At 56.3% G+C, this 57,671-nt stretch carries 44 protein-coding genes and 2 pseudogenes (2 of these 46 cut by a window edge); 29 read left to right on the top strand and 17 right to left on the bottom strand.

Annotation, left to right across the window (positions count from 1 at the left end; genetic code table 11):
* Nucleotides 1–1,223, top strand: the final stretch of a protein-coding gene (locus NDI86_RS17890) for a helicase-related protein (protein ID WP_310901736.1). The gene continues 2,704 nt to the left of window position 1, outside the view; 1,223 of the gene's 3,927 nt are visible here — the last part of the coding sequence; its start codon lies off the left edge, out of view; its stop codon occupies nt 1,221–1,223.
* A gap of 295 nt (nt 1,224–1,518) precedes the next feature.
* Here the strand turns inward: NDI86_RS17890 and NDI86_RS17885 are convergent, their stop codons facing one another.
* Entirely contained in the window at nt 1,519–2,364 is an 846-nt protein-coding gene (locus tag NDI86_RS17885) for a TIR domain-containing protein (protein WP_310901735.1), read from the bottom strand.
* Nucleotides 2,365–2,743: 379 nt separating this feature from the next.
* On the opposite strand from NDI86_RS17885, the gene NDI86_RS17880 reads away from it, so the two are divergent.
* Both NDI86_RS17880 and NDI86_RS17875 read left to right on the top strand, forming a co-directional pair.
* A complete protein-coding gene (locus NDI86_RS17880) occupies nt 2,744–3,145 on the top strand; it encodes a VOC family protein (RefSeq protein ID WP_310901734.1) in 402 nt (133 codons plus the stop codon).
* Nucleotides 3,146–4,029: 884 nt separating this feature from the next.
* Nucleotides 4,030–4,980: a twin-arginine translocation signal domain-containing protein gene (locus tag NDI86_RS17875; protein WP_310901733.1), complete on the top strand. Its 951-nt coding sequence runs from the start codon at nt 4,030–4,032 to the stop codon at nt 4,978–4,980.
* A gap of 404 nt (nt 4,981–5,384) precedes the next feature.
* On the opposite strand, the gene katG is transcribed toward NDI86_RS17875, so the two are convergent.
* From katG to NDI86_RS17860, 3 genes are all read right to left on the bottom strand, one after another.
* Nucleotides 5,385–7,532 (bottom strand): catalase/peroxidase HPI, encoded by a 2,148-nt coding sequence (gene katG / locus NDI86_RS17870; protein WP_310901732.1) that lies wholly within the window; start codon nt 7,530–7,532, stop codon nt 5,385–5,387.
* A gap of 409 nt (nt 7,533–7,941) precedes the next feature.
* On the bottom strand, nt 7,942–8,367 hold the full coding sequence (locus NDI86_RS17865) for a TRAM domain-containing protein (protein WP_310901731.1): 426 nt from the start codon (nt 8,365–8,367) through the stop codon (nt 7,942–7,944).
* 287 nt (nt 8,368–8,654) lie between these two features.
* On the bottom strand, nt 8,655–9,029 hold the full coding sequence (locus NDI86_RS17860; protein WP_310901730.1) for a hypothetical protein: 375 nt from the start codon (nt 9,027–9,029) through the stop codon (nt 8,655–8,657).
* A gap of 570 nt (nt 9,030–9,599) precedes the next feature.
* On the opposite strand from NDI86_RS17860, the gene NDI86_RS17855 reads away from it, so the two are divergent.
* Nucleotides 9,600–10,964 carry a Cdc6/Cdc18 family protein gene (locus tag NDI86_RS17855; RefSeq protein WP_121512988.1) on the top strand — a complete coding sequence of 455 codons (1,365 nt, stop codon included), beginning with the start codon at nt 9,600–9,602 and terminating at the stop codon, nt 10,962–10,964.
* A gap of 653 nt (nt 10,965–11,617) precedes the next feature.
* On the opposite strand, the gene NDI86_RS17850 is transcribed toward NDI86_RS17855, so the two are convergent.
* The 6 genes from NDI86_RS17850 to NDI86_RS17825 all read right to left on the bottom strand — a co-directional run bounded on the left by NDI86_RS17850 (nt 11,618) and on the right by NDI86_RS17825 (nt 19,965).
* Nucleotides 11,618–13,180, bottom strand: a complete 1,563-nt coding sequence (locus tag NDI86_RS17850) for an ATP-binding protein (RefSeq protein ID WP_310901729.1) — start codon at nt 13,178–13,180, stop codon at nt 11,618–11,620.
* Between the two features lie 192 nt (nt 13,181–13,372).
* Entirely contained in the window at nt 13,373–15,289 is a 1,917-nt protein-coding gene (locus NDI86_RS17845) for a TrbL/VirB6 family protein (protein WP_310901728.1), read from the bottom strand.
* A gap of 75 nt (nt 15,290–15,364) precedes the next feature.
* On the bottom strand, nt 15,365–17,743 hold the full coding sequence (locus tag NDI86_RS17840; protein ID WP_310901727.1) for a VirB4 family type IV secretion system protein: 2,379 nt from the start codon (nt 17,741–17,743) through the stop codon (nt 15,365–15,367).
* 60 nt (nt 17,744–17,803) lie between these two features.
* Nucleotides 17,804–19,330 (bottom strand): cell division protein CdpA domain-containing protein, encoded by a 1,527-nt coding sequence (locus NDI86_RS17835; RefSeq protein ID WP_310901726.1) that lies wholly within the window; start codon nt 19,328–19,330, stop codon nt 17,804–17,806.
* Nucleotides 19,327–19,788 carry a hypothetical protein gene (locus tag NDI86_RS17830; protein ID WP_310901725.1) on the bottom strand — a complete coding sequence of 154 codons (462 nt, stop codon included), beginning with the start codon at nt 19,786–19,788 and terminating at the stop codon, nt 19,327–19,329. The genes NDI86_RS17835 and NDI86_RS17830 overlap by 4 nt, the downstream gene beginning before the upstream one ends.
* Nucleotides 19,789–19,965, bottom strand: coding sequence for a hypothetical protein (locus tag NDI86_RS17825; protein WP_310901724.1), 177 nt, complete (start codon nt 19,963–19,965; stop codon nt 19,789–19,791). It abuts the gene before it with no gap.
* A gap of 686 nt (nt 19,966–20,651) precedes the next feature.
* Between NDI86_RS17825 and NDI86_RS17820 the strand changes: the two genes are divergently transcribed.
* Complete coding sequence (locus NDI86_RS17820; RefSeq protein ID WP_310901723.1) at nt 20,652–21,080, top strand: hypothetical protein; 429 nt, start codon at nt 20,652–20,654, stop codon at nt 21,078–21,080.
* Nucleotides 21,081–21,132: 52 nt separating this feature from the next.
* On the top strand, nt 21,133–23,406 hold the full coding sequence (locus NDI86_RS17815; protein WP_310901722.1) for an Ig-like domain-containing protein: 2,274 nt from the start codon (nt 21,133–21,135) through the stop codon (nt 23,404–23,406).
* 148 nt (nt 23,407–23,554) lie between these two features.
* On the opposite strand, the gene NDI86_RS17810 is transcribed toward NDI86_RS17815, so the two are convergent.
* Nucleotides 23,555–26,047: an AAA family ATPase gene (locus NDI86_RS17810; RefSeq protein ID WP_310901721.1), complete on the bottom strand. Its 2,493-nt coding sequence runs from the start codon at nt 26,045–26,047 to the stop codon at nt 23,555–23,557.
* Nucleotides 26,048–26,336: 289 nt separating this feature from the next.
* Here NDI86_RS17810 and NDI86_RS17805 point away from each other — a divergent pair, with 289 nt between their 5' ends.
* Genes NDI86_RS17805 through NDI86_RS17795 form a run of 3 tightly spaced genes read left to right on the top strand, consistent with a single transcriptional unit; the run spans nt 26,337 to nt 29,114 of the window.
* On the top strand, nt 26,337–27,461 hold the full coding sequence (locus tag NDI86_RS17805; RefSeq protein WP_310901720.1) for an eCIS core domain-containing protein: 1,125 nt from the start codon (nt 26,337–26,339) through the stop codon (nt 27,459–27,461).
* 11 nt (nt 27,462–27,472) lie between these two features.
* Complete coding sequence (locus NDI86_RS17800) at nt 27,473–28,324, top strand: DUF7958 family protein (RefSeq protein ID WP_310901719.1); 852 nt, start codon at nt 27,473–27,475, stop codon at nt 28,322–28,324.
* A 1-nt stretch (nt 28,325) separates the two neighbouring features.
* Nucleotides 28,326–29,114 carry an eCIS core domain-containing protein gene (locus NDI86_RS17795; protein ID WP_310901718.1) on the top strand — a complete coding sequence of 263 codons (789 nt, stop codon included), beginning with the start codon at nt 28,326–28,328 and terminating at the stop codon, nt 29,112–29,114.
* A gap of 18 nt (nt 29,115–29,132) precedes the next feature.
* On the opposite strand, the gene NDI86_RS17790 is transcribed toward NDI86_RS17795, so the two are convergent.
* Complete coding sequence (locus NDI86_RS17790) at nt 29,133–29,957, bottom strand: IS5 family transposase (RefSeq protein WP_310901717.1); 825 nt, start codon at nt 29,955–29,957, stop codon at nt 29,133–29,135.
* A gap of 81 nt (nt 29,958–30,038) precedes the next feature.
* Here NDI86_RS17790 and NDI86_RS17785 point away from each other — a divergent pair, with 81 nt between their 5' ends.
* The 4 genes from NDI86_RS17785 to NDI86_RS17770 are packed head-to-tail and all read left to right on the top strand — an operon-like array spanning nt 30,039 to nt 33,386.
* A complete protein-coding gene (locus NDI86_RS17785) occupies nt 30,039–30,278 on the top strand; it encodes a hypothetical protein (protein WP_310901716.1) in 240 nt (79 codons plus the stop codon).
* Between the two features lie 11 nt (nt 30,279–30,289).
* Nucleotides 30,290–31,243: a DUF7958 family protein gene (locus NDI86_RS17780; RefSeq protein ID WP_310901715.1), complete on the top strand. Its 954-nt coding sequence runs from the start codon at nt 30,290–30,292 to the stop codon at nt 31,241–31,243.
* Nucleotides 31,240–32,523: an eCIS core domain-containing protein gene (locus NDI86_RS17775; RefSeq protein WP_310901714.1), complete on the top strand. Its 1,284-nt coding sequence runs from the start codon at nt 31,240–31,242 to the stop codon at nt 32,521–32,523. Before NDI86_RS17780 ends, NDI86_RS17775 begins: the two co-directional genes overlap by 4 nt.
* Nucleotides 32,524–32,528: 5 nt before the next feature.
* Nucleotides 32,529–33,386, top strand: coding sequence for a DUF7958 family protein (locus NDI86_RS17770; protein WP_310901713.1), 858 nt, complete (start codon nt 32,529–32,531; stop codon nt 33,384–33,386).
* Nucleotides 33,387–33,526: 140 nt separating this feature from the next.
* On the opposite strand, the gene NDI86_RS17765 is transcribed toward NDI86_RS17770, so the two are convergent.
* Nucleotides 33,527–34,027 carry a hypothetical protein gene (locus tag NDI86_RS17765; RefSeq protein ID WP_310901712.1) on the bottom strand — a complete coding sequence of 167 codons (501 nt, stop codon included), beginning with the start codon at nt 34,025–34,027 and terminating at the stop codon, nt 33,527–33,529.
* A 736-nt stretch (nt 34,028–34,763) separates the two neighbouring features.
* Nucleotides 34,764–34,949 (bottom strand): hypothetical protein, encoded by a 186-nt coding sequence (locus tag NDI86_RS17760; RefSeq protein WP_147439941.1) that lies wholly within the window; start codon nt 34,947–34,949, stop codon nt 34,764–34,766.
* A gap of 278 nt (nt 34,950–35,227) precedes the next feature.
* On the opposite strand from NDI86_RS17760, the gene NDI86_RS17755 reads away from it, so the two are divergent.
* The 6 genes and pseudogenes from NDI86_RS17755 to NDI86_RS22175 all read left to right on the top strand — a co-directional run.
* The gene (locus tag NDI86_RS17755; protein WP_310901711.1) at nt 35,228–35,629 is read left to right on the top strand and encodes a hypothetical protein; all 402 of its coding nucleotides are present in this window, start codon (nt 35,228–35,230) and stop codon (nt 35,627–35,629) included.
* Nucleotides 35,630–35,912: 283 nt separating this feature from the next.
* Nucleotides 35,913–39,977, top strand: coding sequence for an ATP-binding protein (locus NDI86_RS17750; RefSeq protein ID WP_310901710.1), 4,065 nt, complete (start codon nt 35,913–35,915; stop codon nt 39,975–39,977).
* 264 nt (nt 39,978–40,241) lie between these two features.
* Complete coding sequence (locus NDI86_RS17745; RefSeq protein WP_310901709.1) at nt 40,242–41,930, top strand: phage NrS-1 polymerase family protein; 1,689 nt, start codon at nt 40,242–40,244, stop codon at nt 41,928–41,930.
* 145 nt (nt 41,931–42,075) lie between these two features.
* Entirely contained in the window at nt 42,076–43,377 is a 1,302-nt protein-coding gene (locus tag NDI86_RS17740; protein WP_310901708.1) for a metallophosphoesterase family protein, read from the top strand.
* Nucleotides 43,374–46,850 (top strand): AAA family ATPase, encoded by a 3,477-nt coding sequence (locus NDI86_RS17735; protein ID WP_310901707.1) that lies wholly within the window; start codon nt 43,374–43,376, stop codon nt 46,848–46,850. Before NDI86_RS17740 ends, NDI86_RS17735 begins: the two co-directional genes overlap by 4 nt.
* Before the next feature lie 210 nt (nt 46,851–47,060).
* Nucleotides 47,061–47,981 (top strand): annotated as a pseudogene (locus tag NDI86_RS22175) (replication factor A); the annotation flags it as partial.
* Nucleotides 47,982–48,702: 721 nt separating this feature from the next.
* Here NDI86_RS22175 and NDI86_RS17725 read toward each other — a convergent pair.
* Nucleotides 48,703–49,098, bottom strand: a complete 396-nt coding sequence (locus tag NDI86_RS17725) for a hypothetical protein (protein WP_310901705.1) — start codon at nt 49,096–49,098, stop codon at nt 48,703–48,705.
* Nucleotides 49,099–49,269: 171 nt separating this feature from the next.
* Here NDI86_RS17725 and NDI86_RS17720 point away from each other — a divergent pair, with 171 nt between their 5' ends.
* The gene (locus tag NDI86_RS17720; protein ID WP_310901704.1) at nt 49,270–49,734 is read left to right on the top strand and encodes a hypothetical protein; all 465 of its coding nucleotides are present in this window, start codon (nt 49,270–49,272) and stop codon (nt 49,732–49,734) included.
* A gap of 186 nt (nt 49,735–49,920) precedes the next feature.
* On the opposite strand, the gene NDI86_RS17715 is transcribed toward NDI86_RS17720, so the two are convergent.
* On the bottom strand, nt 49,921–51,561 hold the full coding sequence (locus tag NDI86_RS17715; protein WP_310901703.1) for a single stranded DNA-binding domain-containing protein: 1,641 nt from the start codon (nt 51,559–51,561) through the stop codon (nt 49,921–49,923).
* A 905-nt stretch (nt 51,562–52,466) separates the two neighbouring features.
* Between NDI86_RS17715 and NDI86_RS17710 the strand changes: the two genes are divergently transcribed.
* The 5 genes and pseudogenes from NDI86_RS17710 (at nt 52,467) to NDI86_RS17690 (ending at nt 54,024) form a co-directional block, all read left to right on the top strand.
* Nucleotides 52,467–52,718 (top strand): hypothetical protein, encoded by a 252-nt coding sequence (locus NDI86_RS17710; RefSeq protein ID WP_310901702.1) that lies wholly within the window; start codon nt 52,467–52,469, stop codon nt 52,716–52,718.
* Nucleotides 52,719–52,798: 80 nt separating this feature from the next.
* Nucleotides 52,799–53,065: an AbrB/MazE/SpoVT family DNA-binding domain-containing protein gene (locus NDI86_RS17705; protein WP_310901701.1), complete on the top strand. Its 267-nt coding sequence runs from the start codon at nt 52,799–52,801 to the stop codon at nt 53,063–53,065.
* A pseudogene (locus NDI86_RS17700) lies at nt 53,059–53,265 on the top strand (type II toxin-antitoxin system PemK/MazF family toxin); the annotation flags it as partial. The gene NDI86_RS17705 and the pseudogene NDI86_RS17700, both read left to right, overlap by 7 nt.
* A 131-nt stretch (nt 53,266–53,396) precedes the next feature.
* Nucleotides 53,397–53,621: a hypothetical protein gene (locus NDI86_RS17695; RefSeq protein WP_310901700.1), complete on the top strand. Its 225-nt coding sequence runs from the start codon at nt 53,397–53,399 to the stop codon at nt 53,619–53,621.
* Between the two features lie 67 nt (nt 53,622–53,688).
* Nucleotides 53,689–54,024: a hypothetical protein gene (locus NDI86_RS17690; RefSeq protein WP_310901699.1), complete on the top strand. Its 336-nt coding sequence runs from the start codon at nt 53,689–53,691 to the stop codon at nt 54,022–54,024.
* Between the two features lie 270 nt (nt 54,025–54,294).
* Here the strand turns inward: NDI86_RS17690 and NDI86_RS22270 are convergent, their stop codons facing one another.
* A complete protein-coding gene (locus NDI86_RS22270; protein ID WP_470303456.1) occupies nt 54,295–54,447 on the bottom strand; it encodes a DUF7837 family putative zinc-binding protein in 153 nt (50 codons plus the stop codon).
* A 235-nt stretch (nt 54,448–54,682) separates the two neighbouring features.
* Here NDI86_RS22270 and NDI86_RS22265 point away from each other — a divergent pair, with 235 nt between their 5' ends.
* The 4 genes from NDI86_RS22265 to NDI86_RS17670 form a co-directional block, all read left to right on the top strand.
* Nucleotides 54,683–55,180 carry a DUF7995 family protein gene (locus NDI86_RS22265; RefSeq protein ID WP_470303455.1) on the top strand — a complete coding sequence of 166 codons (498 nt, stop codon included), beginning with the start codon at nt 54,683–54,685 and terminating at the stop codon, nt 55,178–55,180.
* Between the two features lie 87 nt (nt 55,181–55,267).
* Complete coding sequence (locus NDI86_RS17680; RefSeq protein WP_310901697.1) at nt 55,268–55,795, top strand: hypothetical protein; 528 nt, start codon at nt 55,268–55,270, stop codon at nt 55,793–55,795.
* A 31-nt stretch (nt 55,796–55,826) separates the two neighbouring features.
* Nucleotides 55,827–56,816: a transcription initiation factor IIB gene (locus NDI86_RS17675; protein ID WP_310901696.1), complete on the top strand. Its 990-nt coding sequence runs from the start codon at nt 55,827–55,829 to the stop codon at nt 56,814–56,816.
* A 336-nt stretch (nt 56,817–57,152) separates the two neighbouring features.
* On the top strand, nt 57,153–57,671 hold the 5' portion of the coding sequence (locus NDI86_RS17670) for a MarR family transcriptional regulator (RefSeq protein ID WP_310901695.1). It continues 432 nt past the right edge of the window; 519 of the gene's 951 nt are visible here — the first part of the coding sequence; it begins with the start codon at nt 57,153–57,155; the stop codon falls past the right edge of the window.

Raw genomic sequence — 57,671 nt, 5'->3', positions numbered from 1 at the left:
GCGAAAATATCGCCTGTTACTCGGGTGACGGGGGCGAGATGTACGACGAAGAAGCGGACACCTGGCGGAATGTAGGGAAAGAACGTGTCAAGCGGGAGTTCTCCGATAACGATGGAGAAGTAGATATTCTGGTGTGTACCGACTCAGCGAGTGAGGGGTTGAACCTGCAGGAATGTGGTGCGATGATCAACTATGACCTCCCGTGGAACCCAATGCGAGTGGAACAGCGAATCGGTCGTATCGACCGAATCGGTCAGGAATACGACGACGTCTACATCCTCAACTACAGCTATGAGGACACCGTCGAATCAGATATCTATGACCGACTGGACGACCGCATAGGTCTGTTCGAGTACGTCGTCGGCGATATGCAGCCGATTCTATCCAGTGTCGGATCGAAGATTCGAGAGGCAACGATGGTTGAAGGGGTGAAAGCGGACAGCGAGGAATATGAAGAACTCGAACGAGATATCGAACAAGATATCGAGGAACAGCAAGGTGAGGACGATCCAGTAGAGCTCAAGGATTCACTATCAGAGGTCGACAGCGACCGACCCCTACGGGAACAGGTTATTCAAGAAGCCCGTCTGGATGCTTGGGAAACCTATTCTCATCCTGATCTCGGGAAGGTTGGGAACCCAAGTGAAAACCGAGATCCCGTCTTTACCGTAGAGGCCACCAAGGGAGTCTTCTTGGAGAACGAAACGCTCAGCGAGGCGGGAATCCAGTTCGATCCACTGTCGCAGCTGGATATCGAATTCGACCTCACTGAACCGGAAGACGCAGAATTCATATACTGTCTTCAACATCCGGGAGACGCGCCTATCACAGCGGAGGAAAGTGAGGATACCCTCGCAGCGAGCATCGCAAATCACCGCCAAGGAATCGGTGTAACCTTCGACCCCGATGCGGCTGAAGAGTACCCCTCACTCCGATTCCTCGCTCCGGGGAGTCCCTTGTTCCACTGGTTAGCAGCGACGCTCGTCGAAGCGTCGGATCAGCTGAATCTTACCCAATCCGCCTGTACTGCGAATTCTGACGGAAATATAGTCGGATCTACTGAGGAGCCGTGGATTGTGACCGGGTGGGCCGAAAAAGATGAAGCAGACACGTCACTCATCCAGCTTACGGACAGTGGCTCAGTTGAGGAGCGGGCAGAGACGGTGGAGTTCCTTAATCAATGGGCGCAGGAATTCATTGAGAACCGCACCAAATCGTCGTAATTCGGGCGATTAGAGGACATTTGCGATCTGTTCGAGAAACGCGATGGTGAGTGACCCCTCCAAGGCACTCTGCTCTTCGTGTGCTTCTACCCACTCAATTGGAGCCTCAACTTCACCTTCGGGTAAAACGGAGTGGTTGCAGTGTGGTCGTGAATATCGGCGAATGCTCAACTGGCCAGACTGACGGTCAGCATAGAGATTAATATACTATCGTGATATTCGTCTCGTTTTGTCTTTATCAAGCAACCAGTGCGAGATGTAGCCTATTCTCTTATCGGCCCGGTTAACTAGCGGCTCAGGTTAGCTTCTTTACTTCTCCTTGGTCAACTATCCTCAAATCTTCCCATCTTAATATATTATTCAAGTTTTTAATGATCTGCTCCCTTTCTTTATCATTTTCAATGTAGTGTCTAGGATGGATCAGCTTTTCAATAATAGATATTATATTTGAGGGATCTTCTTCATTCAAATCTTTGAGGTTTTCTAAAATCGTTCTCTTCCTTTCACTCTCTAAATCTACTCCCCTTTCTTTAGCCTCAACTGGAAATGTTGATATCCACTCGTCTATACTGCCTTCTTTTGCATCATCCCAATCAATGTCGAAATTCAAGCGCTGGAAAAAGTTTTCAATTTCCGTCCCTCGTTTTATTTCTCCGATTAGTTCAGCGATGTAGTCTAGGGTTTCAGGATCGAAATCTTCCAAATCACCGTTGTTGAGTGGTTTTGTACGCGTTTCCAATATCTCTTGATAGAGTTCTTGGGCGACCTCAGGAACAGACATTGAATCACCAGAAATCAGATATCGTTTGCCCAATAGCTTGTGATGGAACTGTACATCTTCTGGTGTGATATCATAACAAACAGGAAGGATAACCTTATCTTTTTCATTCACATCCCTTTGAATTAGTGAATCTAACTCTTCTTGCGTCCAACTCTTCTCAAAGAAAGCTTCAGAAAGGATAACAACACCAAAATCCGAGTTATGCAAACCGCGCCGGATTTCGTTGGGGATGCTATCTCCGACAGAAAGTTCAAAATCATCATACCATACGCTTAGACCGCAATTTTCCAACTCCTTAGCCAGAGGCTCAACAAAGGCAGTTTTATCTTCTCCCGCATGGCTTAGAAAAGCATCCCACATATTATCAGTTTCCTGTTACCATTTTACTACCCCATGAATTAAAAACTCACCTGTAGAATGGTCCATATCTGGTCCATGCAGTTGGTACGAGTTGAGCCCGCAATCGGAATCCTCGTTTTGGAACTGAGCGGGATTGGTTCGTTAGTGTATGCTGAATGTGCAGGCTCACTGAGCAATTGGCTCGTCCCAACCGTTCTGAAATCAACTCTGTGAGTGATGTCTTTTGGCTCCGTCTCTGTGTATTTGATCGTCGACCGTGGCTGTGAGGGTGATCAAAGTGGCAGCTCACCCTAGGGAACTGGTCGTGATTATCCCAGCATTCTCGACCGAGCAAACTGACGGTCAGTACAGTTAACAGCTCTCACAGAGTCCTCTCTCTATGGATCCGAAGATCTCGCTCGTAACGATTGGTGTCAAAGACCTCGACGAGTCCATCCAGTTCTATCGAGATGGTCTCGACCTCCCGATGCGAGATCGTGAGCCAGATAGTGATGTCGCATTCTTCACCCTCAAAGGGGCGTGGCTTTCGGTCTATCCGCGGGAGAAACTTGCCGAAGATGCTACCGTCCCTGACGACGGAACTGGGTTTTCAGGGATGACGTTAGCCCACAACGTGACCAGTGAGGACGAGGTCGATGCAGTACTTGCGGAAGCGAAGGCTGCTGGTGGTCGTATCGTCAAACCAGCACAGGACACCTTCTGGGGCGGATATTCTGGGTATTTCGCTGACCCCGACGACCACCTCTGGGAAGTAGCGTGCCCCGATCTTACCGACGAATAGCACCTTCTTGGAGATCTATTGTAGGCCTGCGGGTGTTAGATTCGCAGCCACACTGAGCAGCAGGTTCGTCACAACAGTGCTGAAATCAACTTTATGAGAACTGTCCATTGACTCCGCCCCTGCGTATTCGATTTCTGCTAGTGTGTCTCGCACTATTCGCGGTGCCAGCTCTTTCCAAGAAACTGCTCGTGCTTCTCGCCCCATGCTTGACCGAAAAAGTCAACTTTCAGATAGGAATGTCACAAATCAACAGACCAGTTGACTTACCCGAAACCTGTTCGGAATGTCGGACGAGATACAAGGAGGAGTTTAGCGTGGCGGTTTTTATTTTTGCCAGCTCGCTGAATTATAGGCTCTTGACACTCAATTTATCATGTCTGGTTAGAGGTATTGTCTGCTTGGATGTAGTGTGAAGCCATGGCGGTGCCCCGTTGTGAGGGACGCTGCCTCTGATAATGGTTGCTCATGGGGTTCTGGGTAATGATGCATCCCGCTACTTAGACAACACTTGGAGTCCGCCGATCTGTTCCAGCGAACCAACCACTTGACGACCGCTTATTCCAGTAGATGTCCCCGGTTTGGCCACCGATCGTCAATGGTAGCACCGTCGCGTCAGCGGCGGTCGCTGCCGATATTGACTCACTAACCCAAAATACACCAGATTTATTATTCATATAGCTGTTTGGGCATCAGTTGCACAGGTTTTATTCTGTGAGCCTCGTCAGAACTGTGTCAGTGTGATCGGCTGATACTAGCTCCACAGGCAATTTGGAGACTTTTGGTGATATATCTGCGATGAATGGTTCTGATGGCTTTTCTGTTCCAAATAGAGAGGTTGATGAAACGGAGTTAGTTTTTTCATCTATAAACTTAATTTGGTTTGTATGATTAGTAGACGTGATTTTTTAAAAGGTAGTTGTGCTGTAACTGTACTCATAGCAGGTTGTCAGTCTGATTCCAATAGATCATCGGAAACAGATATAACACCCACAGGTGAGTTTGCTGAAGTTTCAGAAGTTCCTCAATGTGGAGATATTGACGGCACGCACGTTTTATTAGCGACTCCTGAAGGGTTTAGTGTAACTGCTAGGACTGAGGAAGCAGCGGAGTCTTTTGTCGAAGAAGAAATCAACCCAGAGAATAACAATATTTTGATAGTAGAAGCTACTGATAGATATGTCATTGAGTTCAGGAATGAGGTGGTCAGTGAGGATCTGAGGCTCCTCATAGATCAATATGATAACATCACGGGTTATTTCCAGGGACTCAGTAGACCAACGCTAAACGAAGTCGGCACGCAAATTCAATCCTCATTAGCAGAGGCAGAAACAGTTTCAGAGTATGGCATTCAATATGTTTCTACAGAGGAGTCGTCTCCAGACCTGATAGCGGCTAGTATTACTGTTGCAGAAGGTGAAGATTTAGTGACTTCGCCGAGCGATATTACATACTATGTCGAAACTGACGATGGAGAGGAAACGGTTGCGGGAGGATCAGAAATTGAAATTATTCGGTCTGAAGAGTTTGAAAATAGACCTGATAGATTAACAATTGAGTTCAGTGAATCTGCACAAAACCGATTCCAAGAATTAGCAAACCAAGGAGCTATTTCCGCTGGGCCACCCGGAAATTTACGAATGGAACTAAATAATGAGACGATTTTTGAAGGTTTTGTCTCTTCAGAACTTCTTGAATCAATGAGGTCCGGTTCTTGGGAAGGTAGGCTAGTTCTTCCAATCAGAGATTCACAAACACTTTCACAATTCCAATCGGCCGTGGGGCTGGTTAATACATCTGTTCCTGTGAATACAGATATTGAAAATTGCGAAAGTTAATAATCATCCAAGCTAGGGATAAAACAAAGCCATATCCATTGAGATATATTGGCTGATTCAGACCGTCTATTTCTGGTAACTTCCTTATGTGTAATGGACACCCTGTACTTTGGACGAGTGTCAGAACATGCCAAGAAAAATATATATTGACCGACAATCAGTATGCACGTTAACTGAGCAGCGTATTCGCTCAACAGACGGTGCAAAGAAGAGGGATTCCCAGTACCGATTTGTTCAAAGAGGATTGTGGTCGTGCTTCTCGCGGCATGTTCGACCAAGCTATCTAACGATTAGTACAGACTATCCACTGAACAACGGCGGTAGCGCGCCGTTGCGTCCCAAACGAAAACATACGTCCATCGGATATCGGACGTAGCGCGGACGTGGGTCGGTTGGCGGATTGTCTACTCGAGATCGAAGCGATCGAGAGTCATAACCTTGCTCCAGGCATCAACGAAGTCCCTGACGAACTTCTCCTCGGCGTTGTCAGCGGCGTACACATCGCCGATAGCGCGCAGCCGAGAGTTCGACCCGAAGACGAGGTCGAAACGGGTACCCCGCCACTCGACCTCACCAGTCTTGTGGTCGCGGGCGATGTAGACGTCGTCCTCGTCGGACCGCTCCCACTCGATGTCCATCGTGAGGAGGTTCTGGAAGAAGTCGTTGGTCAGCGTGCCCGGCTCGTCGGTGAACACGCCGAGGTCGGAGTCGCCGTGGGTTGCACCGAGCGACCGCAGCCCGCCGACCAGCACGGTCATCTCGGAAGCCGTCAGGTCCAGCAATTCGGCTTTGTCGACGAGCAATTCCTCCACGACGTCGACGTTCGCCGCGTCGACATCGTCACCGATGTAGTTCCGGAAACCGTCGGCCTTCGGCCTCAGCGCCTCGAAAGACTCGACGTCGGTCTCTCCGGCGGTGGCATCAACGCGCCCCGGCTCGAACGGTACCTCGACGTCGTAGCCGGCGTCGGCCGCCGCCTGCTCGACGGCCGCGTGCCCGCCCAGCACGATGAGGTCGGCCAGCGACACGCGGACGTCGTCGGATTGCGAGGCGTTGAACTCCTCTTGGACCTCCTCAAGGGTGCGGAGCGCGGCAGTCAGCTTCTCGGGCTCGTTGACCGCCCAACTCCTCTGGGGTTCAAGCCGGACGCGCGCGCCGTTCGCGCCGCCACGCTTGTCGCTGTCGCGGTACGTCGACGCGGACGCCCACGCCGTTTTCACGAGCTGCTGGACCGACAGGTCCGTCGCAAGGATGGCGTTCTTGAGATCGGCGGCATCCTCATCGTTGATGAGCTCGTAATCAGCGTTCGGCAGTGGGTCCTGCCAGATCATCTCCTCATCGGGAACCTCGGGGCCGAGGAATCGCTCCGGCGGGCCCATGTCTCGGTGCGTGAGCTTGTACCAAGCCCGCGCGAAGTTGATGCCGAACTCCATCGGGTTGTCTTGGTAGCGCTCGATGATCTCACGGTAGTCCGGGTCGCGCTTGAGCGCGATGTCCGTCGTGAGCATCATCGGCGTCACCGTGTCGTCGCCCTCGACATCAGGCGCGGCCGTCCGGAGGTCCTCGTCGAGCGGGACCCACCGCCAACCGCCGCCGGGCCCCTTCTCCGCGGCCCACTCGTAGTTGAGGAGATTGTCGAGGTACCCCGTGTCCCACTCGGTCGGCGCCGACGTCCAGGGCCCCTCGATGCCGCTAGTGATGGTATCTTTGCCCTTGCCGGAGCCGTAGTCACTCTCCCAGCCCAGGCCCTGGTTCTCGATGGGGGCAGCCTCGGGTTCCGGACCGACGTGCTCGTCAGGGTCGGCCGCGCCGTGGACCTTCCCGAACGTGTGGCCGCCAGCAATGAGCGCAGCGGTCTCCTCGTCGTTCATCGCCATCCGGCTGAAGGACTCCCGGATGTTCTCCGCGGACGCCTCGGGATCGGGGTTGCCATCAGGACCCTCTGGATTCACGTAGATGAGGCCCATGACGGTCGCGCCGAGGTCGCCCTGGAGGCTGCCGTCCTCGTCCCAGCGCTCGGAGGCCTCCCACTCATCCTCAGGCCCCCAGTCAACTGCTTGATCGGGCTTGAACGTGTCCTCGCGACCGCCTGCAAAGCCGAAGGTCTTGGCGCCCATCGACTCGATGGCGACGTTCCCCGCAAGGACGATAAGATCTGCCCACGAGAGCTTGCGACCGTACTTCTGCTTGACCGGTTCGAGTAGCCGCCGGGCTTTATCCAGATTCGCGTTGTCCGGCCAACTGTTCAGCGGCGGGAGGCGCTGTGCACCCTCTGACGCCCCGCCACGGCCGTCAGTCGTCCGGTATGTGCCCGCGCTGTGCCACGCCATCCGGATGAACAGCGGGCCGTAGTGGCCGTAGTCAGCCGGCCACCATTCTCGTGAGGTGGTCATCACGTCCTCGATATCTGACTTCACCTCCGCAAGGTCGAGTTCCTGGAACGCATCCCCGTAGTCGAATGCCTCGCCGTGTGGCCCGAGATTGCGGGCATTCTCGTCGAGGATTTCGACGTTCAACATCTCCGGCCACCAGTCTCGATCAGACTGACTCATTGTCAGATAATCCGCATCCACACATATAATATTGTTTAACTCGAAAATAGAGCTTTGGGTAAGTGAATAATTATTTGTTAATCCTGATTTCTCAAGGACGGCGCAAACGGGTCACCCGACGAACAGTGATGCCTACCTAGCGGTTCGTCTCAGAGTTTCAAGCCACGAATCTGCTGACCGTGAGCGCGAGTGGACTGAGCAGCTGGTTCCCCCGATTGTCTCGAAAATAATTCTGTGAGAACTGTCCGTTAATTCCGTATCTGCATGTTCGAGTTACGCTTGTGTGTCTCTCGATAGTTGGCAGTGGCAGTTATCTTCAGAAAACTGGTCATGCTTCTCGCCGGAATCAGTGCCAAAAAGCGACTGACTCTTCTTACGGAGAAAGCTGCTTTGCGTAGAGTGAGCGCCGTTAGCCCTCTTGCTCAATGTCGCCCGGGCGGTCTACTACATCCGCGAATGCGACGTTTTCTCTTACATTCGTGATCTCAACGGTCACTTCTTCACCGAGAGAGGTATCACTCACGATGACGACGAATCCACGCTCGACGCGAGTAATACCGTCGCCCTGGTCACCAATACTCTCAATCTCGACAGTCCGCCGTTCACCCTCTTCAACCGGCGGGTTCGACTGGGCGGGACGACTGTCCGAATTTGACACGGTAGCATCGTCACTATCGCCGTTGGCCGGTCCCGGTAGTAGCGCTACGCGATAGGTTTCACCGCCTTGGACATCGCCAGTATCGACTTCGCCTCTCGGAACCTCAATAACGAAGTTCTCATCGTGCTGCTCAATCTGAGCCGAAAAGAGAGTAAGTAGTTCAGTCGGAATTTCCATACGTAGGTTCTGTAATTTCTTTCTCCGGCCGGTCTACTTGACTCCACGGTTCGAGATTTGTCGAGAAGCGCTTTCTGAGAAAGACCCTGACACGCGATACGAGTGTCGCCACCGTGGCCAGACACTTCGGACGGGGCAAACTCATTGTCCGACATGCCAGACGGACGAAGATCTATGTAGATCAGTTCAAGAGTTGGAACCGAGCCTTAGAGGCAAGAAAAAATGACTCGAATCTCGTCTACTCTGTCGTTCGTGCGGATATGCGGGATGAACTTTCTGTAAGAACACTACTCTCTCGGATTGACCGGAGCAATATATTCATTCTTCCAGGAGTCACCCTCTCTCCATTGCCAGTAGTAATATCTATAATTTGCATCATTTGTCTTCTTCGTGGTCTTCACCGTGATGTAGGCTCCACCCGGAACATCGCTGTAGTCCTCGGGATCGGTCGAAATATCTCGTTCACTAAGCTCTTCAAGCTCCTCTTCATCTACTTCTTCCTCAGCTCGACGTTGTTCCAGTTCTGCCTCTCGCTGTCCTCGTTTCCACTCGGCAAGGTCACTTGCGTAGGCCGCTACCGTTTCCAGCCGTTCCGGGGACTGTTTCTCGAGTGGCTCGCGAAGATACTTCGGGAGATCCGGAGTCGGAGGCCTCTCTTCCATAGTTACCCCACGAAGCGAATACACTTTGAATTTGTGGGGTAACTCGGGCTCACTCTCGTTGTACAGGCACTCTTGCGACTCACAGTAGGGAATATCAATGACTCCCCCTCCCCTTTTGCAACTTGAGCTAGGGTGAGAGAGTGAGAAGAAGTAATGGAGTATAGAGACGCAATCTGGCTCATACAGCGAATTTAGGAAGTTGAAGAGCTTTACTAGCTGATTTTAGTGTTGTTTCTTATTTGGAAAAGATTTAAATATACTAGCCTTAAATGATTCCGTAGTACTCAGAAATAACATCACAAACAACAAACAAGTTGTTGTTTTTGGAGACTCTCTCTAGTTTTATTTACTGTATCGGTATGCATCCGTACCTCCTGTTTTCACTGGTCTAAAACTCTCTAAGTGCCCAAACAACTTTCTTGGCACCTCACTGTATACCTCGCAACTGCTCACTAGCTCAAGTTGCAAAAGGGGGGAGGGGGTTGGACTTTCCTTCTCATCTTGTACGCGCTCTCTACTTGCACATGGTGGGAAAGCTTCTTGCAATATGCGCCGTTACCAGATAGTAACATGGTTGAGGAACTTGGAGAACAAAGCGAGCGGCCGTTGTCGATAACGGACCAACTTACAAGTGAGTATAATACTGTCTTCAACAACAAGGACCTCATTGAGCCGGACACGATTGTCGACGAGGACCGCATCGTCGGCCGTGACGAACAACTTAACAGGGTCATCAATATCATCAAGCCAGCACTCCACGGTGACCAACCTGAAGATATGTTGTTGCGAGGCCCGTCTGGAACTGGGAAGACGCTCATCGCAGGGACTGTTGCGACGAAGGCAATTAAAATCGGAGCCTCTCGCGATGTTCAGATGGAATTCGTCGAGGTAAACGGTAAACACAAAAAATCCGAGCACGAAGCTATCCATCAAATCACTCACGCTTTCGAGCGTGAACTTGACCTGGAGTACACTTCCAAGACAGGTGTCTCGACGAGCTCACGCTACGACCGTCTGTTCGACATCGTCGACGAGTATCTCGATTTTGGCATCGTCATCCTTGACGAACTGGACCTCCTTGTTGGCGACAGCCGCAATAAAGACGAACCTCCTGCCTTCTCCGATATTCTCTACAAATTGTCTCGTGCCAAGCGTATCGGGAAGATGGACAGCTCATTTACGCTCATTGTGACCACCAATAGTCCGAATAGCCTCATGAGTGGCCTTAATTCACGGACAGATAGCACGTTCAATCCTACTGAAGTTTCCTTCGCAGATTACAACGCCAACGAACTCCGAGAAATTCTCAGCCACCGCCGCGACGCCTTCTACGAGGATGCTCTCGATGATGATGTTATTCCATACGTCGCAGCGGTTGCCGCCCAGGGAGAGGGTGATGCCCGATTTGCAATCGATTTGCTCCGAGAAGCAGGGAACATTGCGAACCGCCGCGAGATGCAGACTGTCCACAAATCCCACGTCGAGGAAGCGAAAAACCAGGTCGAAAAGAACTATGTCGTTGATGTCATTGAAAACGTCTCCTTCCAGAAGCAGGTATCACTCTTTGCTGCGGCCGTAGTGAACCTCTACGGACAGACCGAACTTGGACGGTCTGACTATCTCACCGAAATGTCGGCGCCAGCAACTGTGGCGCACACGTTGTACAACTGGATCACTGACCACGAAGACATCGAACAGCGCTCGAAACACAGCTTCCTACGGTGGATGCGTGAACTCGACACGTATGAGGTCATTGAGCTCAATCGAAAAGGCCGTGGCAACGAGATGGGTGTCTTCGCTGAATATATTTTCCATAACCTCTCTGCGGAGGCAATGGTTGAGACGCTCGCTGACAAGGACAAACGGTTTGCGAACGTCTTGGAAGATGAGGAACTACTGAAATCTGTTGTTCAAACGAATCTCAAAAACTTCTGAAACCGGTTCCTCGTTTCTCTTCTATCTCAATGCCTCATTCATTCTCTGTCTCAAATATCACTGACCGGCTCAATTTGCAAACGGGGTGTGATCGGAAACACCTCTAACTGAGAAGTCACTCACACCACTCAAAAATCGACTTTCATCTCCTAGTCACTCAACTTGCAAACGGGGTGGGTGGGTACTTTGATACTCATCGTGAGCAATGCTATGCTCAATTTGCACATCGGGTGTGTAACTGATTGCAGAACTCGATTGGCAGCTCAAGTTGCAGACGGGATGGATTGGTACTTCGGCCTCCAATGAAAATCACCAACCGCTCAATTTGCAAATGGGGTTACGACCGATCTCGCGATCACGTGGTAGCTCAAGTTGCAGACGGGGTGAGTGGGGACTTTGAGATTCAACGATTTCATATATCTGCTCAGTTTGCAAACGGACCCCTTCTACTGTATACTGGCCAACAGACTCAACTTGCAAATGGGGGGTGTATACTGTATAGTATCTAATATCCTCATCTTGCAAACGGGGTATCCTCATGGTTGATCGGATCTCATCGGTGATCTATTATCTAAGTTACCCCACTTATCAAACTCTGCTCGGTTTTGTGGGGTAACTAACCGCAATGGATCTCTGTTTTCCTCGACTAAATCTCACTGGAACCCGACGGCAGAATCGTCGTCTGAAGCAGAGCCAGTCCAGTCGGTATCGCCAGAACGGACATCGGGAGTTCGGTTAGAGGAGGATGACCCACTGGTCACATTGAGGTCCTCGACGCTTGGGAAGTCTCGTAGAGAAATCCTGTCGGCATCTCGCGTCGCCGCATTCCGCTTCGCTTTCGTGACTACTTCTTCGATATCTGCACCACTGAGACCGCGACTCCGCCTTGCGAGCTCTGCAAAACCATCATCCGAGAGTTCGTGTGGAACCCCCTGCAGTTTCGACTGAAAAATCGCGTGACGACTCTCCTCCTCGGGAAGACCAATCTCGATATGCGTGGCTAATCGTCCTGGTCGAAGAATCGCTGGGTCGATGTCTTCGGGGCGATTCGTTGCTCCGACAACGATGGCCGTTCGATCATCTGCAGTGAGGTGAACCAGGAGTTCGCTCGTAATCTTCCGGTCTTCAGCGTGGGCTCCGCCGGCGCCGACATCGCGACCGCCGAGGAGATGTTCGGCCTCGTCGAGGAAGATCACGCACGGGCCAACCGACTCAGCTTCTTCGAACAATTGGCGAACTCGTTGAGGGCCCTCGTTGATCCACTTACTCGTGATGTCAGCAGGACCCAACTCGACAAATGGGACAGCAAGCTCTCCAGCTAGTGCCTTAGCAAACAGTGTTTTCCCCGTTCCTGGTGGTCCATGAAGGAGAATCCCTCTTGACGGCTCGATCCCGAAACGGTCGAAGCGTTCATCACCTTGAATTGCTGCCTGAATCGGCTGGAGTACCTCGTCTGTGAGTCGCTGCTTGACTTCGTAGTAGCCCCCGACGTCGTCGAAGCCACTTTCTGAGTTCGCCCAGTCGTACTCGAAGGCTTCGTAGTTAGTTGCTTTCGCTGGTGCTCTGGAGGGGTGAGAGTGGCGCTGACTCTCGTTTGAACCCGTAGCGTTCGATGAGCCAGCTTCCTTCTGAACGGTCTCATTCTCTTGCTGGATTTGCCTGAGCTTTTCGTAATCGACGCTCGGCGTTATATGACGGCCCATAGCATAGTGATACCCGTTTTCTCCGCGTGGGTTGTAGTATATCACCGAGACAATCGAGGCAGCAACAACCAATACGAGAGCCGCCTGTATCCGTATGTCCGTTGGAACGACAGCTGTGAGGTGGCCAAACGCTGGAACTGGGAGAGAGGAGGTGGCCCACGAAACTGCCTCGACACAAAGCAATAGTACGGCGAATATCTCATAGACCATCGCGAATGGGTAAAGTCCGATGGCGTCCACTGATTTGAACGCAGGGAGGCCAATTCCGCCTGCGATAAAGACGATTATAATCCCGAGTCCGAGTGCAACTACAGCGGTCGGTGGGAGATTGAGCCAGGGAGCGACTACCCACATGTGAATAAGCGCTAACGCCGACCAGGCGAAAACAAAGAACAGCCGGTATATGCTCCGCTTCTCGTGATCTCGCTCCATGAATCGGTAGGTCACGTACTCAACAGTGACGAATATACCGAGGAAGATGATGACGGAGAGTACGGTGTCGAGGAGTTTCATCAGCTCACAAGGATCCTATGGATGTACGCTGAGTACGGTCACTGAATGACGCACTCACGGGTTTCTACACACACTCTATGCCGTTACTACGCTATAACGTCTTGCTCTATAGGGGTGAACCAAGATCGAACCACCGTAGCTCCAGATATGCTCTCATAGCGTCTCTGATTGCTCACCCCCATCGTCATTCTCTCATGGGGGATCAGAAGCCTGGATCGATCCCTCTCTTTGGGTTGCCCAGTCAATGTCCCCTTCGTCTGCTGAATCAGCCAGTTTGTCGTTTCCAGGACCGATGAGATGTGTCCCACCACGCTTTCCCATATTGTACGCTGCGTAGGGGCTTTGAGTCATCGCTCCTGCAAAGACGATTCCCCCGACCTTTCCAGCCTTGAGTCCTGTCTTCCCGACTTGTTTGGTTGCTCGCCCGGTCGTGATCGCAGCTCGTCCTGGAGCCTTTGCCGCAGTCTGTGCAGTCCTAATCTGTTTTACACTCTTAGCCGACTGAGAGGCATCATCTCTCAGTGTCACAGCCTGTTGACCGAAGCTTTGAGCTCTGTCGTTAAGATCAATCGTAACTTCCCCGCCAGATGTAGCCTCGTAGATCACTTTCCCTTCCGAATCTGGGGTCAGAGTTGAGACACCTTTCGCTGGCTCTTCAGCTCCAGTGAGAATTCCCCGACTGGATGCCTCAGCGATATCGAATTCACCGTTTTGGTACGCCTCGGTCAGGAAGTCGCGGTTCGCATCTGCTTCGTCGGCGGCAGCAAGATTCTGATTGATTGCTCTCCGATGATTATCAATACTCTCCGACCCAATTGCTCTCCGAGCGCCACCCAGTCCACTACTCTTCGCCTTCGAACCCAGTTTCTTCGCGGCTGAACCTGCTTCCTTCGCGTGTGAACGTGCCGCGTTCACGCCAGGGGCACCAGAAATCATCCCGGCGACGGATCCCTTTCCTTTAGATATGAACCCGGGTGCGGAATCGACACTGTCCTCGACAGCCGATTCTCGCGTCCCCAGCGCATCCGAGATACTACTCCGCATCGTGCCACCAATGGTAGAGTTCCCAGTCGAGGCGGATGGATCAGACGCAGTACCACTGCTGTTGGCGGTACCGGCTCCGCCGCCACTACTACCACCACTCGCCGCTCCAGTTCCAGAACTAGATGCACTGCTAACAGCCGCTGAACCAGCGCCAGCACCGACAGCAACCGTTCCGACGCCAGTGGCTGCGATTGCGGCGGCCACTGTCATCGTGAACGCAGCGTCAATACCGAGTGGCTGGCCGGCCCAGCCGATTGTCTTCCAGATCACGACGAACAGAATAATCGGGAAAATCAATGCGAGCGCTGCCGAGACATAGAACTCAGCAAGGTCTCCGCTCGGAGCCAATCCACCTGTTGCAATCACGTTGAATACGCGCATTACGAGTGCGATTATCGGTCCCACCAGCAACGCGTAGACACCCATCCGGAGCCACGTCGAAGCAAAGCCACTCACAGCTCTCATCGGGCCCCAGTTAGCATACCAGAGGACGGCGAAGAAGGGTGCTCCCACAGCAACTGTAACGATGATGAACTGCCGAAGTACCAGTAACAGGGAGGCGACAATCGTCCCGATGAACATCAGCGGGACAGCTGCCAGTAGCGCCATCGTTTCGACCCCCATCCCGAACGTCGACCCCCATTCTCCTCCGACATCTGCGTTGAAGCTAAGCAGAAATGAGTCGGGAGCGAGTGCATCAGTGATGACATTCGATGCTTCGATGAGAAATCCAAACAGTGGCTGCGAGATTGCGATGAAAAACAGCACTGCGACTAAGCGGGCAACCATGTTCCAGAGGGACGCTTCTGAATCCTGACTGAACGGCATTGCAATCAACCCAGCGGCGATAAGAATTGGCAGCAGCGCTATCGAGAGTTCAAAGACACTATCCCAAGCGCCCGTGACTGCCTCACTCGTCATGATTGCTGGATCTATATTCAACAGCGGAATCATGCCGTAGTCGAACATGGCATTGAGCGTGTTCAGCAAACTCGTGTGGAAGAACTCCACGACCGCTCGGACGATCGCGTCGGGCAGCCAGCCCAAATCCAGCACATCAGCCATTGTACTCCTCCCTTGGAGCCAGTGTATTTCCGGTTGACAGGCGATCTCCCGTCCACTGTCGGAACATCTGGCTCATCACGCCTCCGACGCCATATCGTCGTCATCTGCGTCTTTCGGCTTTTCTGGATATTGGCTATCAGGGTCGCCGATATTGGGTTCCATTTCCACTGTCAGTTCCTCCTGATAGTCCGCTTCCATCGCCATCTGAAGGTCCATATCCCGATTCATCACGTGTGGAAGGTCGGTCATATCGAGGTCGTCGTGAAGCTCTACATTTCGGGCGTGACTCTCTCCCTCGGCGATGTCGACGCCCTCGACGCCGGCGAGCCAGTCCCACGGATCGAGCGCATCGTCAAGGACCGTGTGTTCGAACGGTCCGCTCCGAATTTCGAGCCGTCGACGACCGTGAACACTCGTCGCGAGCAGACACTCCGAGTAGTCGGAGTCCTGTCCCCGGGCCGCTGTCTGGATGAAGCGAATCTCGTCAGCAGATAACCCATAATACTCTGCGGTCTCCTCGGAGACGGATTCAGCGTAGAACAGACACTTCACGTCGCAGTTCTCGTACACCTCGCGGCGCTCAGGCGTCCGAACGAACTCGTGGGCTGTCTGGCTCATCAGCGTCAGTCCAGCCTCGTAGTGGCGGGCGTGTCGGATGTAGAGGTTGATCAGGTCTCGTGCAGCTGGTCGTCCCAGAAGGTAGTGTGCCTCGTCGAAGGTCACGTCCACCTTGTACGGAGAGCGCTTGGCCTCGAGGTACGCCCACGAGAGCATCGCGTGCAGGATGAGCGGCATCTCGCCTGTGTCGGCGAACGAACTCATATCCATCACGACCAGCCGCGAGGAGAGGTCGAGGTTCGTCTGCCCGTTCAGATTGTGGTTGATACCGCCGGGTTTGAACGACTCAAACTTTGGCTGGAGTGAGGTCGCAAGCGCGACGTGGTGTTCGGTCGGGGAGACGATCGTGTCCGAGAACGGGACACCCTTCCCAGCCGTATTACTGACGGATTCCTCATCGAGTTCGTCGTCGAACACACCGAGGGCTCGGAAGTGTTCGACCTCTTCGTCGTCGATGACGCCGGCCTCGGTTGCGGCTTCGATACCGCCGGTCGCGATGACGTTAACACCCCGAATCAGGTCGTCGATGATTGGTGACTCGTTGCCGTACGTGTCGAACTCTCCGAGGATGATGCCCTTCGAGAGATAGGCGTAATGGGCTGCCTGAATCAGGATGCCCTCTTCACCGGCAGACATCCCGTCACGCTGTTCGAGGTGCGTGTTCAGCATCTCGATGACAGACCGAATCGTGAGAGCATATGTGTCCTCTCCGCCTTCGTATTCGGCCTCAGCAGGCGGCGAGATGTCCAGCGGATTCACCGTGTAGTTCCCACCGAAACGGATTACCTCGCCGCCCAGCGACTGAGCGAAGCGTGGGTAGTCGTCGCCGGCGGGGTCGAACAGAATGCACTGGACGTTCGGGTCGCCGAGCAAGCGACGGTAGATCTCCATCTTCCGGAAGTAGCTCTTGCCCGACCCAGTCTTCCCGGAGATCGCCATCGAGTGTCCCGATAGAGCGTAGCGGTCGAGGATGACCGGCCGTTTCGTATCGTCGAATCCGAACAGGACACCCTCCGGGTCGTAGATGGACGGTTCGACCAGGTTGAAGAACGTCCCCAGTGCTTCGAGTTGGATCGGATGGCTGTTGTTGATCGTATCCGTCGCGAGCGGCGCGACGGAGCCCATCGCGTCCAACTGTTGGTGTTTCACCGGACTTAGGTCGACGTCCTGTTCGGCGAGGATGGCTTCGACGCGGTCGAGCATCTCATCCAGTTCGTCTTGGGTGTCGGCAACAAGTTCGAGATATATCGAGACATCGTAAAGCTTGGTCGTCCCTCGGATGGTACTCTGCAGGAGCCGTTCGAGGTCCTGTCGTTCAAGTTCGTCCTGATAGGTATCCGTCCGGCCGCGTTTCTGTTTCACCGCGACCGAAGTAACGGCCTGCGTGTATCGTTTCTGGAGTTGCCGACGAACGTCCTTTGCGGCCCGTGGCCGAACGTGCAAAGAGAGTCGCAGATCGACATCTGCGAGCGTGAGTGGGACGAGCCACCCCAGTCCAACCTTTCGGGGGAACGAGGTGACCGTCAGAATCTGTGAGATTCGGTCATCACGGATTTGGAACTCCGGATAGTCCTGTATGACTCGCGGTGCGATGAGTCGCTTGTCGAGTTCGCCACGCTCTTTCATTGTCTCCATCGGCGTCGCGAGGTCGACATCGTCGGCCTGGAGCTGATAGGCCGCCCATTCGATGTTCTCGGTCGTCGTCTCCTTGCCAAGGAGATTCAGGTAGTCGAGGGCGTGTTGTGTTCCTTCACCCGACAGGCCATCTATCGGGAGCCGTTCGTCACCGTCTTCCGGTGAATCGTTACTGAACGCTTGCGTGATTCGATTGATCATCTCTTACCCTCCAGCTCCGGTCGAGCCAGAGTAACCGCCTCCCGGTGAAGCCCGGGTAGCTCAGACATCTGCCTCCTCCGTCGGAGATTCAGTTTTCCGACTGTCGTCTATTGTCTCATCCAGATCCTCGAAGTGTTCGAGAACGTTTCTGCGACCGCGCACAGCGAGCGCAACACCGATGACGAGGAGTAGTAACCCAACTGCATAGACCTCGATTACGAACGCCGTCGACGCCGTCGGCGTACTATCCCACTGGAAGGGGTACGCCTGACTGAACAGGTAGACTGCAACAGCGGTCACGCCGACGCCGACGAATCCAACGATGGTCGCTCGCTGGCTCGATGGAAGTAGGACAGCAAGGCTCAGCAGGAAGGTTGGAAGGCTTCCCGCTGCGAGACCGAAAGAAGCCTCGCGGACGGCCCAGTAGGACTCAGACCCAGGTTGTCCGCTCCCGAGGAATACTCCGAGTGCTGTCACTGCGAATAGGAGGCTCGCAGTGAACAGCCCAACACCAGCGTACACCGATAGCGGAGAGTGATAGTTCGTTCCGCGACCGATGGGACCGACGGCTCTCGCGTACCAGGCGAGAATTCGCGAGTTGTCGACCTGTTCGACATACTCTGTCTGGACCCGCCCCTCATATGGGAGGTCGCCTGTCGTCTCCGGTCGCGGCTCGGGATCCTCGTCTGGTTCAAGCAGTGTCGCTTCTCGATCAGCGCTGTCGAACGCTTCTTCGAGATCTAACTGCTCGCCCGTCGCTGGGTCACTCAGCGTCTTCTCATCGGGCTGGGTGAAGACGCTATGCTCGAAGGAGATCGGCGGCTCCTGTCCACGATAGACCTGATAGAGGACATCAAGAACATCCGCTCGATTATCGAGGATCGAGGTTTCGACGCGAGTCCGGGGGAGCTGTGAGGCGACTCGCTGTACACGAGCCCAGACCTCGTCCAGATACTGGTCTTCGTCGTCGACGCTCTTTGCACCACCACCGAATGGGAGTGCATCCGCAATCGCGTCGAAGCGACCGCCTTCGTCGTCCTCTCCTTTCATCACCGCGACGGCAACGAAGAATCGCCGATCTCTGACATTCGCGAGCGCAATCGTTCGGTCGAGCCACTCTGCGTGAGCCACGCGCCCGTATTCGAGGAGCGTCGAGTCAGCGACGTGGTCGATATTTGGCTCGGGGGGCACGCCTGCTGCAGCGACGCCTCCGTCAGTGGCGTGTGCCTCGACGACGCCGTCGGATTGCTCTTCGCCGTCCTCTGCAGGGATGGCTGTCGGTTGTCCCGTCGGCGCTCCCAGCGCTTGCGGACCGATGAACCGTTGGAGGTAGTGGTCCCCGTCGAAACGGGTCGTCAACGTGAGGAACTGCGTCGGGAACTGCAATCCCCGCAGGAACGTCATGTAGGAGATATAGAGGCTGGTCCGTCGCTCTTCCGAGAGGGTCAGCCACTCACGGGGCTCGATTTCGACGAGCATCGTGTACGCTGTCGGCGTCTCGATCACCCCGCCATCTCGGACGTTCTCGAAGTTGAGCAGATCGAGCGTGGACTGCTCGCCACCACCTGTACTATTCTGTAGATTCATTCCTCATCTCCCGGCGCCGGACTGTCAAAATCTGGTCGCGTTGCGTCGATGACGCCTTGGTAGGCGAGATCTGTTCCACTGCCACTCGCTACGTGATTTGTCCATCCCGGCGGTCGCGGTTGGGTGAGCCAGTCGTCTTGGGTCTCTCCAATACCGAGATCACCATGTTCCGGGTCAGGGTGGCGCCAGACGTAGACGTTCGATCCAGTCTTGAAACGGAACACAGCATGGGCGTACCGAAGCGGTCGCTGGCCGGGCGGCGTCTTCACGAAGATCAACCCGCCGATCCCGATACCGATGACGAACAGCGGGAAGGTGAACAACAGCGGGAAGCCAACCGTGTATAGGACGGCACACGGCGCTAACGGGATTGCCAGCGATTCTGCGAGGCGTGTAATCGAGAACCCGAGGAACTTCGACTCTAGGAGGTTGCTCGCGACTGGCACAGGGTCGGGCATCTAATCACCCTCCGCGTCGTCACAGGCTTGCTCTTCGGTCGGAAGCACGCCACCGTCTTCTAACCGCTCGGCTCCCTTGATCAACATCCCACGCCAGTTGACGCCGTGATGTTCGCGAACCGCGTCTAACTGGGCGAACTGCTCGTCGTCCTTGATGATAATCCTCGTCGACGTCATCGCTCGACCTCAACTGGACTGAATTCATCCACGGATGGGCGTTCGTGATCGGCTCCGTTGTCGAGCGTTCGCAGCGCCCCCCGTGAATCGAACAGTGAGGTAGCCCCATTTTGATCCCCAGCAGAGCTATCTGGACTTTCGTGTCCGCCAGATTCAGGGAGTTCTTCGCCTCTTTGACTGTCGTGCTGGTGTGACAGATCGGTCGTGGAGGCTTGGGAAGATGCTGTCGCAGCATCGCCTCTGTTTCGAGCGGTGAACCAGTTCTCCCGCCCTTCGAGGCGCTTGGCCCCTTGCATTAGCATCCCACGCCACTGCACGCCGTACTTGTCTCGGATCGCTCTGAGTCGGTGGTACTCGGTCTCGTTTCTGAACCGAATCTCGATTTCAGGCATTCTCGACTCACCACCCTCAGCTGGCACACTCGACTAACGAGTCGGCACTCAGGAGCGAAAGTTCGATAGCAGTCATGACTGGTAGCAGCGTTCCGGATGGAAGCGATAGGACTGCCCCAGTTGTGGGTACTGTTTGGTAGTGCATCACACCAGCCATCGGTGAGGCACCCATTTGTTTATTTCAGGAATGCGTATGGCGTATTTCTGCGCACAGCGCACTGTTGCGGCAGGAGCAAGCGTGCTATTCTCGCATTCTTGGAGGACTTTTCTCAAGGTACCGCTTCCTCGATAGCGATGACCATGCCGACACCTTCCCCCCTTCACCTCCTGCTGCCGTTCGGTGGCGAACTTCCTGATCTGATGCTCCCGGTTACGGGACCACTGACAATACCACTCGAACGATTCCACATCGCTGGTGATGTTTTAGGCTCATTCGCAAGCCTCGGTTGGCTGTATCTCTCCGCATTCCAGCTGTCAAGTCCGGAGACAATATTAGCAGTCGTCGATTTCAGCTCGATACTCGATTTCCCGCCGTGGACAGCGACAGTATTCGTCTATGCCGGCCTCGTCCTGCTAGTACTGGGTATGATGGCCTGGCTCGGGAGCCACAGCCTCTATCGCCGTGCGTGGGGTCGACGGCTTGCGATGTCTGGCGGCGGGCTATTCGTCGTCGGGACTGCCTTCCGGACCTTTGTGGACCTCTTACAGTATGTCCTCGGATAACTCTCGTGAGGGCCGTTCGTCTGACTCGAAACTACGCCGAGTAGCCCGTGATATGAAATGGCTGAGGCAGTTTTTAATCCATTCTGTCGGGAACTTCGCGAAGAAACGACTCGTCGTCGGCGGCATCACTCTCCTCTTAGTCTCCAGTGCGGTCATTGGAGCAGCGGCAGGCGATCTACTTATCCCCAGTCCAGAACCCGGCGTCGAAAGGGACTACGACGACACGTTTCGGGTATTGGCGAGTAACGACCCCGACCCTGGTCGAGGATCCAGTGTCGTTCAGGTCTACGAATACGGCGAGAACGGAACAATCCGCGAAGTCAACCGGACCGTCGGTACCCAGCCGGTCCAACTCTGGGACTCGAACATCCAATCACGCGATGCACTGCTTATCGCGAACGAGTCCGACATGTACCAATCCGGCCTCAGTGGATTTGTCCAGGTACCCTACCGGGACCAGTGGACGCCGCTCCGAGACTGGTGGGGTGGGGAGTTCCGTATTCTCCCGATCTATACTGCTGATCCGAGTCGAGCCACGAGTAACGACGGCCAGTACACCGTCGAAGTCCGACACCCGAACGGCTGGTGGAATCCGGTGTACAACGCAGATGTCGAACGCGTCGACGGCGAACTTACCGTCACGGATACAGACGAGGCGCTCGTTCTCTCCTCGTACTACAGTACTGTCATCGATCGCAAAATCCAGATCATCGAGTCGCTGCTTCAACACTCCGAAATGGCACCCAGTGACTCTGCAGCGCGAAGTACCTCTGTCGTGCCTACACAGAACGGCGTGGAGGTATTCCCAACCACCGACGGCGCGGACGTTGACCTCCAGTGGCAGTCGGGCTCTCATGCGCTGGTCCGTGATGCGTATGTCGGCAACATCGACGTTATCCCCGGTGTCTGGCACGACGGTCGGTACGTCACTCAGAGCCAACAACTCACTACGTATATTCCGTGGGATTACCGCGTAGAGGCACCAGCTGATTACAGCGAGAGCGGAAGCTGCACCGTCACTCGTCGAACCGAGGAGGGGAACACGACGGTTACCTCCAACGGCACCGCGTCGTTGACTCGCTGGGCCAATTACCGGATTATCGACTCGAACGCGTCGGTCGTGAACGTCACAGCGGGTAATATCAGTCTGGACAGGACCCAGCCGGGTATGTGGACGACGATTAACTACACAACCTCTCGGCCCCGCCACCTTCCGCCAGGAACCTACGACCTCACTGCCACTCTTCGAACCGAGGTTGAGATGGAAACTCACTATGGCGTCTCTAGCTCGGAGTGCTCCGAGTGGGACACGCGACGGACGGTCAACCGAGTGGTCGAACTCCAATACTCCGTCCCCATTGAAACGGTCAACAGCGACGACCTCTCTATCGACGTCCAGGTGTACGACCGACCGGGTCGAGACATTGTCGCCGTGAACTGGAGCGGCGAGCAGGGTCTCGCGGCCGGCGCAGCTGCTTGGGAGGATATCGAAATCCAGATCGGTGAGAAGACGATGTACGTTACGGCGCCGTGGCGATTCTACTCTGTAGCTCGGAATACGCACATCGAAGAGCGAACCCGAAGTGGGACGACCCAGGTCGATGCCTCACACTCGTACGACGGGGCGTACCCGGCGATGCTTCGATATCGGATGAGTCCTGCGAGCGTAGGCGTTCTCGCTGAACAATCAGCAGACCAGCGTATCTGGTGGGAGACGACATACGCCGCTCAGAACCGTTCTGTTCCGGCAGCGTCGCTACCGAGTACCATCGTCGCCCCCGAGAACACGGAACCGACCTACCTCTACGACCAGTACGCAGGTATCCTGAAAAGCATGGACCGCACGATGGGCGAGACGGTAAGTGCTCAGGCGGGCGACGTCTGGGGGCTCCCCGTCGATACTTCTGTGAACGTCGTCCGCTATCAGGCGTCGGAACTCACGATCACGATGAATCATAGTGCCAGGACGGCCGAGGTGTTCCTCTCTGATTCTGCAGGGAACCCAATCCCGAACCGACTAGTGAGTCTCGATGGAGCCAGCGTACAAAACGTGACGACGGATGCCAACGGACGGGCAACAGCAGCTATCTCTGGAACACTGGTTCGTGCTCACTTCGCGGGCGATAACTGGCGCGAGTCTCGTTCCTCGTACTACATGGAGGCTCGCTCCTATGGCGTCTCGCCAGCGTCATTCGTTGCAGGGAGTACCGATCTCTTTGGCTATCTCGATGCGGCGATTTCGAATACGGTCGTCTTTGTTGAGTGGTTGGTGCTTGGAATCTTCGCGCTGTTCTGGATGCGGTTCATGCGCGAGAAATCTGTATAGTCTTACTCTCAAGGAGAGAATGCCGAAAATCAAATCGACAATGGCGCTATCGATTCTGAACGAGAGTTGAGTTACAAGGCTCAAAATCGGAACGAGTGATCTTATGCATTCACCTATTTGCTTGGGTTTCCCTATTGGCCCCTCCCGGTCACCGACGCGTGGTGAGCCGCTCTCGATTATTGAAGATCCGCCAGCCGCCATCACCCTCCTTGTCAGTGCGGAGTTCGTACGCTTTGGTGGTTCGCCGGCCATTCAGTTGCCAGTCGAACCGGACGACGACTTTGTCGCCGTCTTCCCTGAGGCGCTCCACCTCGCCGGCGATCGAGAGATCTCCCTGTGCGATTACCTGTCGCTCTTTGTAGCCGAGTTCGTCGAGCAACGCGCCGGAGTGGTAGAGCTCGTGGGCGCGTTCACCGTCGCCGTCGTCGAGCAACTCTATGAACTGCTCGACGACTTCTTCTGGTGATCGATCACTCACTGGCTCCTTGTCCGATTCGTCGGTGTCTGGCTCACTGCCGAGCGCAGTCCGCCCGTGCTGAGACTGGAAGTGCTTGGCGTATGCGCCGAAGTCGACATCGCCGAGGGTTTTACTGTGTGTGCCGAACTCCCGTTCGAGGGCCCGGACGACGTGTTCCATCTCGATCATATCGCCGTCGGCCGCCGCCAGCACGGCGGTCGTCTGGCCGACGGACTTGATCTGGCCGCCAGTGAGGTCGAGCTGGGCCAGAAGGTCGTAATCGATGTCCTCGGTCGGGGCAGCGTCGGGGAAGATCCCCCGCCAGATAGCGTCCCGCGTGTCTTCTTTCGGTTCCCGAAAGGAGATGGTGTGGTCGATCCGTCGCTGGAACGCATCGTCGATGTTGGTCGCGTAGTTGGTCGTCAGCAGGACGACGCCGTCGTAGCTCTCGATGCGCTGGAGGAGGTAGTTCACCTCCACGTTGGCGTAGCGGTCCGTGGCATCGGAGACCTCCGCCCGGTCGCCGAAGATCGAGTCGGCTTCGTCAAAGAGGAGGATGGCGTTGGACTGCTCGGCGGCCTCGAAGATCCGTTCGAGGTTCTCCTCGGTCTCGCCGATGTACTTCGAGATGACACTGGAGAGGTCGATCTTGTACAGATCCATCCCGACGTCGTTAGCCAGCACCTCGGCGGCCATCGTCTTGCCAGTCCCGGATTTCCCCTTGAACAGCGCGACGACGCCCGTGCCACGGGAGAATTTCTCTGCGAAGCCCCACTCGCTGTACACCCGGGCCCGGCGGGCGATGTGTTCACGCACCAGTTCGAGTTCGCGTTCGGCCTTCTCGCGGAGGTGGATGTCGTCCCAGTCACTCGCGGGGTCGATCTGCTGGGAGAGTTCGTCCAGGCCGTCCGCCGACTGAGCGCGACAGCCCGCGCGGATGTCTTCGGCACTCGGGTCGCCGTCGGCGAGCGAGCGGGCCGTCGCCAGCGCCGCCTCCAGTTGACCCTGGGTGAGTTCGAACGTGCTGGCCAGGACCTCGGGGTCGAGGTAGCCGGGGAGTTCGTCGGCGTGGTCGTTCCAGAACTCGCGGCGCAGGTCGATCGAGGGTCGCGGGAACGCGACGATGGCGTCGAGATCGAGCGTGGTGCCAGTTGGTGTCCAGGCGTCCGTGCCCGTGATGTAGAGGTCGTTCTGGAACTGTTCGAACTGCTCGAAGATCGCTTCGAGAGTAACGTCGCGGTCCGAGCGGTCGGTGATCGCTTCGGTCGCTGCGGACAGGTGGACGGGACAATCGAGCAGCGTCGCTTCGCGAACCAGGCGATTCAGCGCGTCGGCCGCGACGACTGCGTCGAGATCGGCCCGGAGATACCACTCGGCGTCGCAGACTGCCTCGACGGCGTCGTGCTTTTCCGAGCCCTCGGGTCCGTACCAGTAGTTGCGAGTAGGACCCGACGATGCTGTCCGAATACCGTCCAGTCGCTCCCGGAGGTCGTCACCGATGGCGAGGGCTTCGAGTGCGCGGTCGGCTCGGTGCTGTTCGAGCAGATTGTCGATACCACTCTCGGTGCTGTTAGCAGCGGTGAGTCCAGCTTCGAGCAGTGAATCGAGATTGTCGTGGTCGAACAGATACGCCCGGATTCGGTCAGTGACCCGGACGGGGTGGGTGAGCCACGACGTGTGTCCACTCGGTGGGTCATCGAGCGTGACGAGATCGTACCGAACCAGGGGAGAGTCGTCGCCGAGCAGTTCCGTTGCGACGAGACGCTGGCCGGTCGTATCGCCGAACAGGTCCGCAATGAGACCGACTGTCGGGCGGTCGACTGCCAGCTCCTCGTGGAGGTCACGAAAGCGTGTGGCGTGCTCTTGCTCGACATCCGGGAGCAGTGCGAGCAAGAGGATATCGCGATGGGCTGCAGAGAGATCGAACGCGTCGACGAGATGGGCGAGCCGAGACAGTTCGTCGGCACGTGCGCGCTCGCGAACCGTCTCGATGGACGCGGTGACGGCGTCGAGTTCGCTCTGTACGGCGTCCGGAAGTGTCGGCGTGAGCGTTGCCGGCTCCGACGCCCGCGCTGTCGAATCAGCGTTCGCCGAGTCAGGCGTGGGGTCCTGGAACCCCTGTAAGAGCACTTCGATGCGGTCGAGTTCGGCCAACAGATGGTCGAGCGAGGTGGAATCAGTCATCGGTAACGGCCCTCGACTTGGCCGACGAGACAGCCGGATGTGGCTCTGTGATTTGCTGTGGTTCTCGCTCGTCCCGCCGGGTCGTGCATATCAGGTGACAGTACCCAGGCCACTATAAATTTCATCTCTACACACTACGTTTAAATATTCGACAGTTCTAAATGAATCGGCTCTGAAACCGTGAGTAAGAACTGGCAGGGTTCCGCAATCTATGGGCTACAGGTCATCCCGCCGCTCGGAGTCGAACGAGGACGACAGCGAATCCTCGGTAAGCATCGCGTCTGGTCGGGTGAGCTCCGATCACGAGACGAGCCAGCAGGAACGGGCCCCATCGGCGACCGACATCGAGCACCGCTACGGCATCACACCCGACTCGGTGTCGGATCTCACCGCGATCCAGCGGCTCGAAGAGACGTTCGGTGCCCACCAGGTCAGACAGTGGGCCCAGGAGGGGATGCCCGTCGACGCGATGGGCACCCCGAGCAAGATGGAGCAGTACCGCCAAGAAGGGACGATTCAGCGCAGCGCGAAAAACGCCTCGCCGCTCGGTGCGGAGACGACCGCCCCCGACGCCGTCCACGAAGTGCTCGAATCCCGCGGTCGGCCACTCCCCGACCGGATTCAATCCGACATCGAAGAGCGGATGGACGCCTCCCTCGGCGATGTAACCGTGCATACGGGTGCCAAAGCCGCCGACGCCTGTGACGCCATCAACGCTCGGGCTTTTACCGTCGGCAACCACATCGCGTTCAACACCGGCGAGTACGACCCGGCCTCCGCCGAAGGCCAACACGTTCTCGCTCACGAGTTAGCACACGTCGAGCAACAGACCGGCGGCGCGATCTCGATGCTGCCACAGGATGATCTCGACTTGGAGATTGATCCTGACCCGCAGCTAGAGCGTGAGGCAGAAGAAACGGCACAGCGTGTGATGGAGGGCGGTGAACTAGGTGTGCAGCGGTTGGGGCAGACTGAGGTACACGTCCAGCGGTCAGTCAAGAGCAAACTGTCCTCGATCAAAGAGTCGGTGCTGGGTAGCGACGAGAAAGGCGTCGATCTGGAGGAGATGGGCGATATCTCCGGTATCGAAGAGCGGCTGTACGCACTGGCCGAGAATCAACAGGAACTCGAAGCGAAAGTCAACGAACTTTCGATGCAGGTCGAAGGCACGCTCTTCGAGCAGATGGGCGAGGCCGGGACCGGCGAAGGCCTGAAACTCGGGATGGAAGAGGCTGGGAAAGAATCAGGGCTTCCCGGCGGGGCGCTGATGGGCAAGCTCAGTGGCGCCGCGCTGCAGGCTATCTACAACAACCGCGAGAAAGTCAAAGAGATTCTTGGGTTGAAACGTGAGGCTACCGATCATAAAGGAAATAATAGCGGGTCAGACAGCTATTCGCCAGAGGATTATAACTAAATTTTATAACAATGAATGCAAAGATTGACGGTAAGCGCGAAAATGAGAAAAAAAAGGTGCGGATCGGGTTGAGGGTTGAAGACAACAATGCAGTTGTACACGGATTCGAACTGGATATAGAAGGAACGGTTCATATTCACGATCAAGACGGTTACCCCGACCACCCAAACAATCGGACAGATCAAGAGACAGAGTGGTTCGATCAAGCAAGAGATTACGCAAAGTGGTACGTCGCACAAGAAACGGAACACGACACGGCGCCGTGGTATCTCGATACCAGCCAATTGAAATCAATCAGCGACGCGATATCGAGACTCAGTGACGGCGAACTGAAACAACACTTCGGGCACTACTACCGGCAGTTAGCTGGTGAATATGACGGCGACATCACGCAACCCCACCCCAACCCTGTTCCAGCAGGAGAAGCGTACAACGAGTACCGCGAGTACAAACTCGATATCTATCTGACCGACGACGGTGATATCGACGCCACGTCGGGTGTCCACACAATGTACTATGCCGGGTACAACGACCCGACGATACTCAAGAGTACGGACCCATACCCGGACCGAGATCCGGATGGTCGGCTTGAGCATGTGGTGGTAGATATCGAGTGGGACCAGTTCGATACGTTTCTTGACTACCACCTCCGGTGCCAAATTCGGGACTCGTATCTCTCGCGTGGCGAAGAGCCTCCAGAGGAGTACCGCGTCGTCGGCCCTGGGACAGACCACATGATGAGCCGCCAGATGCATCTCGATGCTGTCCCGCCCTATCACGAATACGGAGCCGATATAGACGGCTATCGCGCCGACGATACGTTCAACGCAGGACCAGTTGCGTCACTCCTCAACCTCATTTGAGATGGCTATCTCAGGCGCAAACAGGTTCCAGCGTCTCGAAGAGACGTTCGGTGCCCACCAGGTTAGCCAGTGGGCCCAGGAGGAGATGCCCGTCGACGCGATGGGCACCCCGAGCAAGATGGAGCAGTACCGCCAGGAAGGGACCATCCAGCGCAGTGCGAAAAACGCTTCTCCGCTCGGTGCGGAGACGACCGCCCCCGACGCCGTCCACGAAGTGCTCGAATCCCGTGGTCGGCCACTCCCCGACCGGATTCAATCCGACATCGAAGACCGGATGGACGCCTCCTTCGGCGACGTTACCGTGCATACGGGTGCCAAAGCCGCCGACGCCTGCGACGCGATCAACGCTCGCGCTTTTACCGTCGGCAACCACATCGCGTTCAACACCGGCGAGTACGACCCGGCCTCCCCCGAAGGCCAACACGTCCTCGCTCACGAACTCGCACACGTCGAGCAACAGACCGGCGGCGCGATCTCGATGCTGCCACAGGACGATCTCGACTTGGAGATTGATCCTGACCCGCAGCTAGAGCGTGAGGCAGAAGAAACGGCACAGCGCGTGATGGAAGGTGGTGAACTAGGTGTGCAGCGGTTGGGGCAGACGGAAGTCCATGTTCAGCGGGTACCGGTCGGTGAAGATCCGTATGGTGAGGCACACGACGAGTTCATCGAAAAGCAGAAAGAGCGCCTACACGGGGAGGAGGCGGCTGCCGCGGGCGTCGAGACTGGCGCGCTCCTCGAAGCGTTCAGAAGCGGTGGGATTGAAGCCTTGTTGAGCGTGCTCTGTTGAATAGATGCTGAGTCACAGTTAGAGCGGTTCACAGAGCGGTTCTATGTTTGTGATGGCGAACATCAGGACAATTTCACGGAACTGCCGATACCAGTCAAGCGCTCGCACGGCATCGCCGAGCGAGCGCTTGATTGTCGAATACGAGGTTTCGGCCATCCACCGCTGAGAGTAGCCTTTTGTCCGGATGAGTGCGTTATTCGCGGTTGCGTTCAGCGACGAACCACGGTAGTGAACAAGGTAGTCGATATCTAGTGCGGCAATCTCGTACTCGGTGTTCCAGTCTTGGAAACCGTTGTCAGCGGCGACGGACAGCAGGTCGTCCGCGTTCCGGCGGACGACCTGCGGCCCGGTCTTAGTATCGTGTTGCCAGCGTGCCGAGATATGTACGTCAAGCACAGCAAGTGACTCTACATCGGTTAATGTCGTCACTTTCAGCGTCTGAACACTGTTTCCGGAGCGTTGGCGGTAGTACGATGAAGAGATACGGCGGTCGAAGAACGTGCTGTCGAGTGCGGCGCGACCGGACTGCGGGTGTTGCTGCGCTGAAACGCGCAGCAACGCCCGCCAGACCCACATTTTCATCCGATCAAAGGACTTGTAGATCGTCGTGTAATCCGGGAGTTCGTCTTGATCAAGGTCAAGAATCTCACGGATTTCAGCCATGTATTCCAGCCGATTCGGCGTTTCCCGGTAGCTGTGCTCTTCTTCGACCCGGAAACAGTGCAAAACAACGTGGACCCAGCGGGCGAACCCGCCGTTGGCGGGCTCGCCCGCGTGCTTCCCTAACGCTTGTTTGGCTAGACGCCGACACTGCTCAACGAAGTCGAGGATGTCGACTTCCATGGACAGAGTCAATTCCTCGGCTTCGTCCTTCTACTCCGCGATATCAATCGATTAGACCGCTATTCAACACGGCAGTTGAGCGTGCCCCTGAACCAGGCGCTCGTGGATGTACTGTCGAACCTGCCGATCCCAGACCCGATGACGACGCTGGCATCGGCGTTTGTGGCAGGTGGGACCGTGGCCGCCTACACGACGCTCACCAGCAAGCTTGACGGCGAAGATGTCCGTGAAGCCTTCGTGTCTGCTGGAGCTGAAGAGATGTATGATATCCTGTTTGGGACTGACAGTGAGACTGGATCCGGTAGCGCGGACTACAAATGAGGTGAAAAAGCATGCGAGCTTCTATTGAAGGAGAAGACGAGGAAGGATGTGGATTGGAAATTCTGGACAATGATGGTATAGAGCATTGGATCGAGATCAAATACGACCGTGGAGATATTTCATATCACGAACAAGACGGCTACCCAGACAAACCGGCAAAACGAACGAACGAGGGTAACGAACACGTCGAGCAGGCCCGGCGGTTCGCAAAGTATCACGTCTACCGGGAGCGGGGGTACGAGACCATCGCTCGTCGGCACTTGCCCGAAGTCGTCGCGGCCGTTGCGGTGACCGTCGCCAGTCTCTCGCCCGAAGAGTTCGACGAGCAGTTCGGGACGTACTATCAACAGTTCCGAAGCACGTTCGACGCGGACGTGGAACCGGTGATCGACCCGCCGGGGACAGACGACGACGGGACGATTGTCTATCTCCAAGATGTCTATCTCGATGCCGATCTGCCCGACCTGCTTGACGACGACCAGATAGACGCCATCCAGGCGGCACTCGACACGGAGACCAGTCTCGACGAACTGGAATCCCAGCTCGGTCAGGACCTCATCGACATCGACTCGCTGCTGAACCCAGCCAGCCTGAGCGTCAAGACGTCGGGCTTGGGAACGATCTATCAGAGGGCAGGCAGCGAATCGATTACGGAGCCGAGCGGGAGCTTAGACCGACCTACAGACGCACGGTTGCAGTTACCGCCGAAGCACGACAGCACGGACGAGTACATGTCTCCAGAAACGTTCCAGTTTCTCATTTTCCACCATCTCGTCTGCCAGGTCCGGGATTGCTATCTCCGACTGGGGCTGGAACCGCCCGAAGCCGTGCGTGTTCTCGGCATAGGGACGTATCGCCAGACGATTCGGAATCAGTACCTCGACATGTTTCCGCCAGTCCACAGTACCACGTCGCCGGTCGATGGGTACCGGCTCCCGGGGATCGGGAGCCATCTTGAGGGATGATAACTCCGGCAGCACCGTCGCTACGCGCCGCTGCCGAACCCGAGGTTGAGACGGAGACCCATATCGGGCCGGTCCCGAAAAACACCGACCTGTTCAACGGGCGGTCGGTCCACCGAAGCACCGCGGTAGCCTACGACGACAGTCGCACCGGCGACACCGGCGTCCCCGACACCGTCCGGGACGTAATCGCTTCGCCCGGACGCTCGCTGGATACGTCGATTCAGCGCGCGATGGAAGACCGGATGGACGACAATCTGGGGGACGTTCGGATTCATACCGGACCGTCGGCCGCTCAAGCCTGCGAGGACATCAACGCTCGCGCTTTTACTGTCGGGAATCACGTCGCGTTCAACACTGGCGAGTACGATCCGAGTTCGGCGGAAGGCCAGCACATTCTTGCGCACGAACTCGCGCACGTGAGACAGCAGACTGATGGTGCTGTCTCCATGCTGCCCCAGCCGGGCGAACTGGAGATTGACCCAGACGAACGCTTAGAACGCGAGGCCGAGGAGACCGCCCAGCGGGTGATGGAAGGTGGCGAATTGGGGATTCAGCGGCTGGCCGATACCGAAGTTCACGTTCAGCGCTCACCGAAAGATCTCTCGGAGTATATTCCATCGATGAGCGATACGGAGCAAGCAATCGTCGAAGAGGAAGCGACACAGGGTGTCTTACTAGATATCGAGCCCGAGAAATTAGAACAACTGCAGTCGACAGTTGCGGACCTCGAAGAGGTAGCGGCGGAGCTCAACGAGCTCAGCGCAGAGACGGGAGTAAACGTAGAACCAGCGGCTGGCGAGACGACACTGAGAGAGGAGACGCCGACGCCTCTTCGAGACGGCTTGGCTGTGACGGTTTCACACGACCACTACCTCTCCGAGATGGGACTCTCACAAGACCAACAACAGCTGGTTCAAAAGCACAAACAACTGGTCTCCGAGTTCGAGCGGCTCAGTAACGACGTTCTTGCGGAACTTCAGCAGGAGGAACTCCCTGACGAAAGCACGTTTCGCGAATTTCTAACTGACGCAGGGATCAGCACCGGCGTCGCAGCAGTGTTATACAAGGTCATCGAATCCCAAACCGACTATGCGACGTTTGCGTCGATGTTGCAATCCGAACTCGATATGATGGGTCCACAAGCAGCTGGTCTCTTCGAGAATATCACTGTCGCGTTCGGCGCAGTGTTGACCGGTGTAGCACTAAGTTACGGCAAGAACAAACTTACCACTGACGATGAGACGGGCTCGGATACCGTGGCCGGCCAGAGCAGGAAGTGATAATTATGGATGGGCAAATCACTGGAGAAACGGACGAATTAATGGGTGTAAGCATCATCGATAACAACGATGTAGAGCATGTATTGGACGTGAGAAAATCAGATGGTGAAATTACAGGCCATCAGCAAGACGGTTACCCGGACGACCCGGCCGAGCGCACTGGCAAAGAAAACGAGTACGTAAGCCAGGCGCAACGGTATGCCAGGTACTACGTCGACAAAGAGAAAGGGTACGACGTACTTCCGTGGGATCGAGACACTGCGTCGATGCAGCGGGTCCAGACGGCCATTGAGTCGCTCTCTGAGGAGCAATTCGAGGCGTACTTCGGGACGTACTTCGACCAGATCAACAGCCGGCTCCCGAAGGTGGACGCCCCAGTTCCAGAGCCCGATGCGGTCGGTGACGACGAGTTCGTCCTCTACATGCTAGATGTGTATCTCGACGACTCCAATCAGATTGAGGCGACATCGGACATTCACTTCCTCTATCTAGACGACAACCGGGAAAAGCAGGTGGTTCTGGGGGATCAACCTCTTGATCGAGAGCCGGACGCTCGATTACAACTGACACCTAACTACTTGCCATCGCTGGAGGTTGCCCGGGAGTTTTTCATCTATCATCTCCGCTGCCAGATTCGTGACTGCTATCTTCTTCGGGGAGAGGAGCCACCAGAACAGTACCGAGTGATTGGTCCCGGGCTCTACGACGCGGCAACGCGGTATCTCTACGAGGACCGTCCGTATCGGCTATATCATAAACTGCACGCGGAAATTCCGGGGTACTCGCTCGAATTCGACTACGGCCTCGGTGAACAGGGGAAAGCGATGGGCAAAATCGCCGGGGCAGTTGCGGACAACAAATAACCGATTCTCGTATGACCGATTCGTTGGGTGACGTGCACATTCACACCGGGCCACAGGCGGCGAAAGCCTGCAAGGAATCATTTTAGTTCGGCAGAAACCATCTGTGTGAGTGTTCTATGATAGACCATTCTATCGAACAATCAGATCCCGTAGATGCCTGCAAAGACAGAGAATAGAGTTCCTCCCATCGAGATGCCAATCATCACAAGACCCCATGTTACACCGCGGTATCCGCGAGCCCAGGTTCGACTGTCGCGTGAGCCACCAGACCACAGTGCAGCCCCTAGCGAAAAACAAGCCAGCCCCAGATAGGACAGGATTCCTGACGCTGCCTGGGCTATTGGGAGCAGTCCAGAAGTCCCGCTCGCCCCGTAAGGCCAAGTCGATGGGAGAAACCCAGTCCCTCCCATGATGAAGGCTACGAGATCATAGAACGCGTTGATACCGAGGATTGCAACGAGAGCGGCTGCGGCTCCGATCATCATTCCCCGATAGCGGATTGACCGACGGGAGTTTGATTTCGTGACGAAGAAGCCGATGATTCCGACGACGAGGAAGATCATCGCTAGATATCTGGCCGTCACCTCTGCGACAGTGAACAGCCGAAACGCTGGGTCAATGAGTTCAGAGACAGACGGCATTGTTCCTCCTATTCAGTTACTGGAAAGCAAAAACACTCAGAATGTGCGTACTCCGCACTCCACACGATTGTAGGGATATCTGCATTTCAATGCAGGTCGTGACATTCAAAATTCATAAAACAGATACTGATAAATACATCCGAGGAGTAGAACCACATTGCGGCAGATGAGTACACTAATCAGTATAAAACCAACCAGAGTGGACTACTGAAGGCCTTAGGAGGGTGCGGTAAGTCCACGGCGTTCTGAAATGTTGGCATCCCGATTCCGGGATTGCTGAACAGTGTCTGTTTGCCGCTGATCCTCTCAACTAGCGTAGCCCTCGCCAACAGTCCCGATATCGTGGCTTTGCTGTGGAATTTCCTGGTATACGGGCACGTTAGTTCAGTTGCTCTTCTGCCTGCATTGGGTAGAAATAGTAAAACCATTCAGTTCCACTTGACTCGCAGGATAGCTGGCAGTTATATGGGTTGACCAGACATGGTCATGTGGACACACTACCTTTCACTCGAACAGCTCCCAACCCAGTGTGTCCACTCAATTGTCAGAGGCAACCAAGTGGCCCCTCCTGACCCCGAGGGGCCATATCTCGTCTGTACTGTCCGGACATGGGAAGTAAATCAACACTCTGAAAACTACTCTGTGGCGTCTTCCGAGAAACCTCAAAAGTCGGGATATAAGTCGTGTCTCGGCCGATGGCGGCTGTCCCCCACTCTGTCGATGGCAGAATGAGGAGCTAGACGCGACCTCGTTCGAACGTTCTGTACTGCGCGTTGAGTTCTTCAGCGGAGGCGAACTCTATCTCGTCGAGCAGTTCGTTCACTGCTTGGTCGTAGGACTGTCGGTCGAGGAGGTTTCGGTTGCTGTACGCCCGAAGGCGGTCGCGCGTTCCTTCTTTCACAGGAATCGAGTATCGGCTCATCGCGACTGTCCCCGCTGGCTGTTCAGCCTACCCCTTTTAGTGGTATACGGCATGGTGGTCACTCTTATTCGACTACAGATCGGGACCGCAACTACTTGCTCAGTCTGTGTGGGTGTGTACCAAGCATAACTGTTTCCCCTCAATACCCTCATAGAGCGCATATATTGCCGAAAATCTGCGCACCTGTGCGCCAGCCGCAACCTTGCGGCCGCTGTAAGATTGCGAAAGCCGCATTCCTGAAACAAATATTATAACTTCCAGCTTACGCCCGGTGTGCAATGACGAACCAGCACACTACAGACCCCGACACCGATTCGAATAGTATCCGCCGTTTCCGGCGAGTCCGTGAATTCGAGAGCCTTCTCGTCACCGTCTTCCTCTCGCTGATGTTCTTCGTCAGCCCAGCAGCCGCACAATCGACTGGCCCCACCGGTGGGTCCGGTGGTTCTGTCGCTGGCTGGGAGACGATTCTTACGAATCTCTACGACGTTGTCTACACGACGCTCCAGTACGCTGGCCTCACTGTACTGGTACTGGGAATCATCGTCTGGCTCACTGCTCGGACGAACTCCCAGCGCTCCGAGACGGGAATGAAGCTGACGCTCGGCGGCGGTGCAATGGTCATCGCGTACTTCGGCCTCGGCGCACTCATTTCCCTCCTCGAATTCATCGCAGGGTGAGCCCGACGGCCCCAGAACGTGATTCCTTTCGAGGCGCCTCGTGACCGGATTTCATACCGCCGTTGCGGTGTACTCCATCCATCGAGACCAGCGCTTTGTCTAGTCGGTGGAACTGCTTCCCGGCTGGTTGCTCCACAGCATTGCTCACCGTTTCTGCCGTGACCCTCTTTCCAAACATGCACACACTAACCCACAATCCGCTGTATCGCCGCCTCAGCCAGCTACTCGCTGCGCGAGAATTCCCTCGACTGTGGTCGCTGACTCCCCTGGAATGGTGGTCCTCATGACGAGCGAACCGGGACCGTACCGTCGGTCTGGCTCTGGGGAGCATGAACCACGGCTACCAGATATCGATGACCTCGAGATCCAGAACGCGGTTTCGACACGTATCCACGGTCGGACGAGTGACAACGTCGGACCAGACGGGGATGATGGAGACGCTAGTGGCGGAACCGACGAGAGTCACTCAACCACTTCCCCGGTCGATGAACCAACCCAATCGGACGGTGATTTGGACGGGCCCGATTCTGGTGACTTATCCGACAACGCTGACGATGATGGGTTCCGCCCGTATATCAAAATCACGCCGGCTCGTGAGCAGGTAACGCCAGACCACGTCGTCAAGGGACTCTATGGCCTCTACCGGGCTGGGAGTGGCCGAGAGATGCCGTTCCATCTCGAACGCCGGCTTTCGTTCGTGAGCACACAGCGGACGTTCGAGTTCCTGATTCACAAGCCAGCAGATACCCGCCGATTCGACTTCTACCTCGGCGTTCGGCCCTACGAGGTCGAGGCTCTCGAACACCTCGCAGCGAACGTCCGTGCGATGTATCCCGAGAGCTTCCACTTCGAAATCGTCCCATTCGCCACGACCGATATCTTCGTCGACGACGTCGAGCCCGCTGGTGCGACGCTCGCGGACCTGGCCGCGTTCGAAGGTATCGACGAACTCATTGAACTGGACGGCTTCGAACCAGATCTTCTCGACACAGCTGAAGATACTGGCGACGAATCTCGACGTGGCGCGAATGCCGACCCGACGCCGCCGGCGATGGTTCGCTGGGAGGGCGTGGAGACGAAGAACAACGACTGGATGACGTTGCTCTCGCAGTTCAGTGAGATCTCAGTCGACATCGAGGATTCGTTTCGGTCTCCGCTGAGCGTCCTCCTCGAACAGGCCACGGAGACGGACGAACCGTTTGTCTTCCAGGCCGTCTTCACACCTCGTCGTGACTGGACGAAGGAAGCAGAGGTCCAGAAACGGAATCTCAAGATGGGGACGACTGGTGTCTTCAGTTCGTTCAAGCAGGAGGCAGCCGCGATGCTCCTTGGTACATCGGAAGAGGAGCGACGGCAGCGTCACCGGCCCGATACTCCTGAGCAGATCGGGGGGACCATCTCCGGCGGCGGGGACGGACAATCAACCCGACACAGCCGCATGGGACAGATAGACCTGAAACAGCCGACCGTAACGTTCGACGTCTCCCTACGAGCGGCCGGCGAACCGAGCATTGTGAACGGCATCACAGGAGCATTCACCGCTCTCAGTGGTCCGTACTACGGCGTCGAGGGGGCTAATGTCGGCCACGTCGGGCGTGAGTTCGATGTCTTTTGTCGGTCGCGACTGAGCACGACGAGTATTCGAGAGCGTTTCCAGAGCAAGAACCCGATCATAGTCGCTAGTCCAGACGAACTCGCGAACTTCGTAACTGTACCCAGCACGGGCGCCCTTCCGAAGGCGAGCCGTGGTGCGTCTGGTGGCGCTCCAGACGCACGCTCGCCACTCACCGCGACCGACGAAGAGTTGCTTGCGGAATTCGACTCGGGGATGTGCATCGGTGAGGCTGAAACGGCATCGCCCGACCGCGACAACATCCCCATCAGTCTCACTGCCGAGCAACTCACCCATCACGTACTCAGAGCGTCGACGACGGGTGGCGGGAAGACGACCGCGATGATAAACGACGGTCTCAGCGCGTACGACCAACTCGATGGGCCGACATTCATCTTCGACAAGAAGGGCGGCAGCATGGCGACAGAGTACAAACGAGCGCACTTCCGGCAATTTGGCGACCTCGACGACATCGTCCATCTTCCAGTTCCAGGGCCGAACGGCGAACTGCCTGCGTTCCCGTTCTTCGACATACGACCCCAGATCGCGGCTGGTATGAGTCGTGAGGCAGCTGTTCAGGAGAAGATCGACCGCTACAACGAACTACTGGAGTACGTCCTCGGTGACGAACAACACAATCAGGCGTTCGTCGCACAGGAGATTCTCAGCAACCTCATTGGTGCGTTGTTCGACCCGGTGTACGGCCAGGATGCGTACGCCATCAGCGACCTCCTCGATGCGGCCACGAAGATGCAGACCGACCAGAAAGTTCCAGAGGTCAGCGATCCGGAGCTTCACGCGACGCTCACGCGCCACTTCAGTGCCGAGGAACGACGGTTCGCCACGTCGATCGACGCCGTTCTCAACCGCATCACGAAGCTGAAAGAGCGAGATTTCATCTGGCGAATGCTGAACTTCGTTCCCGAATGGGACGGTGAAGCCCAGCGGTATGCTGACGAGCAGATGCTGCTCGACCTCGATGGGCTTCTCGACTCGAAGTCGGTCGTGCTGATCGATACCGGTGAGTTCCGACCCGCATCGAGTAATGTCTTCACGGTGCTGATGCTGGATTACCTCTGGTCGTGGGTACGACTCCGAAAGCGATGGAACCGGACTGTTCTCGACCCTGCCGACGGCTACTGTGTGAACCTGATCATCGACGAGGCCGCACCGATTATGCAGTCCAGTCTCGTCCGGGACGAGATGATTCCTGACGCTCGTGAGTTCGCTCTCGCGTTCGAACTCATCGTTCACTTCCCGGAGCAGGTCAAACGTGACGCACTCGATACGCGGGCCTACAAGGAAATCCTCCGCAACATCAACACCAAGCTCATCGGGAAACTTGCAATCGATGACGAGCTGGCGACGACGTTGTTCCACGAGGAACTCGACCCCGTCGCCCTCTCGAACCGGATAGCGTCACTCCCTCGTGGTGAGTGGCTTGCACAGTTACCCGACACCGGCTTCATGACCGACACACCGGAGCTGGTGACACTCAAGCCGCTTCCCGTTCCGGAGGGACACAGCGACGGAGAGGAGTCGGTCGACGCGGGCACGTACAGCCCGACGGCAGAGATGACCTTTCAGGAGGCAGATGAACTCCAGTGGTCACGTACCCGATTCACGTATTGTCTCGTCCCCGGCGTCAACAGTCCGCCGGATGCCGCCCAGCGTGCAGCCCGCTATGGAACCGGGCCGATGAACAGCGCGACAACTGAACGACCTCCGACGCCTCCGGACGGAGACCAGAATGCTGAGCAGCTCGACTCCGAAGAAATAGACGAGCCTCGGAACTCGGATGAACAGGACTCTCAGGTGGAGCCCTATCCCGACTCTGCTATTGGCGGGGCTTCCAACGAGTTCGGAACCGTTCTCGGAACCGGCTCGCCATCACAGGATCACTTGGATGAGTCGAAGGAGAGGGACACCTCCGGAACGGAGGGCCCTACCGCAGATGCCACACACCACGTCTCTGATCTTCCAGCGACACCGGGGCCTGCGAAGAATCTTGACCGGACAAGTGACCTGACAGACACAGCACGGCAGTTCCTTCGAGACGTGATCGCAGGGATCAACGGCGAACTGGACGGGTACGATCTGACACAGTCGATGACCGACATCCGAGACGCAATAAATGGGGAGATCGACGAAGAGCAGTTGGTGGAAGACGGATTCCTCGAAATCCAGCGCGTGTACGGTCGGAAGTACTACTACGTGCCTCCAGCGGGGCAGACCGCAGTCAGCAGGAAGATTTACGCCGGCCGGAACAACGGCGACATCTTCGAGAAAACGGCTCACAAGGTCTACGTCGAGTACATCGCTCGCCACCTGCGAAACCGGGGGCTTCTCGTCGAAACCTATTACGAGCCGATGGCCGGCGGGATGGTCTTCGACGTCGCCGCGTTCCTTCCGCGTGACGACGGAAGCCGAACGCTCGCGGTGATAGCTGAGGTGGTGACGAATATCCGTCCGGAATTGATGGTCAAACACTACGACGATCTCGCGTCTTTCGAGGGGGTCAGGAAGATGTGGGTAGTCCCGCATACGGACGTCGCCCACGAAATTATCAGAGCACTGGCCGATGCTGGACGCCTTGAGAACGCACCTCACAAAACTACCAAGAACTATGCACGTCTCTCCGAGGAGGCGTTCGACAATCCCCGCGAATGGCGATTCGTCGGCGGTCGCAATATCATCGAATCGGTCGACCAAGTCGAGGAGGATTCCGAGGGATGATGATCTGCGTCACTAGTTGGGCGCACCGGGCGCTCAATAGAGTCTCTAAAGCGATCTCCTGCCTTCCTGCGTCTATCGACGAAACACCTAGAATAGGTCTTGGGAGGGGAGGGAACGCAGGTTCGCACGAACAGCGCGCAGTCATACGGTTTTGGGCGCACGGGCTCGTTTCGGAGAGGGTACAGAGTGCACGGCGCCGCACTGAGGTTTATCGCGATACCGAATCGGCCGTGAATACGACAGAAATAGTTCCCCGTTCTATCCATGTCCAGCAGTGAACTCGACGAGCGTCTGATTCCAGACAGATTGGCCGAGTGTGAGCAATGGATCTGTTGGCAGGAGGTCGAACGTGATGGGAAGCCAACAAAGGTTCCGATCAAGCCCTATCACACCAGCGGGACATCGAACGCCAGTGCGACGGATCCTGCAACGTGGCGTGATCTCCAGATCGCTCTTGAGTTCCACCAGAGCGACCGTGTCGATACCGATGGGATTGGATTCGTCTTCGCACCTAAGACATCCATCGTTGGCGTCGACCTAGACGACTGCCGTGAGCCTGATACTGGCGACCTCACTGACTGGGCTAGTGACATCGTCGAGCGCCTCGATTCCTATACCGAAGTGTCTCCATCAGGACGCGGTGTTCATGTCCTTCTCGAAGGAGAACTTCCGCCGGGTCGTAATCGGCGTGGTGATGTCGAGATGTACGATGAGGCTCGGTTCTTCACCGTCACGACCGACCACGTTGACGGGACACCTGAAATGATTGCTCGCCGGCAAGACGCACTGCTCGGTGTCCACTACGAATACGTTCAGACATCACCCGATTCGGATACTCAGGCAGTTGACCTCGACCAGGCAGTCGACGCCGCAGCGGAGACTGGAAACGAGGCACAGGGTGGCGACTCTACTGGCGATGGGCCCGATGGAGAACCCGGTGATGGGAAACCACAAGCTCTCGGTTCGAAGTCGAGTCTGTATGCTCGCTACGGGCTCGATTTCCCGGACATAGAAGATCCGGCGCTCGAAGTCGCCCTGCATAGTTCCAGCGTAGATGTCCTGCCCGATGATCCCCCGACTTCACTCGACGAAATCGCCGGTCCCGGGGTTGACCTCGATGATGACGCACTCTTGGAGCAGGCGATGGCCTCGAAAAGTGGCGACACCATCGCGGCTCTCTACGACGGAGACAGGGAACTCTGGGCCTCCCCCGAGAGCCGATATCCGTCACAGTCGGAGGCAGACATGGGACTGTGTTTCTACTTGGGGTTTTGGACAGGTGGCAATCCTGAACGGATGGATCGTCTGTTCCGGGACTCCGGCCTCTACCGGGGTAAGTGGGATCGAGTCCACTTCGCGAACGGCGCGACCTATGGGGACGTCTGTATCTCCCGGACCCTCCTGACTATCGATGACTACTACACACCGCCAACGAATCAAGAGCGTTCAACACCTGACGACCGTGAGGAAAATCTGGATGAGGCGCCAGCCTCGGAGGCGTCGATTCATGATACTGGTTCTAGTCCCGTTGGTACCGGAGCCGTTGACGACGCTCGTCGTTTAGCTGCAAAGGTACAACGTCAACAACGTGAACTTGAGGAGAAGCGTGAGCGGATTGCAGAATTAGAGACTCTTCTGCGTCAGTATCGGACCGCTCTAGGGATCGACCCTACCAGTGAGAAGACTCTCCTCAGAGAACAGGGGAACACAGACACTGCCACCGGAAACGGTAGCCGAAGTCACTCAATACACCAGTCCTCGACTGAACGAAATGGTGACAGTGAATCCAACGACAGTGCCGAGCTACATTCCAATGGCCGGGGCGAGCACGACAGGGAGAATACGGCTGCCGATGACGGTCTCCCGTCTCGTGAAGAGGTTAGTGGGGTCTCAAAAGAGGGCAACCCATCCTCGAGCAGACTACTCGACCGCCTTCGCCGGCGACTATCTTGAGACGCCGTTATAGTTGGCTACTCTCACTGGATGGAACATTTGGCATCACGTGACTATGGCTGCATATCGACTCACAGTAGTTCGGTAATGGGTAGCATTTATTTATCAGTGACTTGTGGTTCTATCTCACCGTCTAGCTGTACTCATGAAGGAAGCCCTGGAACTACTTTGCACGGGAGATCTTCACCTCGGCCGTCACCCGAGTCGGATCCCGGATGATCTGGATAGTCCCGAGCTGTCGCCGAAAGCTGTCTGGCTGTCGACGGTCCAGGAAGCAATCGACCGGGATGTCGATACGGTCGTGGTTGCTGGTGATATTGTTGATCAAGAGAATCGCTATTTCGAGGCGTATGGCGCGTTCGAAGACGGGGTTGCACAACTCGACGAAGTGGGGATTCCAGTCGTCGTGGTAGCCGGGAACCACGACTTCGACGCCCTCCCTGATATGGTCGATAACCTCGACTCCGATACGCTCCAGTTCCTCGGGAGAGAGGGTCAGTGGGAACGCTGGACGCTCGAACAGAACGGCGAGCCGGTAGCACACTTCGATGGCTGGTCGTTCTCGGCTGAACACGTATACGAGTCCCCACTCGAAGAGCACGAGCTTCCGACGACCGATGACGCGCCCCAGATTGGCGTACTTCACGCCGACCTCGACTCGCGAGGAAGCCGATACGCACCGGTTCTGTCCAGCGAACTCCGCGACACCGCAGCAGATGCTTGGCTACTCGGTCACATTCACAGTCCGGGGATCCGGATCGACTCGCAACCACTGGCGTTGTACTCGGGGTCGCCGCAACCCCTCGATCCGGGTGAACAGCAGGCCCACGGCCCGTGGACGATTACGATACCCGAAACCGGAGATGTACGAGCTGAACAGATCCCTCTGGCATCCGTTCGATACGACCAAGTTACGGTCGACGTGTCCGAGGTAGACGACCCACAGGAAGCGACCGCTGTAATTTCGGAGGAGATCAAAGACCACGTTCGAGCCGAACTCGATACGAGGACGCTGGAGCTCAGCCTCGTTCGCGTTCGTCTAACTGGACGGACGGATGCGCACTCGGTGCTCGTCGATCAGCATCGATCGATGGAGCGTGACCTCGGATTCCGGGAGGGGTCGGTTTCGGTCCGGATCGAATCGGTCGATGTCGATACCCGGCCCGCAATCGATCTTGAAGACCTTGCAGAAGGGGACAATGCAGCTGCGTACCTCGCTGACCTCCTGCTCGAAATCGAGAACGGTGATCCTCACGAAACCTACAGCGAGGTGGTTGACGACTCGTTAGCAGCGGTACGGCAGGCTCATAGTGCGAATGCGTACAACCCACTCCGACGCGAAACCGAACTCGAGGATCCAGACGACGCTGACGCTATAGAGCATCTCGAACAGCAGGCGCGGGTACTGCTCGATACCCTACTCAGCCAAAAGGAGGGGAAGGCGTGACCAGGGACCCGATCTGCTTCGAGGAAATCCAGATCGTCCAAGCTCCTGGGTTCGAAACTGGCGGCTTCTCTGTCGACGACCTGTGCTCCGGCATCAATGTCGTTCACGGGCCGAATGCGGCAGGAAAGACGACGCTCGCTGAATCGCTCGAATGGCTTTGCTGGCCTGAGACCGCCGACGAGCGTGCATCCCTCGTTGGGCACCTCTCGCTGAATGGTGAGGACTGGCGAGTCGAAGTCGACAATGGGCGCACGAGCTACCAACGTGACGGCCAGGAGGCGAATGGTCCGAGCCTGCCTCCGGCCGATCAACGCGACCGCTACCGACTCTCGCTCCATGACCTACTCCAGCGAGACAACAACAATGAATCGTTTGCTGAGATAATCGAGCGAGAATCAGCTGGTGGCTACGATCTCTCTGCAGCATACGCCGAGCTCGGATATTCGGATTCTCCGAGTCGAGCTAATATGAACGTCGTCCAGAACGCCAAGGGAGCGATTCAGGAGTTGCGTGAGGCACGGAGCGAGGTTTCCGAACTCCGCAAAGAGCAGAACGAACTCTCTCGGTTACGGAATGAACTGGAGGCAGCGCGTCGAGCACAGGAGCGCTCCGAACTGCTCGAGCAGGCGATCGACTACGCACAGGCGAGGAACAAACTGGAGCAGGCTGAATCGAGACTCGATGAGTTCCCCGATATCTTAGATTTGGTCGACGGGGACGAAATCGAAAGCGTTCGATCCCTCGAAGATGACATCGACGAATGGACCGACAAAAAAGACGAGGCCGAGAAAACGAAAACGGACGCTCAGAAACGGCTTGGCGAGGCTGACCTTCCTGAAGAGGGCCTCCCGACAGGCCGTATCGACCATCTGAAAGAGCTTCGCGATGACCTCGATTCTGCGGAGGACCGGAAACGCGATCTCAAGGGAGACTTGGCTGACGCCAAACGGCAGCGAGAAACTGCACGAGAGGACATTCCTCTGGAGGTCGATACCGAGGACCTCGTTGACCTGGAGCCCGTCACGTGGAAGACCGTCTCGAAGTTCGCACGAGAGGCCGAGGAACTCCAGTCCGAGCGTGAAACTCGGGAGGCCGTCCAGCGACTACTTGAGGACGGTGAGCACCCTGAGCCCGATCTTCCCACGCTCCAGCGCGCGAGTCAGTCGCTGGAGGAGTGGTTGGCCGCGTCAGTTGCTACGGACTCGAACGACGGCTCAGAGGCATTCCGAATCGCTGTATTCTCGGCCGTCTCTCTCGCCTCGACGGGCATCGCGCTCGGTCTGCTGGTGCATCCACTGTTATTCTCCATCCTGGTCGTCGCCGCTGGTATCTTCTGGTATGGGCTGCGCGCTCGCTCACAGTCCCAAGACGGAGGGGATTCACGAGAACCGCATCGCGAGTCGTTCGAGAAAACCGATCTGAACCCGCCGGCGGCGTGGACCGAAGACGGGGTCCGGTCTCATCTGATCGGACTGTACGACGCAATCGCAGCGCACAAACTGGCCGAGCGACGGTCCGAATGGCGCGATAGCCTAGCGACGGACTCAGACACGCTCGAACAGAAAGAGCAGGATCTGGAGGAAACGCGTGCCAAACTTCAAGATCAGTTGGGCGCCGCGCCAGATGCGTCCGATGTTGAACTCGCCGTGATCTCCAAGCGAGTACTCGACTGGCAGGAAGCCCACGACGAGGTTGAAGGGGTTCGAGAGAACATCGAGACCGTCGACGAGCAGATCGAGAACGCCCGCGAAGAGCTCCAATCGAAACTCGACCCATACGGCTACGACGCCGTCCAGAGTTCTGGTGAGGCGACCGAGACCATCCGGGACCTCGAGAACCGCGAACAGCAACGCGAAGCTGCACAGAGGGACCTTGACCAAGCTACCGGGACGATTCAGGAAGCGACTGAGAAAATAGATGCATTGGAGGCCGAACGCAACGAAATCTTTGCGGATCTGGATCTCGACTCCGATGATCACGATCGGTTGGAGGAACTCTGTGAGCAGGTCGACGCATACGAATCGGCTGCGGAGGATGTACGAGAGGCCGACATCCGGGCAAGCACGGAGGCGGAAGAACTCGATAGCTACCCGGGTTTTGAACCAGACCTCAAGGAGCAAGAGATTGCTGACCTCAGAGAAGACCTCCGTGAAGCGGAACGAACTGCCGAAGATTTCGACGACCTGCAGGAATGGATTGCAGATATCAATGCGGAGATCAGACAGGCGAAGTCCGACGATCAAGTTGAAACGGCGCTCGCAGAGCGTGACCGGGCGCTTGATGATCTGAAAGACCAACTCGAGGACGACTGTGCTGCGATGGTTGGCGACGTACTGGTGGATCACGTTCAGGAGGCGACGATGGAGACGAGCCGCCCTGACGTCTTCGAGCGTGCTCGAAAAATCCTGGCGACGATCACTCGCGGCCGGTATCGGTTGGACTTCGACGAGAATGAAGCCGAGTTCCGTGCGTTCGACGAATCCAAACAGAAGGGACTCGCGCTCGACGAGCTTTCGAGCGGTACTCGGGTCCAGGTCTTGCTCGCCGTTCGGATTGCTTTCGTCGAACAGCAGGAACAGGGCGTTCGGATTCCACTTCTCCTCGACGAGACGCTCGCAAACACCGACGACCGCAGAGCGAAGACCATCATCGAGTCGACGATCGAACTCGCTCGGAACGGTCGGCAGGTCTTCTATTTCACCGCACAGGGCGACGAAGTGGCGAAATGGACTGCTGCACTGGAGAGCACGAACGGCGTCAACCACGAAATCATCGACCTTGCCACCGTTCGTGACGTCGACGATTCGGTCCACATTCCCGATCTGGAATCTGTCGAATCGTTCACTCCGAAAGCTCCCAGTCCCGACAGTCACGACCATGCCTCGTATGGGGACGAACTCGCGGTGGACTCGTTCAATCCGCACCGAGGCGTCGGGACAGCGCACCTGTGGTACGTGGTCGACGATGTCGAAACCATCCGTCAACTCTTGGAGCTCGGGATTGAGCACTGGGGACAGTTGAACAACTTGCTCCAGTGGGGCAACGGCGACCTCTCCTCAGTTGATTCCGACCAGATAACGTTCGCAGAGCAGAATGCTGCGGCGCTGAGCGAGTTCGTCGACGCCTGGAAGGTTGGTCGTGGCGAACCCGCTGATCGAGAGGTTCTCGAAGCCTCTGGTGCGGTGAGCGGTAACTTCATCGACGAGGTTACTGCACTTGCTGAATCGGTCAATGGCGATGGCCGGAAGATCGTCGATGCCCTGCACGATGGCGAGGTGAACCGCTTCCGTAGCGGGAAAGCGGAAAAGCTGGAGACGTATCTCGAAGAGAACGGGTACATCGAACCTCGTGAGACGTTGGACCACGGCCAGATTCGTGCCCGCGTTATCGAGCGCTACGTCGACGAAGGCGCCTCTCGAAGCGAAGCCAAGGACAGGACCGACGAACTGCTGTCACGCCTGGGTCAAGCCTGACCCCCTCGGACTGATCTCTGACTCCGTGGCCTGCTAGCGACTGATTCTGGGATTTATCATACCCAAGGGGATGAGGAGAATCAGAGAGGGAGCGACGAAAACACATCTTGCTAGCGAATCGGTGTGTCTCGAACGCTTACTCCAGTTCCTCCTCGGAGAACAACGATGTCCAGTACTGTTGCCCCTGACCTGCAGAATCGTATACAGACCATCAGCGACGTATTTGCGGAGTTCGACGAGTCTCAAGTTAACGATGGAAGTGACCCGACGTTCGTCCTCGACCAGCGCGATATCGAGGACCAACTGGAGCGGATGTGCGCCTACCGCGTGCCGGCGGACGAGGCTGTTCGAACCGTCGTTCGGAAGGCCTGCACCGATGCCAACCTCGACCGAGACGATCTCACTGACGACCTCGCCAAACTGGCTGGCTACAGCGGCCGTCCCCAGAAGGCCACTCGGACGATGCTCAACAGCATCGATGAGGCCGACAAGTGGGTCGACATCGTCGCCGAAGTCGTCGAACTGTGGGAGCCCCGGAGCGAAAAGATCGCCCAGGTCGGACTGCTGGGTGACGAGTCTGGCCGACTCAAGTTCGTCGTGTGGGCCAGTGCCGACCTGCCCGAACTCGAAGAGGGTGGTACCTACAAATTCGACAGCGTCGTCACCGACGAGTACCAAGGTCGGTTCTCGGTGAGTTGCAACTCCGCGACCTCGATCAGCGGGACAGACCAGTCCGTCGAGGTCAGCGACGGCACGACCGAAGTCGTCGGGAGCATCGTCGACGTCCAGGAAGGTTCGGGCCTCATCAAGCGCTGTGGACAGGATGACTGCACTCGCGTTCTCCGGAACGGCCGGTGTGCCGACCACGGACAGCGTGACGGCGACTTCGACCTTCGGATCAAGGCGATCCTCGACGACGGCGAGCGATCGGTCAGTGTGCTGTTCAACGAGGAAGCCACGGAAGCGGTCACTGGCATCTCGTTGGACGATGCGACGACGATGGCGATGGACGCACTCTCGACCGATGTCGTCGCCGACGAGATCAGCGAGCAGCTCCTGGGTCGCCGGTTTCGGATAGCCGGCAGCATCTTCGGGACCTACTTCCTTGTAGACGAGGCTGAAGAGACCGACGCTGTGTCAGCCGGGTTGGATGCAGATGCAGTCGCACCCGCGCTCACGCAGCGCCAGCCAGCGACGCGGCTGTTCGCTGAGGAGCTCAACGCGACTACGCACACGTTCCAGGAATCCGACGAAGACCGGGCTCCCGTATACGGCTTGACGCCAACCGGGATCGGCATCAACCGGGTGTTCGTCGTCGGGACGCTTACTGAGACAGCTGATGTCGGTAACGATTCGGAGTACTGGCAGGGGAAGGTGTTCGCAGCTAGCTCCCCCGTCTATGTCTACGCCGGCCAGTACCAGCCCGAAGCGATGGCAGCCCTCCGAGCAGCGGAGACTCCAACCTACGTCGCTATCGTCGGCAAGATTCGGACCTACGAATCGGGAGATCGAGTCAACGTCGCCATCGAGCCAGAGTCGATCACCGAGGTTGATGAGTCGACTCGGGAAGCGTGGGTTGCTGAAGCGGCGGCTCAGACCAGTCGTCGGATCGAGGCGTTCGAGGCAGGGGAGGCCCCGTTCGGTGCTCAGGCACAGGACGAATACGGTGAACGCCTCAATGATCTCCGAGAGGCCGTCGTCGCTATTGAGGACGGCAAATCTCACAACACCGAAGTATAGGCGCGGTCATTCAGAATTTGCTTTTTCGGCTATATTGAAATCCCGTCAGTTCGACATTTCTTACGCTGAAACAGCCGTTAGGTAGGTTTGCGAATCGACCGAATCAACTCTCCTACTGAGTGAGAAATTCAACGTCAAAGTCGGGAGTTAAAGTGATAATTAGAGATTCGCTTTCCTCACCGGACGGAGACCATTGGGTCGTATGGACACCGCTGTCTTGATCTGTTTCTACTGCTTCAAATTCAACCTGTACCTCGTATGTCCCCGGAGGAGCAACATCAGTGAGTGTTCCACGGTATCGCTCTGTCGGTGGTGTTCTTGTTCTTGTCTCATACACCGTCCCTGACTCTGAGAATAGCCCTCCGTTTCTCTGAACGGCTATCTCTTTCCATACCTCTTGATTTGTTTGATTTGCAATCTGAATATTTCCACTTTCAGAACGGTTTAACGAGCACCCGGATAGAGGAATAGCTACAGCAACCGAGCCAAGCATGGACCGTCGCTTCATTTCGTATTCCTGAACAGTCGATCAGTAAATATTTTGTCTGTTCTGAGCAATCTGTGCTTCACCTGTATTGACCACAACCGGAAGTGAATATCTCCCCTGCTGAGGATTTCAACAGAGCCGCGTTTTCCATTTTCCCCTCAGATATATGCCTGCTATCAACGAACTCCATCTATGCTCGTTCCTGAGAAGTACATCATTGAGGAGAACGAGATTGACGAGCAGGAGGTAGGGCGGGACCCTCCGGGGGTCCACCTTGGATATAATCATACGGAGCCGTCAGTCATCAGAGACGGCGTTGATTTCATCGCTGTCATCGATCAGAGTGACGACGTTTACCGGATCGACTACTGGGGATACGACTTCGGCCGGATGTACATCACTTCAGAGGGTGTTCAAGAACTCGGTCAGCGACTCGCCTACGAGGACGATGAGATCCCTTCGTGGACACTCGACCCCGAGACTGTCGACGCCAATGACCCGCCATGGTGGTTGCCTGATGACACCGCTATCGATCCCACAGCTGCTTGTGATAACTGTGAGGAGACCGTTTCGGTTCGGGAGGTCGTCACTCCACGGCATCAGCCAGTGGACGTGGACGGGACCGTATTCTGTCGCGATTGCTGGGAACAGCGTTGACCAATCTGGGCCACTGATCTGCTAAATGAGGCAGGAAAGTGTACCCGCCCCATTGTTACCCCACAAAATTGCAGTGTATTTGTTTACGTGGGGTAACTACACTGTCTACAATTGCTCTCGTTCAGGTGTTCGGAAAGAGGTGGTTAGATTTCTGAGTCCGGAGGGGACTCTGGTTGCTACAGTTCGTTACGGTTCAGTCGTTACCTTCCTGCCAGTCATCGTCTCCGCATCAGACGTTCCAACGCTCTCAACGTTTTCCTGTGCGAGCCACCAGTCAGGTGTCCAGTCCGTCACCGGGAACACCCAGCTCTCAGAACCTCGCCAGTACGCAATGGGATTCTTAGACACTGGTTTGCCAATCGTCTTTGGACCAGTTCGCTGATGGTGTCGGTGCTGTCGTGACTTTTGGGCCGTCGCAGCATTGGGTGACGGTTCGTCACGTTCCGATTCGTCACTTGCGCGTTCGAGAATCGTGAGTTCGCTGTCTCGACGAGTCTCGAAGGTGGCTTCGTTGCCGTACCACCCTTTAATGACATTCTCAACACGGACAACGTCTCCGACGTGCAGTTCGGGGAAGCGGTGTGAGCGGATGAGCGTTCGACCGCCGAAATCCGTTGGATCTGGCGTTGGTCGCGTCTCATCCCACTCGCTTTTCGCCCAAATTGCAAACCGTATCGTTCCGGTCTCGTCCTGAAGTACGCCGGCCTGCTTGATTCCGGGGTGAGTGTTCTCGAAGAGGATCGAAACACGACCCTGCGTGGAGAACCGCCCCTTCGTCTGTGCAGTCGACATATATCGGACGTTGCCGATCTTCTGGACGTTCTGGGGATCGTTCGCTTCGTCTTCGGCCTGTCTGAGCAGTGCATTCGTCGGCTTGACGCCACGGTTGACCCGCTCTGCGAGTGCGAGTGCAAGCGTCAGCGGACTCTTGCGCACCTCATAGACCTTTTCGAAGTCGTCACTCAGGAGTCGGTGCGCCATCGCACAGACTTCCTCGTGTTCGTCGGGATCCAGCTCGAGCAACGGGCGAAGGCGGTCCTTGTGGGCCTGCTTCGCTCGTTTCTCTCGGGCCTCAGCGAGTTCAGCCGCGGTGGGCCGGGTCGAAGCGAGTTCGTCGAAGCGGTTGTTCAGCCACTTCGCGTGACCGACTAGCTCGACGTCGTCGCTCAGTTCGCCAGGGTGGCAGATGCCATCCGTGACTTTGCGTTTCTCGGCCTCCAATGCGAGTGATCGCTCGATAGACTCCAGAGAGCTGCCTGCGAACTGCTCGGGCTCCGTGACCAGGTCACCGAGACGGACGTATTCGCCATCGGGGAGCAAGACCTCCAGATCGGCGGTCTCGAGTCCCGTGGTTGTCTCCGTCCGCTCAGCGTGGTCGTGGGTCTCTGCGTCGTCCGGTCGGTCGTACGCTTGCATCCGGCGGTCGACAGCCTTGGAAGTGGGTGTCGGCGGCGTGTGTGCAGTCGTGCGGCCGGCGGATTCGTCGAGGCCACTGGCGACACCAACGACTTGTTCGCCGGTCGGATCGACGAATTTCGAGCTGGCGTTACCAGGGTTCCACGATGCGAGATCGCCTGCTGAATCGGGCTCGATGAGCGCGTCAGCGGGCTGGCCGTTCGCGTTCGTTCGGGCTCTCATGAGCTGTCCTCGTTCTGGGACGATGGGGTCGCCATCAGACGTGTACCCGTACAGTCCATCGACGGGTTCAGCACGCGTCCCGAAGTCCGTCTTCGCTGCCGTCCGCTCCGTGTAGACGTCACCATCTCCGCGCTGTTCCATCGCGACCTCGGGGTCGATTCGGGAGTCAGCGTTGGCTGGGGTGTCCATGAGCGCCCAGAGAAGTCCTGCCAGTCTTGCGACCAGGCGAGTTCTCGTCGTGGGTTCAGTGGCGGAACGGCGCTGCTCTTGGTCTTCCCGGTAAGCCCGGAAGTACGGAGAGCGACCGTCTTCAGTACGCGTCGTTGCGGTCCCATGTTGTTCGTTCGTCTGCTTCGTCGCCTCTATCGTCGCCGATAGGTTCTTATCTGCTGTGTTGCTACTGTTCATTGCAATTCCCTAGATTGCAGGTGAGGCTTCTGGCCTCACACTCTACACTGCGTAGCGGAGCATAGGTATATCGCCGATTGAGCTGTTGATATCGGTGTTTTCTAAGGAATCCCCACACTTTTCCCACACTCAGATCTCCGTTTACACGACGTATTTGGTCCTTCGAACTGACCGCCTTGTTACCCCACAAACCACTCGTTGTCGTAATCTGTGGGGTAACACTCTCCGAGATTAGAACCGAATCCCAGGGCAAATCCATTAATGTGGAACCAGCCACTACGAGATGGCACGAGGCATATTCGATGACTGGCGAAGAAGATACTCAGAAGAGTTCGCTCGAAGCGTTCCTGAGCGGGTCTGGTCTCGATCCAGAAACGCTCGGTGAGCCCCCACTTCGAGATGGCGAAGACCCGCTACTTTCACGCGACCGTGTCGAATTCGAATCTGGCGACGAGTAGGTGGGTAATATGGACGGGATGGTTGAATCTCTCGAAATACTTAGAACCTGACAGGGATGTCGTGCGAGATATAGGGCTCAAGTCAGCATGACCGCTCTGTTTCTTGCAGCTGCTCTCAACTGGATCACCTGCTCACTACGTATGCGTAGTTAATTGTTTGGCTCTCCATCAGCAGATGGTCATCAACGTCACCGAAAGTACTTATAGAGTCAATAGATATTAATTTCCATGCCCGCATTCGGAATTGGAACCCCGCTATTCCTCATCGCACAAGCCCTCATCTCGTCGTTCGTATACTCCGAGGCGAAAAAGTATGGCTCACGTTCCCCGTTAGTCGTAGGAGTATCCGTATTCGTCGTGGGAGTGGGGCTTGCATTCATATTCAGTACTGTCATCGAATTAGTTGCAGTCGAACTTCTCGTCATTCTCATTTACCTTCTTGGAGTGAACGCTGCTAAACGACGTTCTGCATCCGCCTGACCAGTTCTGTTATCCGATTCGCCTGTGTTGACTGCCTTCCGGCTAAAGGGTTTACGAGTATGAATACGATATGAATATGTATGAGTAAGGGCGAACGGCGGAAAGTTGGGAAGCGAGGGCAAGTGACGATCCCCAAAGAGCTCCGCGAACGGTTCGGAATTGAGGGAGGAGACGATGTCCTGATTCACGAAGAGGCTGGGAAAATCGTTATCGAACGGTCAATCACTCGTGAAGAGTTGGCTGAGGGGTACCGCCAGCGTGCCCAACGGACCCGCGAACTCACCGACGAATTGGCGGGCGTCTCCACGGAGGCCAATGCCGACTTAGGCGATGTCCCAGAGTGGTAGCGGATGGGCACGTCTTCCGTCGAGGAGATGTCGTCATTGTCGAACCCGATCCGACACAGGGGTCCGAACAGCGGGGAACGCGCCCGTGTCTCGTCGTACAGAATGACGTCGGGAATGCCAACGCCCCGACAACCATCGTTGTCCCGTTCACCACCTCCTTCGGCGAGCAACTCTATCCGTTCGAAGTACTCGTTCCAGCCTAAGAGTTTGCGCTTCGGGACGATTCCCAACGGTCTGAAACGGCTGTCGCGTATGATCTACGAATCGAGCTGGACCCGAACTTTCTCAACGCCTGCTGCAGAGTTATATCGGTGGCGAACGAGAGGACGCCATGGATTCAGACTCACACGGCACCATTGCTCTCGGACTCGGACTGGGCAACGCTCTTGGAGCCGGTACTGGGGTAGCTATCGGCGCTATCACCGGTGACCTGCCCTTCTGGCTCGGCTTAGGTATCGGCCTCGGATCAAGTATGGGAACCGCCCTCGGGGTTGTGTTCGCCCGGGGCGGCAACGGCAGTGAAACAGATGGAGCAGGACGCTTCGAATCCGTTTAATCGACCACGCTGATACCAGTGGAAGACTCAATAAACGCTACTGTACCATAACAACCGGAGGAGCAGGATGAGTAGCAACGATACGAAACACGTTCAAATCGAGCTGAACAAGGAGGAATACGAGCGATTTCGAAAGTTCGCAGAGGAACATGGACTGACACTCAAAGAAGCCGGTCACGAGGCGATACTAGAGTGGGTCGAACGTCAGCAACAGGCTGGTCCGAATGATGCAGCCTTCACCGTCCTCGATGAGCTTGCTGACTCCTCGCTTTCGAGAGCAGGACAGACAGACGCCAGAGAGGAGGACGATCTCGTTGACGAGTGGGACAGCACCGATGAACCGTTCGTTCTCGCTGAGGATCCCTCCCAGAACCCTAACGTCGATAGCGGAGATGGACATTGATCACATCCTTACGTATGACCGGCACTATGACGTCTTCGACGTTACGATGCTTCAGTACCGGAGACACAAGTGATAACATGACTGAAACTACGCCACAGTTGCATCCAATGGAGCGTGAACAGCTTCGGATTGCGTCGACCCTTGCGGTAAGGCGGTTGCCGAGCACAAGAGTGTAATCTCATCTCTCGTCTGCTCGAAGAAATCCAAGACGAAGGAGCGGGTATATCCAGAGATGATATGCCTGCCAAGGAGTCCCTTTTTCGGAATAACTCACTGGGGTTCGACGACGTCGTCACACTCTGGGCACTCAGCCCACACACCTGTCTGGCCCTCGGTGTTCTCGTACTCGATGAGCATCCAAGCCCGTGTTATTTTCGTCGCGCAGTCCGGACACCGACCCAGAACGTCATCGTCAGGTGTCATGCAAAGGGAGTGGACGGAGCGTGTGACATGTTCCGTCCATACGATGCTGTGGGCCCTGATATTGTAAGACTTGTCCGAGAGTGTGTGACTTGCACTCTTGGTTAGGTTGAACTATCTTAGCTTCAACTAAGATAGGTCGAACGACTTTTATTCCGCAACCGCACTCTCTCCTGAATCTTCGGAATAGGGTCTAAGAGTCTGATTTATCGACCCTGAAAGGGGTGAGGAATAGAAAATGCATATGCTAATAAGAGTACTCGTCCCTGCAGTCGATGGCTCGGAGGCGGTTAGTACAGCTCGGTACGCACTCGACCGCTTGATTGGAATCGGTGACGGGGCTTCGACGGCGTTCGACTACTACAAAACGCTTGATGAATCGACCGCTCGGTATCGAGATCATCCCCGCTACGGCGGCCTCGAGCCAGCCCTGTCCCTACAGTCGGAGACGGGAAGGCAATTTCTCGAAGACGCTGTCGAAGCACAAGAAGCGTGGTTCCATGAGACACTCGACAAACTACGAGTGAAACTCGAGTCCCTCGACTCTGAGTCCGTAATGGACGATGTCGATCTCACTCGGTTCGATTGTTATCGGCTCGGTCAGTTCGCTGGCCCCTCCGTGTGGATCTACGACCGACACGGCGCCGGTCTTCGGTCTCGGCCCGCGGTCGAACAGCATCTCGAACACAACGGTGAGGACGAGTTCTGGGTGGTCCCCGCTGATGTCCACTACTGAGCATTCAATCCGAATTTTATCTTCGACGAATCGGCGCGGGTCGTGTGCTTCGGATTCGCTCACTCCAGAGTTCTCTGTGGAGGATCGATGAGCTTCTATGCGACAGTCGCTGGGTACATCCAGTACCGGAGCCAGACGTTCCTCGATGCCGCACTCGACAAGTTACGACATGGAGGCTGGCTCGACACCGAGAACCGATGGAGAACTGACGGTCGGTCTGGAGAAGACGCTCATCCATCCTCGGTGGATCCCGAGAACCTACTCCTGGTCGTTCCGTCAGATCTGTACCGAAATCTCGCTCGGATCTCGACCAGCCTGTTCGTCGGAGCAACTGACGGTGTCCTCGTGATTAGCTCCGTGGATGGCTGCTTCGATGCGTGGGTGGAACGACCCCTTCCAGCAGCTGCTGCTCCAGATCCCACGACAGACGCGATTACGAGTATCGAGGCAGTCGATCTCGAAGCGCTTGCTCGGAAATACGATCTCGGTGTGAAACGGTTCGGAGCCTCAACCCCTGTCGAATACGCAGCTTGGCAGAATCGAGTTCTCCGTGCATTCCACCGCGAATTCGACCCGAAACTGCCATCCAACCTGACTGGCCCCGACTTCGAGTAGTCCGCTCCCGGAGCCCTCCCTTCGATCAACCATGTCTACAGATTCATCCAGCGTCGCGACGGAACACACTGAACAGCCTGAAAAGAACGATGTTGAGACTCACGAACGACTCTCTACGACCGACCAGTGCCCCGAGTGTTCTGAGGTCAAGCTTAGACGAGATGGTACTGAGAGGTACTGTCCTGAGTGTGGGCTCGTCGTCGACGAGGACTGTATCGACTACGGTCCTGAATGGACGCCATACGACCCCGAAGAGCGACATCGCGTTGGTGGGCCAGTGACGAATGCCCGCCACGACTGGGGCATCTCTGCGGAGATTGGCTGGTACCGTGATGCACGTGGGCAGCAGCTACCAGCCGCAAAACGTCGGAAACTGAACCGGCTTCGGCGATGGGACCGCCAAGCCCAGTTCGAAGGGAAGGCAGAGCAGAACCTTGCACATGGGCTCTCGGAAATCCGGCGTATCATCGGCGCGCTCGATCTTCCCGAGAGCATCTGTACGCAGGCGTGCGCCCTCTATCGGACTGCTGCGAACGAGGACCTCATCCGTGGTCGCTCGATCGAAGCTATGGCGGCTGCCGGCGTGTATGCAGCCTGTCGATGTTCGGGACTCCCTCGGACAATCGAGGAGGTCGGAGGGGTGTCGACTGTCTCCAGAAAGCGGATCAGCAACGCGTACAGCGTGCTGAATAACGAACTCGATCTTCCGGCAATTCCGATGACTCCCGTTCAGTATGTCCCACGATTCGCATCGGACCTCGATCTCTCACGAGAAGTGCGCCAACGCGCCCTGAAGTTGGCTCGAGAAGCGTCCGAAGTCGGTCTCGGGAACGGCTGTCGACCAACCGGCGTTGCCGCTGCCTGCGTCTATGAGGCTGCTCTGGAAGCTGACGAGAAAGTCACCCAAACGAGTCTCGCTGACCTCGCGAATGTCTCCGCTATGACGCTCCGTGAGCAATGGAAGAAACTCCAATCGATGCTCAAACACCTAGCGGACTCAGGAATGGAGGTACACGGATGACTTCTTGCGGTGAACGGTCGTCGCAGCCGGTCACCAACGCGGAGTGGACGATTGATTTCGAGCGGGCGGGATGGGCCCCAGGTGACGAATGCCCCAACTGTGGTCACGGGGCGGTTCATGCTATCGTTCGAGCAGGCGTACTCTTCCATGACGACGGAAGTTGGGAGTTCGACGAAACTCTGGCTGTATACGAAGCTTTCTGTCCATCCTGTGATTGGCTTCCACCGGTTTCGATGTAGCACGAACTCGTCGGCAGCGGGATAGACGTGACACAGGAAGTATGTAAACAAAAATCCAGAAACATATTTAGACGAATTGAATATATTATTTATAGAGATGCTGACGAAGGCCGGCCTTGCGCTGCTAGACGCGCTTAGCGCTGGCCGTGAGTCAACGCCAGACGAACTCGCGACTGAAACCGAGTATTCTCAGGACCATATCTACGACGTCCTCGATGAGTTGCTCGAGGACGGCTTGCTCACCGAAACTCGTGGTTCGAAGAACCGACGTCTCGTCCGAGTGACGAACCATCCAGTCGTTGAGTCGTATCGAAATCTCCGTTCGAAGCTTGGCCACGTCGATTGGACTGAGATCCTTTCGCCAGCTACGCTGCGAGTGTGCTGGTTTCTGGGTGAACCACGTCGAGTGACTGAGATCGCAGATCGACTTGACATCACCCGGCAGGGCGTCTACAACGCGTTGTCGCCGCTCAAGCATCGAGCGATGCTGTCGCCATTTGGGCCCGAATATGGGTTGGTTGAAGACCTCTTACCACTGCTAACGTTCGCACGAGAAGTCGTTACCCATGAACATCGCTCGCGGGCTCGAAAACTCGCTCCGAGTGCGACTGTCGAG

The sequence above is a fragment of the Haloarcula onubensis genome (assembly GCF_031624605.1).
GTDB lineage: Archaea > Halobacteriota > Halobacteria > Halobacteriales > Haloarculaceae > Haloarcula > Haloarcula onubensis.
The sequence above is the reverse complement of the archived record's forward strand: the minus strand, read 5'-3'. Positions and strand labels throughout refer to the sequence as shown.

Excerpts from the sequence above, each read along its gene's own strand:
- NDI86_RS17795 (WP_310901718.1), top strand. The coding sequence starts at position 28,326 with ATGGCTATCTCAGGCGCAAACAGGTTCCAGCGTCTCGAAGAGACGTTC.
- NDI86_RS17830 (WP_310901725.1), bottom strand. The coding sequence starts at position 19,788 with ATGCCCGACCCTGTGCCAGTCGCGAGCAACCTCCTAGAGTCGAAGTTC.
- NDI86_RS17865 (WP_310901731.1), bottom strand. The coding sequence starts at position 8,367 with ATGGAAATTCCGACTGAACTACTTACTCTCTTTTCGGCTCAGATTGAG.
- NDI86_RS17740 (WP_310901708.1), top strand. The coding sequence starts at position 42,076 with ATGAAGGAAGCCCTGGAACTACTTTGCACGGGAGATCTTCACCTCGGC.
- NDI86_RS22270 (WP_470303456.1), bottom strand. The coding sequence starts at position 54,447 with ATGACACCTGACGATGACGTTCTGGGTCGGTGTCCGGACTGCGCGACG.
- NDI86_RS17765 (WP_310901712.1), bottom strand. The coding sequence starts at position 34,027 with ATGCCGTCTGTCTCTGAACTCATTGACCCAGCGTTTCGGCTGTTCACT.
- NDI86_RS17780 (WP_310901715.1), top strand. The coding sequence starts at position 30,290 with ATGCGAGCTTCTATTGAAGGAGAAGACGAGGAAGGATGTGGATTGGAA.
- NDI86_RS17705 (WP_310901701.1), top strand. The coding sequence starts at position 52,799 with ATGAGTAAGGGCGAACGGCGGAAAGTTGGGAAGCGAGGGCAAGTGACG.
- NDI86_RS17755 (WP_310901711.1), top strand. The coding sequence starts at position 35,228 with ATGACGAACCAGCACACTACAGACCCCGACACCGATTCGAATAGTATC.
- NDI86_RS17690 (WP_310901699.1), top strand. The coding sequence starts at position 53,689 with ATGAGTAGCAACGATACGAAACACGTTCAAATCGAGCTGAACAAGGAG.
- NDI86_RS17850 (WP_310901729.1), bottom strand. The coding sequence starts at position 13,180 with ATGAAACTCCTCGACACCGTACTCTCCGTCATCATCTTCCTCGGTATA.
- NDI86_RS17745 (WP_310901709.1), top strand. The coding sequence starts at position 40,242 with ATGTCCAGCAGTGAACTCGACGAGCGTCTGATTCCAGACAGATTGGCC.
- NDI86_RS17875 (WP_310901733.1), top strand. The coding sequence starts at position 4,030 with ATGATTAGTAGACGTGATTTTTTAAAAGGTAGTTGTGCTGTAACTGTA.
- NDI86_RS17675 (WP_310901696.1), top strand. The coding sequence starts at position 55,827 with ATGTCTACAGATTCATCCAGCGTCGCGACGGAACACACTGAACAGCCT.
- NDI86_RS17790 (WP_310901717.1), bottom strand. The coding sequence starts at position 29,957 with ATGGAAGTCGACATCCTCGACTTCGTTGAGCAGTGTCGGCGTCTAGCC.
- NDI86_RS17720 (WP_310901704.1), top strand. The coding sequence starts at position 49,270 with ATGCTCGTTCCTGAGAAGTACATCATTGAGGAGAACGAGATTGACGAG.
- NDI86_RS17810 (WP_310901721.1), bottom strand. The coding sequence starts at position 26,047 with ATGACTGATTCCACCTCGCTCGACCATCTGTTGGCCGAACTCGACCGC.
- NDI86_RS17840 (WP_310901727.1), bottom strand. The coding sequence starts at position 17,743 with ATGATCAATCGAATCACGCAAGCGTTCAGTAACGATTCACCGGAAGAC.
- NDI86_RS17710 (WP_310901702.1), top strand. The coding sequence starts at position 52,467 with ATGCCCGCATTCGGAATTGGAACCCCGCTATTCCTCATCGCACAAGCC.
- NDI86_RS17725 (WP_310901705.1), bottom strand. The coding sequence starts at position 49,098 with ATGAAGCGACGGTCCATGCTTGGCTCGGTTGCTGTAGCTATTCCTCTA.
- NDI86_RS17715 (WP_310901703.1), bottom strand. The coding sequence starts at position 51,561 with ATGGACACCCCAGCCAACGCTGACTCCCGAATCGACCCCGAGGTCGCG.
- NDI86_RS17820 (WP_310901723.1), top strand. The coding sequence starts at position 20,652 with ATGACCATGCCGACACCTTCCCCCCTTCACCTCCTGCTGCCGTTCGGT.
- katG (WP_310901732.1), bottom strand. The coding sequence starts at position 7,532 with ATGAGTCAGTCTGATCGAGACTGGTGGCCGGAGATGTTGAACGTCGAA.
- NDI86_RS17750 (WP_310901710.1), top strand. The coding sequence starts at position 35,913 with ATGACGAGCGAACCGGGACCGTACCGTCGGTCTGGCTCTGGGGAGCAT.
- NDI86_RS17775 (WP_310901714.1), top strand. The coding sequence starts at position 31,240 with ATGATAACTCCGGCAGCACCGTCGCTACGCGCCGCTGCCGAACCCGAG.
- NDI86_RS22265 (WP_470303455.1), top strand. The coding sequence starts at position 54,683 with ATGCATATGCTAATAAGAGTACTCGTCCCTGCAGTCGATGGCTCGGAG.
- NDI86_RS17815 (WP_310901722.1), top strand. The coding sequence starts at position 21,133 with ATGAAATGGCTGAGGCAGTTTTTAATCCATTCTGTCGGGAACTTCGCG.
- NDI86_RS17880 (WP_310901734.1), top strand. The coding sequence starts at position 2,744 with ATGGATCCGAAGATCTCGCTCGTAACGATTGGTGTCAAAGACCTCGAC.
- NDI86_RS17860 (WP_310901730.1), bottom strand. The coding sequence starts at position 9,029 with ATGGAAGAGAGGCCTCCGACTCCGGATCTCCCGAAGTATCTTCGCGAG.
- NDI86_RS17680 (WP_310901697.1), top strand. The coding sequence starts at position 55,268 with ATGAGCTTCTATGCGACAGTCGCTGGGTACATCCAGTACCGGAGCCAG.
- NDI86_RS17825 (WP_310901724.1), bottom strand. The coding sequence starts at position 19,965 with ATGACGTCGACGAGGATTATCATCAAGGACGACGAGCAGTTCGCCCAG.
- NDI86_RS17770 (WP_310901713.1), top strand. The coding sequence starts at position 32,529 with ATGGATGGGCAAATCACTGGAGAAACGGACGAATTAATGGGTGTAAGC.
- NDI86_RS17855 (WP_121512988.1), top strand. The coding sequence starts at position 9,600 with ATGGTTGAGGAACTTGGAGAACAAAGCGAGCGGCCGTTGTCGATAACG.
- NDI86_RS17800 (WP_310901719.1), top strand. The coding sequence starts at position 27,473 with ATGAATGCAAAGATTGACGGTAAGCGCGAAAATGAGAAAAAAAAGGTG.
- NDI86_RS17835 (WP_310901726.1), bottom strand. The coding sequence starts at position 19,330 with ATGAATCTACAGAATAGTACAGGTGGTGGCGAGCAGTCCACGCTCGAT.
- NDI86_RS17760 (WP_147439941.1), bottom strand. The coding sequence starts at position 34,949 with ATGAGCCGATACTCGATTCCTGTGAAAGAAGGAACGCGCGACCGCCTT.
- NDI86_RS17845 (WP_310901728.1), bottom strand. The coding sequence starts at position 15,289 with ATGGCTGATGTGCTGGATTTGGGCTGGCTGCCCGACGCGATCGTCCGA.
- NDI86_RS17695 (WP_310901700.1), top strand. The coding sequence starts at position 53,397 with ATGGATTCAGACTCACACGGCACCATTGCTCTCGGACTCGGACTGGGC.
- NDI86_RS17885 (WP_310901735.1), bottom strand. The coding sequence starts at position 2,364 with ATGTGGGATGCTTTTCTAAGCCATGCGGGAGAAGATAAAACTGCCTTT.